A 56,662-nucleotide genomic window follows, 5' to 3' on the forward strand; every position below is an offset into this window, starting at 1 on the left:
CGCTCAGAGCCGGGACGAGCAGGGCGATGAAGGCGGTTCCGAGGGCGGCGACCCTCAGGCCGCCCACCCGTCGGGCCGACCGGTCGTCCGGTCGGCGGCGGATCGTGAGTCGTGCGGACATCTCGTTCTCTCTGATGTGTCCCGACCCGGAGCGGGGCGGGAGGACGGGGGAGCCGGAAGGGCGGCGCGCGGCACTCGCACGGAAGCCGTCACTCACGCATGCGGACGTACGCCGCCGAGGTGTCGGCGCACGGCAGGGCAGGAGCGGTCCGTCCGGGACGTCGAGGAGTCCGAGGTCCGGCACGGGGGTACGACGACAGGGCGCGAAGGAAGGCGGGAAGCCGACGCGGCGGGCAGGCGGGAGGCCGGTGCCGCCGACGGAGGTCAGGCCGCGCCCGCGGAGCGGGAGTGGTGGGCGGTCAGCGACAGAGTGCGCTGGAGGTGCGCCGCAGGTCCACGTAGCGGCACACCACACCGGGGTGCGTCGTAAGCATGGCCACATCCTGGCGGCAGCCGTCCGCGCATGTCAATGGACACCCATTGGTGTCTCATTCGGCGGGACGATGCTCAACCGCAGCTCAGGGAGTCGCGGGAGGAGGATCGGCCACCCCGGGGTGGACTGACGCTTCGTCAGGATGCAGCCAGACAGGGCCGTTCGCACCGTCGACCGGTACGGCTCCGGGAGGTGGCCAGGCACCCTCCGCCCACAGCCGGCGCTCCGGCCCGGTCAGGCTCCGGTGGTGCTCCAGCGCCGCGCCGGGAGAGAGCCGGGCCGTCGGATCCAGGAGCCCGGGGGACAGCGCGTCGACGGCTGCCGCGTACGCCTCGTACGGCCGCCAGCCGGGAACCGCGCGATACGCGGACGGGGAGCGCACCAGGAGGGTCGGCAGCGCGTAGCGGTACTCGCCACCGGAGGTCTCCTTGGCCGAGCCGGGGTGCGGCGACCCACTGTCCACGGACCGGACCTCGGGGACCGGGCGCCGTGCCTCCGCCCGGTCGGCGCGCACCCGTTGCAGGACGCCGGGAGAGGCCGCGTCCGAGCTGAGCCGGTCCGCGTCGAGCCCTGGGACACCTCGCGCGACCGCGACGGCGCGGGTGGGCGTGTCGGCGGGGTCGCCGAGCACGAAGACGCTTTCCCGGAGCCGGCGCAGCACTCGGCGGGCCACGTCCTCCCCCTGGAGTTCGGCCGCCGCGGCGACCAGCGAGGAGGGCCAGGAGCTCGCCGCGACACGGCTCAGCGCCGCCGCCCGGGGTGCGTGGGTGTGGGTGCTGATCTCCTCCACGTACCGCGCGTACCAGGCGGTTTCGGCCGCCTGGTCGGGAGCCGGGTCGTCCTCGTCGTCGAAGAGGACCGCGTACGCCCGCCGCCACCTGACCCGGCCCGCCAGCTCGGTGCGCAGCCTGCGGAACGTCGGCTCCGAACCCCAGGCCCAGGGGCACATGGGGTCGGTGTACTCCACCACCTCCAGCGGGGAGCCGCCCGGCGCGGCGGTCACGCGGCACCGATCGGGAACCGCCGTGAACGCTCCGCGGGCAGCAGTGAGGCCACCGTCAGCCCGCCGAGGATCGCGGCCGCGTCCGACTCGACCTGGCGCCACACCCCGGGCAGACCGGCGGCGGGACCCGGGTAGTCGAGCCCTGCCAGCGACTCGCCCCGCAGGGTGATCAGTTCGCCGTCCACTGCGCGCACCACGTCCAGCAGGGCGATCTCCTCGGCGGGTCTGCCCAGCCAGTAGCCGCCTTCGCAGCCGCGTTGGCTGCGCACCAGACCGGCTCTGCGCAGCTCGCCCACTACGGACTTGAGGAACCTGAACGGAATCTCCTGCGAGGAGGCGATGGCTTCGCAGGAGAGCGGACGGCCGGGATCACTCGCGAGCTCCATGAGGGCGCGCGTGGCGTAGTCCGCCTTCGCGGAGATATGCATGCTCACATCATGCCCCGGCGCGGGTTCGCAGGCGAGGATCCCCTTCGGTCCGCACTGTTCATTGCGGGAGCATTGCCGCAGGTGAAGCGGAAAGGACACCTCTTGACATCCTTTTCGTCGCCGATCTAGCGTCCCTGCCATGAGCGAGCCGTCGACGACCCCCGGTGAAGGTTTCCACCCTCATCTCCACGACGCCCCGGGCAGCCCCGCGGCGACACCCCTGCGCAGCCGTCTGCACCACGTCCGGGCGGACGCGCTCGACGGCGACACGGCGCAGACCGGCGGCATGCGCAGATTCGGTGCCATCAGCGGCAGGACGGTCGGCTCCGAGAAGCTGTGGATGGGGCAGACCCACGTGGCGCCCTCGACCGCGTCCTCCGACCACCACCACGGCGAGTCCGAGACCGCCATCCATGTGGTCAGCGGACACCCGGAGTTCGTCTTCCTGGACGACTCCGGCGAGGAGCCGGAGGAGATCAGGCTCCGCACCTCGCCCGGCGACTACGTCTTCGTCCCGCCCTTCGTGCCGCACCGTGAGGAGAACCCGGATCCCGCGGAGGAGGCCGTGGTCGTCATCGCCCGCAGCACCCAGGAGGCGATCGTCGTCAACCTGCCCGGCCTCCACGTGTTCCGGCCGGACCTGGCGGACTGAACGAGCCTGGCGGACTGAACCGGGCCGGTCCGGCGAGCGGCGGGACGCACCGCCGACCTGCCGTGGCCGCTCACACGATGGCAACGCCTCAGCGCTCAGAGGGCGTCGGGGCCACGCTCGCCCGTGCGGACCCGTACGGCGGTCTCCACGGGCAGCGCCCACACCTTGCCGTCGCCTATCTTTCCCGTCCGCGCCGCCCGGACCACCGCGTCCATGACCGGTTCGGCGTCGGCGTCCTCGACGAGCACCTCCAGGCGGACCTTGGGCCGCAGGTCCACGCGGTACTCGGCGCCCCGGTACACCTCGGTGTGGCCGTGCTGGCGCCCGTAACCGCTCGCCTCCGTGACCGTCATCCCGTGCACACCGAGGTCCTGCAGGGCGGTCTTCGCCTCGTCCAGGCGGTGCGGCTTCACGACTGCGGTGATGAGCTTCACGGTGCGGTGCTCCTGTCCTGGGAAAGGGGTGCGGGGTGGGCCGAGGCGAGCGACGCGGAATGCCCTGGGCCGCCGTGATCGTAGGCGCTCTCGGCGTGCACCGTCTGGTCCAGGCCCGTCAGTTCGTCGTCCTCGGAGGCCCGCACCCCCATGAGCCTGTCGATCGCCTTGCCGATCCCGTACGTCACCAGGAAGGTGTACGCCGCCACCGCGACGACGGCGACGGCCTGCCGGGCGAGCTGCCCCGCCCCGCCGCCGTAGAGGAGGCCCTCCGCGCCGCCGGTCATCGAGGCCGTCGCGAACAGGCCCACGAGGAGGGTGCCTATGACGCCGCCGACGAAGTGCACGCCGACCACGTCCAGCGAGTCGTCGTAGTCGTAACGGAACTTCCACGCGACCGCGTACGAGCAGACGACGCCGGCCGCGAGACCCACGGCGGCCGCGCCGAGGACGCCGACTGTTCCGCACGCGGGCGTGATGGCCACCAGACCGGCGACCACACCGGAGGCCGCGCCGAAGGTGGTCGGGTGGCCGTCGCGCCTCTGCTCCACGAAGAGCCAGCCGAGCAGGCCGGTGCACCCGGCGACCAGGGTGTTGAGGACGGAGGCCGCCGCCAGGCCGTTGGCGCCGAGCGCCGAGCCGCCGTTGAAGCCGAGCCAGCCGAACCAGAGCAGGCCGGCGCCCAGCATCACCATCGGCAGGTTGTGCGGCCGCATCGCTTCCTTCCGGAAACCGATGCGCGGTCCGATCACCAGGGCCAGGGCGAGCCCCGACGCCCCGCACGCGATCTCGACGACGAGGCCGCCGGCGAAGTCGAGCGCACCGAGCGAGTCCTTGATCCATCCGCCCGGCCCCCACACCCAGTGGGCGACGGGAACGTATACGAGCAGGGTCCACACCGGCACGAACACCAGCCAGGCCGCGAACTTCATGCGGTCCGCGACCGCGCCGCTGATCAGCGCGGCGGTGAGGATCGCGAAGGTGAGCTGGAAGGTGGTGAAGAGCAGGGTGGGGACGCTGCCGGTGAGGTCGTCGGGCCCGGTACCGACCATGCCGACGTATCCGAGGCCGCCGACCAGCCCGGCGAACACGTCGTCGCCGAAGGCCAGTGAGTAGCCCGCCACCAGCCACACGACGGTGACCAGCGCGATCGACACGAAGCTCATCATCAGCATGTTGAGCACGCTCTTCGTGCGGACCATGCCGCCGTAGAACAGGGCCAGGCCCGGTGTCATCAGCAGCACGAGGGCGGTGGCGGCGAGCAGCCAGGCGGTGTCGCCTGTGTCGAGGCCCGCCGAGGCCAGGGGCACGGGGTTCAAGAGGGGGTCCCTCCTCGGGGCGGCGTGGGGTCCGGCCCTGAGAGGGTTGCGGGCGCGCGTTTCGCGGAGGACGCCGTCACGTTTCCGGCATGTTTCATTGCGCCAAGGTGACCGAAACCTCACCGTGGGGCGGCCCGGCGGGGTCCGGGAGTGGCCCGATGCCGGCTGCCGGCATGCCGGGCCCTGCCTCCGGATCACGCTCAGCCCCCGGACCTCGCACGTCCGCGGGCCGCCCCCGTCGTGTGCCGTCCCCTCCGCGGGCCCGTCGGTGCGATCGGACGGACCAGCGGAGGGGCGAAGGCGGATACGGGTGCCGCTACGGCGTGACCACGTTGCCGCCGAAGGTCACCACCAGGCGGCCGTCCGAGGCGAAGGACCAGTCCATCGCACCCGCGTAGGCGGAGCACGCCGATCCGTTCGATCCGGTCCAGAACTGGTTGGAACTGTCCGCGTCACCCACGGTCTTGTCGTTGGAACCGTCGTCGGCGCGGCAGGAGACGTTGTTTCGGAACACCGAAGTGCCCTTGTCGAAGGAGTAGTTGCGCTCCGCGTTGTCGATGCCGACGTTGTCCGACACCGTCATCGAGCCAGGGTTGCTGTTGTAGGTGAATCCGTGGTGGCCGTTGTTGTAGGCGATGTTGCGCCGGACCACGTGGTCGACCTCGATGCCGTCCCCGCCGAGTTTGAAGCCGTTGCGGTCACCGTCGGAGTTCACTGTTCCGTCGGACAGGGTGCCGTTGTCGTAGGAGAGGGAGTCCTCGATGGTCACCGGTCCGATGGGGCCGGTCTCCGACTTGGTGTAGAGGTCCCAGCCGTCGTCGATGTTGTTGTGCGACACGGTGTAGCGGAAGACGTTGCCGGGGCCCGAGGTGAGCTTCGACGCGAAGCCGTCGGCGTCCTCGCCGTCCGAGTCGGCGTTGTCGTGGGACTCCGAGCTCAGGACGAGGTTGTCGGCGGGCCACTGGTCGTCGGGGGTGTCGGACGCGATGCGCGAGATCTGCAGGCCCGAGTCGTGGTTGAAGCGCGTGACGACGTGTTCGATGACGTTGTGGCTGCCGCCGACGAAGATCCCGTTGTCACCCGCGTGCTCGACGACGATGCCGTTGATGTGCCAGTAGGCGCCGTTCACCGCGAGCCCGCGGTTCGCCGGGTCCTCGGCCATGCCGGCGAAGTCGAGAACCGGGGTCTCGCCCGGCAGGGCGGCCAGCGTCGTGCGGGCGCTCGACGTGCCGTCGTTGCCCGGAGGGATGGTGACGGTCCCGGAGTACCGGTACGTCCCGCCACTCAGGTGGATCGTCCCGCCGGGGGTGATCCGGCTGATGGCCGAAGGCAGTGTCGTCGGGTCCGACTCCGTGCCGGCGGCTGTGTCACTGCCGTCCGGTGACACGTACAGCGCGCCCGCCGCCGCGGGTGCCGAATTGATCCCCGTGTCTGTCCCGGCTCCGTGGGGGGAGGCGTGGGCGATGGTGCCGGACAGGGTGATGAGCGAGCCGGCCAGCAGGCCGGCGCACGCGATGACGGGCTTTGTCTTCTGCATCGTTCGTCTCCAGGTCGGTGTGGTCCGTCCGGCCGGTGAGGTGGCGGGAGCGATGACGGTCACGGGAACCGCTCCGGGGCCGGCCCGGCCGCACGGGTGGATCCGCGTGCGGCCGCGTCGGCGTACCGGGAAGGCCGTCACGGTCATTGCTTCGAGTGGCTCCGTGCGGGTGCGTACACCGTCTGTTCCGATCCCTGAACAGGTGGTGCTTCCGAACATCTCACCGGGTGGGGGGCAAGCGCTTACTAGGTGGTTTCCAGGACGGTAGGCTTGTGTCGTGATCGCGTCAATAGCTACGTACGTGTTTCGTATTCATGAACATGAACGCGGCTGAATCCGGATCCCGGTCCGCGGCCCTGCCCCGACGGCCCGGCGGTCCGACCCCCTGTCGGATTCCCGCGCGAGGCTGATGTCGGATTTCCGCCAGCCCCGCCGGCCCCGGTGCCTGATCCTTGAACCATGCACACCGACACCGAGCGATGCGTGCGGGCCGTACGGTCCAAGGACCCCCGGTTCGACGGCTGGTTCTTCACCGCCGTCCTGACCACCGGTATCTACTGCCGGCCCAGCTGCCCGGTCGTGCCCCCCAAGGTCCGGAACATGACCTTCTACCCGAGCGCCGCCGCCTGCCAGCAGGCCGGATTCCGAGCCTGCAAGCGCTGCCGCCCCGACACGAGCCCCGGCTCCCCCGAGTGGAACGCCCGCGCCGACACCGTCGCCCGGGCGATGCGCCTCATCCAGGACGGGGTCGTCGACCGGGAGGGGGTCACCGGGCTCGCCGCGCGGCTCGGCTACTCCTCCCGGCAGGTCGAGCGCCAGCTCCTCGCCGAACTCGGCGCGGGTCCCCTCGCGCTGGCCAGGTCGCAGCGGGCCCGGACCGCCCGGGTGCTCATCGAGACGACCGGGCTCCCGATGGCCGAAGTCGCGTTCGCGGCCGGGTTCTCGTCCATCCGTACGTTCAACGACACCGTGCGGGAGGTCTTCGCGCTCGCCCCGGGCGAACTGCGCACACGGTCGGAGCGCGGGGCCAGGAAGCCGGCGACCCCCGGTGTCATAGCCCTTCGGCTGCCGTACCGTGCCCCGCTCAACCCGGGCAACCTCTTCGGGCACCTCGCCGCGACGGCCGTCCCCGGAGTCGAGGAGTGGCGCGACGGCGCCTACCGCCGCACGCTCACCCTCCCGCACGGACACGGCATCGTGGCCCTGGCCCCGCGGTCCGGTCACATCGACTGCAGGCTCTCCCTCACCGACCCCCGCGACCTCACCCAGGCCATCAGCCGCTGCCGCCGGCTCCTCGACCTGGACGCCGACCCCGTCGCCGTGGACGACCAGCTGCGGTCCGACCCGCTGCTCGCCCCGCTGGTGGACGCGGCGCCGGGGCGCCGGGTGCCCCGCACGGTCGACGCGGCGGAGTTCGCCGTACGCGCGGTGCTCGGCCAGCAGGTCTCCACGGCCGCCGCCCGCACCCACGCGGCCCGGCTGGTCCGCGCCCACGGGGTGCCCGTCGAGGACCCCGAGGGCGGTCTGACCCATCTCTTCCCGACTCCCGAGGCGCTGGCCGGACTCGATCCCGAGGCCCTCGCCCTGCCGCGCAGCCGCCGCGCCACGCTCACCACACTGGTGGGAGCACTCGCCGACGGGTCGCTGCACCTGGGGGAGGGCACCGACTGGGACTCGGCGCGGGCCGAGCTCACCGCCCTGCCGGGCTTCGGCCCGTGGACGGTCGAGGTGATCGCCATGCGAGCCCTCGGGGACCCGGACGCCTTCCTCCCCACCGACCTCGGAATCCGCAGGTCGGCCGGGCTGCTCGGCCTCCCCGCGACCCCGGCGGCCCTCACCGCACGCGCCGCCGGGTGGCGCCCCTGGCGCGCGTACGCCGTGCAGTACCTGTGGACCGTCGACGACCACCCGATCAACCATCTGCCCGTCTGAGGGCGTGAGGACGAACCCATGACCACCGCACCCACGACGACCAGACGGCACACGGTCGTCGACAGCCCCTACGGCGCCCTCACCCTGGTCGCCACCGACGGGACGCTGTCCGGTCTCTACATGACCGGGCAGCGGCACCGTCCGCCCGAGGAGACCTTCGGCGACCCGGACACGCGGCCGTTCGGGGAGGCCGTCCGCCAGCTCGACGCCTACTTCGCGGGCGAGCTGACCGAGTTCGACCTGCCGCTGCGGCTGGAGGGCACCCCGTTCCAGCGCGGCGTGTGGGCCGAGCTCGTACGGATTCCGTACGGCGAGACCCGCTCCTACGGCGAGCTGGCCGAGTACCTCGGCAAGCCCGGCGCCTCGCGAGCCGTCGGGCTGGCCAACGGCAGGAACCCGGTCGGGATCATCGTCCCCTGCCACCGGGTCGTGGGGGCCTCGGGGGGCCTGACCGGATACGGCGGCGGGCTGGATCGCAAGCAGCGGCTGCTCGCCTTCGAGCGGGGTGCGGAGGGGGAGGCACCGGTGCTGTTCTGAGGGGCCCTGGCCGGTCCGGCGCCCGAACCGCGCCGTACAGACGCGCTGCGGACGCCGGCCGGCCCCGGGAGACGCGCCCGGCGGATCGGCCCCTCGGCCGGCTCGATCGGATCGGCCCCCTCAGCCGACGAAGACCTCGACGAGCGACCAGATCGCCAGGCCGAGCATGCACACACCGCCGATGCGCTGCACCGTCTTCAACGGGACCCGCTTGGCGATGAACCGCCCGGCCAGCAGCGCCAGCGCGGACACCGACATCAGCGCGGCGGCCGCGCCGATGGCCGTGGACCAGGCGCCGTTGCTCGCGGCGAGGTTCGCCGTGGTGATCTGGGTCAGGTCGCCCCACTCGCTGATGAACACCGCCATGAAGGCGGTCGAGTAGACGGGCCAGAAGCCGGTGACCGTCTTGACCTCCTCGTCCTCGTCCTCGTCGCCCCCGCCGCTGCGCAGCAGCATGAACGCGCCGAAGGCGAAGAGGGCGGCCGAGACCAGCCTGACGATCCAGTCGGGCAGCAGGCCGATCAGCCCGCCCGCCCCGACGGCGATGGCGACGTGCACGACGAACGCGGACGAGGTGCCGAACCAGACGTAGAGCGGGCGCATACGCGTGCCCATGGCCAACGAGGCGAACATCGTCTTGTCGGGGAGCTCCGCGAGGAAGATCAGCCCGAAGGCGGTGAGGATCGCCAGTGGGTCGAGATGCATTCCGGGTGGCTTTCTGTGAGAGCCGGGCCCCGGGCCTTCCGCGAAGCGCCACTCGGGCTTTTTCGGAGGACCACTCGGCCCGGCATGACGGTGGCGCCCGCAGGGCGCGGGCGTGTCATACCTGACCGAAGGTCTCGCCCACCCGTAAGGATCTACGAGCCCGGCCACCGGGAACCCGAAGGCTCCAGTGTGTCGACGACCGGTTTGCAGGGCTACTCCCCTTCGCAGCCGTCAACACTACCCCACGGGAGCCGCGGGGGAGCAGCTCGGTAGAGTCCTGCGGTGATCATCCCCGCCACCAGCCGGAGCGCCCCCGAATGAGCCGCCGTCCCCGCAGGACCACTGGTACGGGGCCCTCCCGGCCCACGGTGAGCGTCTGCCGCGGCTGCTGCTGCGGTACCCCGAAGATCCCCGGTGTGGACCACGCCGGGCAGCTCGCACGACTGCGCCGGTCCCTCGACGGCGACGCGACCGTGCGCGCGGTGGAGTGCCTCGACGCCTGCGAGCACGGCAACGTCTTCGTCGTACAGCCCTCGGCCGAGGGCCGCCGCGCGGGCGGGCGTCCGGTCTGGCTCGGGCTGGTCAACGATCCGGACGCCGTCGACGACATCGCCGCCTGGGCGGCGCGCGGCGGGCCCGGCCTCGCGGAGGTGCCGGACGTCCTGGACCTGTACGCCTTCAGCCCGTCCCGCCGGATCCGGGCGGGCCTGGACGACTGACGACCGGCTACAGCTCTACGCCCTCCGCGGACAGGCGCTCCAGCAGCGCCGGCAGGGCCGTCCCGATGGGTTCGCGGACGACCTGCTCGGCCAGTTCGTCGTACGGGGTCGGCTCGGCGTTCACCACGACGAGGCGGGCCCCGTGCTCCACCGCGATCCCCGCCAGCGAGGCCGCCGGCCGCACCTGGAGCGTCGTACCCACCGCGATGAACACCTGGCTCGCCTTCGTGACGGCAATCGCCTCCGCGAGCACCCGGGGATCGAGCCGCTCGCCGAACATCACCGTCGCCGACTTCAGGATCCCGCCGCAGGCCAGGCACGGCGGGTCCGTCTCGCCCGCCTCGACACGGGCCAGCGCGTCCGCCATGGCCGACCTGGCACGGCAGCCGGTGCAGACCACCTCGCGCGCGGTGCCGTGGAGTTCGACGACCTTGCGGGCGGGCAGGCCGGCCGCCTGGTGCAGCCCGTCGACGTTCTGCGTGATCACCCGGACCGGGGTACCGGACCGCTCCAGCGAGACCACCGCGTGGTGGGCGGCGTTCGGCCGGGCGCCCCAGGTGGTGCTGGTGCGGCGCATCTGCCAGGAGCGGCGGCGGATCTCCGGGTCGGACATGTAGTAGTCGTAGGTGACGAGCTTCTCCGCGTCCGGGTCCTTCCGCCAGAGCCCCTGCGGACCGCGGTAGTCGGGGATGCCGGAGTCCGTGGAGATCCCGGCGCCGCTGAGGATCGCGACGAGAGTCATGGCCCGAGCCTACGGACGCGACCGTCCCGCCGCGACGGCTTTCCCGCGGCCACCCCGTGCGGCCCGGGCCACGACCGGGGTGCCCGTCACTCCGGGACCCGTACCCCGTCCTCCAGCTCGGCCGCGCCCGATCCCGCGTCCAGCACCTCCAGTGCCGCGCGGACCCGCCGCAGGAGCCGGTCGGGCAGGTGGCCGTGGAGGTCGGCGCGGTCCACGAGCCGCCAGGACAGGAGCTCGTCCTCCTGGATCTCGATCGCCTCGAACCGCTCCCGGGCCAGCACACCGCCGTCGTACAGGTAGGCGACGATCGGAGGACGGGCCACGCCCCGTGCCCAGTCGACCGCGAGCAGCCGTCCCGGCGCGATGTCCAGGCCGATCTCCTCCGCCGTCTCGCGCCTGGCGGCCTGCCGGGGAGTCTCGCCCCCGTCCGACTCGATGGTGCCGCCCGGCAGCGCCCAGCCCTCCCGGTAGTTCGGCTCGACGAGCAGGACGCGCCCCTCCTGGTCCCTGAAGAGGGTGGCGGCCGCGGCGAGCACGCGGGGCAGACCGGCGATGTACGTGGCGTAGTCAGAGGTGGTCACAGGGGCAGCGTAGGGGCCCGGCCCCTGGTTTCGGACAGCCATGGGCAGATCAGGGGTGCTGCGGATATGGTCGGGGCGGCGCGACTGCCTGTTCGAAAGCAAGGGATAAAAGGTGACGGACGGAGCAGCGATGAAGACCGCCCACGTGCTCGTGGCGGCGGACAAGTTCAAGGGCTCGCTGACGGCCGTACAGGTCGCGGAGCGGGTGACGGCCGGGCTGCGGCGCGTCGTACCCGGCGTGCGGGTCGAGACCCTGCCCGTCGCGGACGGCGGCGACGGCACGGTCGCCGCGGCGGTGGCCGCCGGATTCGAGCGACGCGAGGCGCGGGTCACCGGGCCGCTGGGCACCCCGGTCACCGCGGCGTACGCGGTGCGCCACACCACAGCCGTGGTGGAGATGGCCGAGGCCTCCGGCCTCCAGCACCTCCCCGAGGGGGAGTTCGCCCCGCTGACGGCGACGACGTACGGCTCCGGCGAACTGCTGGCGGCGGCCCTCGACGCGGGGGCCCGGACGATCGTGTTCGGCGTCGGCGGCAGCGCCACCACCGACGGCGGCGCGGGCATGCTGGCCGCGCTCGGAGCCCGCTTCCTGGACGGGGACGGCAAGCCCGTCGGCCCCGGAGGCGGCGGACTCGCGGAGCTGGTCCGGGCCGACCTGTCGGGGCTCGACCCACGCCTCGCGGACATCGACCTGGTCCTGGCCAGCGACGTGGACAACCCGCTGACCGGCCCGAAGGGCGCCCCCGAGGTGTACGGGCGGCAGAAGGGCGCCACCGAGGAGGACATCGCGGTCCTCGACGCGGCGCTCGCCCACTACGCGTCGGTCCTGGGCCCCGAGCACGCCGGACTGCCCGGTGCGGGTGCCGCCGGCGGCATCGGATACGGGGCGCTCGTCGCGCTGGGCGCCCGCTTCCGGCCCGGCATCGAGGTGATGCTCGACGTCCTCGGCTTCGCCCCGGCGCTGGCGAAGGCCACGCTCGTCGTCACCGGGGAGGGATCCCTCGACGAGCAGACGCTGCACGGCAAGGCCCCGGCGGGCGTCGCGTCGGCGGCCCGCGAGGCAGGCGTCGAAGTCGTCGCCGTGTGCGGGCGCCTTGCCCTGCCGCGCGAAGCACTGGGCAGGGCCGGTATCCGCCGCGCCTACGCCCTGACGGACCTGGAGCCCGACCCGGCCGTCTGCATGGCGCAGGCCGGACCCCTGCTGGAACGCGCGGCCGAGGCGATCGCCCGCGACTTCCTGTCCTGACGCCCCGCCGTGAGGGGGCCGGGGCCTGCTCCCGGTCCCCTCACGGCTGCGGCACCGTCAGCCTGAACGCGTCCAGCGCGAGCGTCATCTCGATCAGCTCGCGCGGACGTGACAACGACCGCGAGGTCAGCCGCTCCAGCCTCCGCAGACGGTTGAGCACGGTGTTGCGGTGGCAGTACAGCCGCCCCGCCGCCCGCCCCGCCGAGCCCCCGCACTCCAGCCACGCCTCCATGGTCCGCACCAGCAGCGCACGGTCGGCCGGATCCAGTGCCAGCAGCGGGCCGAGGACATCCGCGACCAGCCGGGCCGACAGCTCCGGCTGGCTCACCAGAAGCGCCGCGGGCAGCCGCTCCTCCAGACGTACGATCCCCGTCGTACCCGGCGGGCACGTCAGCAGGGCCACCTCCGCCAGGCGGCGCGCCGCCCCCAGTCCGGCGAGCCCCTCCGCGACCGGCCCGATCCCGCCGGGCCCCGGCCACCACCGCACCAGCAGCGTGGCGAGGCCCGCCGCATCCCGGTCGCCCAAGGCTGCGACCACGACCTCCCTGTCCCCCCGCCTCCGCCGCAGGACCCGCAGGCCGTCCGTGTCCGTCGCCGCGCCCGGCGGTACGCCACCGGCCGCCCGCAGCACGGCCACCGCGTAGCGGCCCCGCTCCGGCAGGCCCAGGGCGGTCGCCGCGCGTGCCGCGAGGCCCGGCTCGGGCCGGTCGTCCAGCAGGGCGTCGAGCAGCGCCCGGCCCCGCTCGTCACCTCGCCGCCGCATGTTCCCGCTCCGTCCCGCAGCCGAGCCGCTCATGGCTGGTGAGGATGCCACCGGCGGCGCCGACGGCGACAGGCCCTCACCCCCCTCTGTGCACGCGCACAACGGGGCCGTTCGAACACTGGTCAGCCGCAGCGAGTGGGCCGCGGACCGTGGACGCGCGGCGCGCCCGCTGCTGGTCTGTGGCACCACGACGACCAGTCGGAAGGAGGAGGACGCATGGCAACGCTCGAGATCCGCGAACTGTCCGTGGGCTACGGCCCGGTACGGGCACTGCGCGACGTCTCCGTCGACGTGCCGGCCGGCGCGATCACCGCGGTACTCGGTGGCAACGGCGCCGGCAAGACCACGCTGCTGCGGGCCGTGTCGCGGACCCTCGGCTTCCACCGCGGGACGGGCACAGGCACCATCCGCTTCGACGGCCGCCCCCTGGACGCACTCCGCCCCGCCCAGGTGGTGGCGGCGGGAGTGATCCAGGTACCGGAGGGCCGGCAGGTGTTCGCCCGGATGACGGTGGCCGACAACCTGCGGGCCGGCGCACTCGGGGCGAGCGGCGGGCGCAGGACGGCCGCCGCCGCCCTGAAGCGCGTACACGAACTGTTCCCCGTGCTCGCCGAACGCCCGCACCAGCGGGCCGGTCTGCTCTCCGGCGGCGAGCAGCAGATGCTGGCGATGGGCCGGGCCCTGATGGCCGGGCCCCGCCTGCTGCTCCTCGACGAGCCGTCCCTCGGACTCGCCCCGCTGATGGCGGCGAGGATCGCCGAGACGGTCCAGGAGATCAACGCGGGAGGCACCTCCGTCATGCTCGTCGAGCAGAACGCGGCCATCGCGCTGCGGCTCGCCTCCACCGCGTACGTCCTGGACGTCGGCGAGGTCGCCCTCAGCGGTCCGGCCGACGAGCTCGTCGCCTCCGACGAGGTCCGCCGGCGCTACCTCGGCGTCGTCGACGAGACCGCGGCCGAGGACGCCGCCCGTGCCGAAGGCGCCACCCGCACCCTGAGCAGGTGGTCCGCGTGACGACCGCTCCGGCCCAGCTCTCCGTGCGCGACGTGACCGTGCGCTTCGCCGGGCTCACCGCCCTCGACGCGGTCTCCTTCACCGTCGAACCGGGCAGCGTGCACGCCGTCATCGGACCCAACGGCGCGGGCAAGTCCACCACCTTCAACGTGCTCTCCGGGGTCTACCGGGCCACCTCCGGCAGTGTGCGCCTGGGCGACACCGAACTCACCGGCCTCGCCCCGCACCGGATCGCCGGACTCGGAGTGGCCCGGACCTTCCAGAACATCGCCCTGCCCCCGCACGCCACCGTCGCCGACAGCCTCATGCTCGGAAGGCACCGGCTCACCCGCGCCGGGTTCCTGGCCACCGGGCTGCGGCTGCCCTCCGCCACCCGCGAGGCGCACCGGCACCTCGAACGGGTCCGGGAGATCGCCGGGTTCATCGGACTGGACGAGGAACTCGACCGCCCCGCCGGAGCCCTGCCGTACGGCAAGCAGAAGCTCGTCGAGCTCGGGCGCGCCCTGTGCATGGAGCCCGAGGTCCTGCTGCTGGACGAGCCCATCGCGGGCATGACGGCCGACGAACGGCGCCGTACCGCGGCCGTCGTCGCCGGCGTACGCGACAGCCTCGGCATCTCGATCGTCATGGTCGAACACGACATGGGGGTGGTGATGCGGCTCGCGGACGCGGTGACCGTACTCGACTTCGGACGCAGGATCGCGGGTGGCACGCCCGCCGAGGTGCAGAACGACCCGGCCGTCGTGCAGGCCTACCTGGGGGCGCAGGAATGACCACCTTCATCGAACTCCTCCTCGGCGGCCTCTCCATCGGCTCGGTCTACGCGCTGATCGCCCTGGGCTTCGTCGTCATCTTCAAGGCGACCGAGGTCGTCAACTTCGCGCACGCCTCCCTGCTGCTGGCCGGGGGTTACGTCACCGCCGTGCTCCACGACGACATCGGCTTCTGGCCCGCGCTCGGCGTCGGCATCGCGGGAGCCGCGGTCGTCGGATCGGCGGTCGAGTTCCTCGTGATGCGCCGCTACCGGGGCAGCGACCAGAGTGTCCTGGCGATCGTCACGATCGGCGTCGACATCCTCCTCACCACCGAACTCACCCGCCGGATGGGGACGGACGTCCTCTCGCTGGGCGACCCCTGGGGGGACGACGTCGTCACCGTCGGCGGCGTCACCCTGGCCGAGACCCGCATCGCGGCCTTCCTCGTCGCCGGGCTGCTCATCACGGTGTTCCTGCTCGCCTTCCGCTTCACCTCGTGGGGCGTCTCCATGCGGGCCGCCGCCGAGAACCCGCAGACCGCCGCGCTGATGGGCATCCGGCTCGGCCGGGTCTCCCTGTCCGCCTGGGCGGTGGCGGGGGCGCTCGCCGCCGTCGCCGCGCTCTTCCTCACGGTGTTCCCGACCCCCGGCCTCGAACGGGCCACCTCACTCGCCGCACTCAAGGCGTTCCCCGCCGCGATCCTCGGGGGCCTCGACTCGACGACCGGGGCGCTCGTCGGCGGACTCGTCGTCGGGGTCACCGAGTCACTCGCCACCGGCTACCAGAGCGACCTCTCCTTCCTCGGCCGCGGCATCGGTGATCTCGCGCCGTACCTGGTGATGGTGGTCGTCCTGCTCGTCCGGCCGGCGGGACTCTTCGGTACGAAGGAGCTGTCCCGTGTCTGAAGCCACCAAGGACACCACCGTCGCCCCGGCACCAGTCGCGGCCGCCCCCGGCACCGGGACGCTGCTCGCCGGACGACTGCGCCGGCCCGCCCCCTACCTCTGGCTCGTCGGCTCGGTCGTACTCCTCCTGGTCCCGTTCTACCTGGACCGCTTCTGGCTCCAGGCCGGACTGTTCGCCATGGCCGCCGCGATCGGGGCGATCGGCCTCAACCTGCTCACCGGCTCCACCGGCCAGCTCTCCATGGGACACGCCTTCTTCCTCGCGGTGGGCGCCTACAGCTACTGCGTCCTCGCGGGGGAGAGCAGCACGGAGAACGGGCACTCGCTCACCGGGCTCGGCCTGCCCACCTGGCTCGCCGCGATCCTCGCCGTGCTCCTGGCGGGCGCCGCGGGCGGACTCTTCAGCCCCATCGCGGGGCGGCTGAGCGGTGCGTACCTCGGAATCGCCACGCTCGCGCTGATCTTCATCGGCCAGCACGTGCTGTTCAACGCCGACTCGCTCACCGGCGGCTTCAACGGCCGCCCCGTGCCGCCGCTGTCCCTCTTCGGGTTCACCTTCGACGACGCCGAAGTGGTCGTCGCGGCAGTGCCCTTCCAGTCCTCGGAGAAGCTCTGGTACCTCGGCCTGGCCGCGCTCCTGGCCGGCGGGCTCTTCGCTCGCGGAGTGCTCCGCGGCCGACCCGGCCGGGCCCTCAACGCCATCAGGGACCACCGGATCGCCGCCGGTGTGATGGGTGTCCCGGTGGCGCGCTACCGGGCCGGTGTCTTCGTCCTGTCCTCCATGTACGCGGGCCTCGCGGGCGTCCTGCTCGCGCTGGTCTTCCAGCGGACCGTGCCGGAGTACTTCGGCATGATCCTGTCCCTCGAATACCTCGCCATGATCGTCATCGGCGGGCTGGGCAGCGTCGCGGGAGCCGTCATCGGCGCCGCGTTCGTGTCGCTGCTCCCTCAGGTGCTCACCCACTACAGCGACTCCCTGCCCCTGGTATCCGCCCCTGGTACGGGCGGTATCGCACCGGGCGAGGCGTCCCGCTACCTCTACGGCGCCGCGGTCGTCGCGGTCGTCCTGTTCCTGCCCGGCGGCATTGCGCGTCTGAAGAATCCAGGGGAGAAGAAGAAATGAAGCCACGTGTTGTCGGAGCCGTCGTCGCGGCTCTCACCCTCACCCTCACCCTCGCGGGATGCAGCGGGAAGGCGAAGTCGTCGGACGACGGCGCCGCGGACAAGAGCGGTGTGAAGACCGGGGAGGGGGTCACCGACTCGAAGATCACCCTCGGTGCCCTCACCGACATGACCGGTGTGTACGCCTCGCTGGGCAAGAGCGTCACCCAGGCCCAGCAGCTCTGGGTGAAGGAGACGAACAAGGCGGGCGGCATCTGCGACCGGCAGATCGAACTCACCGTCCGCGACCACGGATACGACCCGCAGAAGGCGATCGGCGCCTACACCGAGCTGGAGCCGGACGTGCTGGGCTTCACCCAGTTCATCGGCTCCCCGTTCGTCGCCGCCGTCGAGTCGCGCGTCGACGGTCAGGACAAGGGCATCGTCCTGCCGCAGGCCTGGTCGGCGAACCTGCTCGGGTCCGAGTACGTCCGCGTCATCGGAGCCACGTACGACGTCGAGACGATCAACCTGATCGACTTCCTGCTCTCCGAGAAGCGCATAGCCAAGGGCGACAAGATCGGCCACGTGTACTTCGAGGGCGACTACGGCGAGAACGCCCTGGCCGGCTCCAAGCACGCGGCGAAGGAGGCGGGCCTCACGGTGGTCGAGCAGAAGATCAAGCCGACCGACAACGACATGACCGCCCAGGTCTCCGCGCTCAAGCAGGCCGGCGTGAAGGCCGTCGTCATCAGCGCCGGGCCGCGCCAGGCCGCGTCGCTGGTCGGTGTCGCCGCGGCCACCGGCTTCGACGTCCCGGTCGTCGGCAACAACTCGGCCTACGCCCCGCAGCTCCTGGCGACCCAGGCGGGCGCGGCCCTCCAGAAGGACTACTACATCGGGGCCTCCACCCTGCCGATCGGCGACGCGGCGGCCGGTCCCGCGAAGCTGGCCGAGGCGTACGCGGCCTCGTACCCGAAGGACGGCCTCGACAACGGCGTCATCGCCGGGTACAACGCGGCCTCCGTCTTCGGCGAGGCGCTGAAGAAGGCCTGCGAGTCGAAGGACCTGACCCGTGAGGGGGTCGACAAGGCGCTGCTCACCATCAAGGGCTTCGGCGCCGACTTCGGCATCTCGCACGACTTCACCGACCCGTCGGCGCCCTCCACCCGGGAGACCGTCGTCATGAAGCCCGACGCCAAGACGCCCGGTGGCCTCAAGGTGGTCCGCACGGCCGAAGTGGCCCCGGCCGCCGAGTCCTTCGCGCTCAAGCCCTGATCTTCCCGAACGGCGACGGGCCCGGCCGATGAGGCCGGGCCCGTCCGTGTGCGGTCAGTGGGTGTAGGCCTCCACTTCGGACAGCTGACCGGCCGGCCAGCCGGTGTTTGCGGTGAACGTCAGCCGCAGGTACCTGACCGGTGTCCCGGTGAGGGCCACCGTCGCGGTGTTGCCGCTCGACGGGTTGAAGGTGTAGCCCGCCGGGGCCTTCAGCGAGCCGTACGTGGAGTTGTCGGTGCTGCCGGTGACCGCCACCGTCTGCGTGCGCGTCGCCCAGGCCGCGGCCGGAGGCAGCTTCAGCACCAGCCGCTTGACCGCCTTCGCGGCGCCGAGGTCCACGGTGACGGACTGCGGGAAGGCGTTGTTCCGGCTCTCCCAGTAGCTGTTGGCGTTGCCGTCGACCGCGTTGGCGGCGCCGTAGACGTCGGCGTGGCCGGTCTCGGTGACGGGCCGCCCCTGAGCGAGGTTGCCCGTCTCCTCGGGCGGGTCCGTCGGGTCCGGCGGGTCGGTGGGGTCGGTCGGGTCGGTGGGGCCGCCGCCCCCGGGGACTCCGCCGTTGGTCCACACCGGGGCCGGCCAGACGCCGGTGCAGGCGGGCGGGTTCGCGTACCAGCCCGAGTTGCCGGTGCCCTGGGTGATCTGGAAGCCGCTCCCGACGCAGTTGTGGATCGGGTTGGACTGGGCGATGTGCGTGGCGACGACCTTGTTGAACGAGGCCGTGCCCGGGGCCTGGATCTGGAGCGCGTACGTACCGGCTCCGTCGATCTTGATGTTGTCGAAGTGCAGCCCGTTGCTCGCACCCTCGATCAGGTGGATCGCGGCGTAGGAGCTGTCCAGGATCTCGCTGTCGGTGATGTTGACGGTGGCGTTGGCGATCGGTTCGTTGAGCCCGCTGAACCAGATGGCGCCGACCCCGAAGCGCCAGTTGAAGTCGTTGTTCCCGGTGCGGATGAGGGTGTTGCGAGCCGCGGTGTGGGTGCCCGAGACGGCTGTCCCCTGGCCGGAGTTGACGCCGGGGTACCGGTTGGCGATGTGCAGTCCGCCGCCGTTGGTGATGGTGTCCGACATGACGTTGTCGGAGATCGTGATGTCCTTGCCGCCGTAGGTGACGATGTTGTTGGCGAGGATCGGCAGGATCACCGTGTTGAACGTGAACTTGTTCTTCACGTTCGGGACGTTCTCCGCCCACATGGCCAGACCGTCGTCCCCGGTGTTGCGGACGAAGGTGTTGGTCACCGTGGAGTTGGTGACGCCGTAGTGGAAGTTCACGCCGTCGGCGGTCTGGTCCAGGATCCGGCTGTTCCTGATGGTGAAGTTGTCCATCGGACCGTCCATCCAGGCACCGCACTTGGTGTGCTGCATCCAGACGTTGTCGACGACCGAGTTGGACATGGCCCCGCCGATGGCATTGACCTGGTCGTTGTCCTCGCGCTCACGGATGTCGCCCATGACGGCGAAGTCCTTCAGGGTGACGTTGCTGCTGCCCCCCTGCGCCGAGTACTTCCCGTAGACCCCCACCCCCTTGCTCCGGTCCGTGGGGTGACGCCCGGTCAGCACGCTGTACCAGGGACCCGCGCCACGCAGCGTCACCTTGTCGACGACGATGTGGTCCTGGACCTTGAAGGTGCCCTGCGGGATGTACACCTCCTTGCCCTGGGTGCGGCCCGCGTCGACCGCGGCCTGGATCTTCGCGGTGGAGTCGGCCGCCCCCGTCGGGTCGGCGCCGAAGTCGCCCACCACGTCCAGCGCGCCGGACGGCTTGCCCACGGGCGCCCCGACCTGCTCGAAGTCCGCGAGGTCGATGGTGAAGGACGGTGACGCGGCGGTGGAGGTGACCTGGAGCCGGACCTTCGTACCGGCGGCCAGGGTGGACCCGAACATGGTCCGGGTCTCGTCGTAGAAGTGGTGCGGGTCGGTGTCGCCGGGGTTGTTGTTGAAGGGGTAACCCCCGTAGTACCAGCCGTACTTCGACGTCACCGGCAAGCTCTTGAGCGAGGAGCCGTTGACTCGCAGGTCGAGGGAGGCGTCCCGGCCCGTCCCGGCCGCGTTGTCCGGCAGTGAGTAGCGGAACGTCATCGCGTTGGCCGGGGCGGTGAGTGTGAACTCGACGTACTCACCGGTGGCGTCGAGTGTGACGGCCTGCCGGCCCGAGGCCTCGGACGGCAGGGAGCCGTAGAGGCGGTCGGGGCCGATCAGGGAGCCGTTGGTCGCGGCGTACTCCGCCTCCTGTTCCTTGAACGGGACGGTGGCGCCCCGGCCGGATATCCCGACGGGTGACGGAGCGGGGACCGCGGCGGCCTGGGCGGGGGGAGCGCCGGCCAGCACGACCGCCGCGGCGGTGCCGGCAGCGGCGAGTGCGAGGGAGAGGGAGGCGGACAGGGAGCGTCTGAGTAGACGGGGGCCAGGGAGTGGTGGGGTCACGTGTGGGTCGTCCTTGCGGCTCGACGGGCTCTTCGGACGCCCCACAGGCTAGGAGCACCGCAGTAAAGAAGTCCACGGTGCTGCGCAAGATTTTGTCTTCATCGCTCAAATTAGTGACTCCAGTACGGGAATATCGAGCGGGAGCGCTGGGCATGTGTCTTCAGGAAGTGAAGGTTGTCATGTCCATTGACAGCTGTTCTGTCGCCCTGGCTTCATGTGGGCAGGGAAGTGGGAGCGCTCCCATCCTTGCTGCCCGCCTCAACCCCACGAAAGGCGACAACGGATGAAGCCACGGACGAGAAATCGGCTCGGTACGGCGCTCGCCGCCGCCGTCACCGCGACCGCCCTGCTGATGACGCTCTCCGGCCCGGTCGCCGCGCTACCGGCCCCCGCGGCCGGGACCGCCGCGACCCTGCCCGCACCTCCGCCGGCCGCCGGTACCGGCGAGGACTGGCTGCACACCGAGGGCAACCGGATCGTCGACGAGCAGGGCCACCGGGTCTGGCTCACGGGGGCGAACTGGTTCGGTTTCAACACCACCGAGCGCGTGTTCCACGGGCTCTGGTCCGTCAATCTCGACACGATCACCCGGCAGATGGCGGAGCGTGGCATCAACATCCTCCGCGTCCCGATCTCCACCCAGCTCCTGCTGGAGTGGAAGAACGGCCAGGCCGCGACGTCCAGCGCGGTCAACACGTGGGCCAATCCCGAACTCAAGGACAGGACGACCCTCCAGGTGTTCGACGCCTTCCTCGGTGTCGCGGAGAAGTACGGCATCAAGGTGATGCTGGACGTCCACAGCGCGGAGGCCGACAACTCCGGCCACGTGTACCCCGTGTGGTGGAAGGGAGCCGTCACCACCGAGCAGTTCTACGCCGCCTGGGAGTGGGTCACAGCCCGCTACAAGGACAACGACACCCTCGTCGCGATGGACGTGAAGAACGAGCCGCACGGCAAGCAGTCCGACAGCCCCCGGGCCAAGTGGGACGGCTCCACCGACCAGGACAACTTCAAGTACGCCTGCGAGACGGCCGGCAGGCGCATCCTCGCGGTCAACCCCCACGTCCTCGTCATGTGCGAAGGCATCGAGATCTACCCCAAGGACGGCACGAACTGGACCTCCACCTCGGCGACCGACTACCACGGCATGTGGTGGGGCGGAAACTTGCGAGGTGCGAAGGACCACCCGGTCGACCTCGGCTCCCAACAGGACCAGTTGGTCTACTCGCCGCACGACTACGGACCCCTGGTGTACCAGCAGCCCTGGTTCCAGGGCGAGTGGAACCGCACCACCCTGGAACGCGACGTCTGGGACCCCAACTGGCTCTACCTGCACAAGAACGGCACGGCACCGCTGTTCATCGGTGAGTGGGGCGGGCATCTGGACAACGGCCCGAACCAGAAGTGGATGACGGCCCTGCGCGATCTGATCGTGGAGAACGGCATCCACCAGACCTTCTGGTGCGTCAACCCCAACTCCGGGGACACCGGCGGCCTCCTCGGCTACGACTGGGCGACCTGGGACGAGGCCAAGTACGCGCTGCTCAAGCCCGCCCTGTGGCAGTCGGGCGGGAAGTTCGTCGGCCTCGACCACCAGGTCAGGCTCGGCGGCGCGGCCTCCACCACGGGTATCAGCCTCGGCGACCTCTACGGAGGCTGAGCCGGGGCCCCTGAACGTCCTGGGGTGCCGATCAAGCCCCGCCGCCACGGCACCCCAGGACTCCACCAGCCACCCCCGAACACGGCCGGTGCGCGGTTCCCCGGCGCACCCCTGCGCGGCGGACCCCGTCAGCCCTCCGTACCCAGGGCGTTGATGAGGAGCAGGGCGATGTCGTCGGAGCCGGACGTCGCCCCTTTCGCATACCGCACGAGGGTCTCGGCAACGGAGTCCATGTCCTGTTCCAGGGCCAGGGCGAAGTGCTCGGCCAGATCGGCCACGGCCTCGTCGATGTCCACGCCCGGGGCCTCCACGAGTCCGTCGGTGAACAGGGCGAGCGCCGCTCCCAGTGGCAGCGGGACCTCCGCCGTGGGGTAACGGGCCGCCGGGTCGATGCCGAGCAGCAGGCCGGGCGGCAGGTCGAGGACGTCGGTCTGCCCGTCCGGCTGCCGCAGCAGCGGTGCGGGGTGGCCTGCGGTGGCCAGCACCGCGCGCTGCCCGGCCAGGTCGAGATGGACGTACAGGCAGCTGGTGAACAGGCCGGGGTCGAGGTCGGTGAGCAGCCGGTTGGTACGCGCCAGCACCTCGTCGGGCGGCGCGCCCGCGGAGGCGTGCACGGCGGTGCGGACCTGGCCCATGAGCGCGGCGGCGTTCTCGTTGTGCCCCTGTACGTCGCCGATGGCCGCGGCGGCGGTGGTCCCGTCCAGCCGGATCAGGTCGTAGAAGTCCCCGCCTATGCCCATCCCGCGGGTCGACGGGAGATAGCGGGCGGCCACGTCGAGCCCCGCGATGTCGGGGAGGGTCTGGGGCAGGAGGTGGGCCTGGAGGCTGTGCGCTAGCCGGTCCTTGGCGTCGTACAGGCCGGCGCGGTCCAGGGCCTGGGCGAGAAGCCCGGCGATCGAGGTCAGCAGAGCCCGTTCCTCGGTCCCGAAGGGATGGGGCCTGTCGTAGGCGAGGACCAGCGAGCCGATGGGCCGCCCGGAGACGATCAGCGGGAGGAACACACAGGCGGCGACAGCGTTGCGGAGGCCCGCGGAAGGGTAGGCGCGCTCCAGTTCCTCGAAGCTCGCGTAGAAGTCGGGGCTGCCCGTCGTCAGCACGTGTGCCGCCGGTGTCCCCGAGGTCAGCGGTGCGCCGTCGAAACGGTCCATGAGGCCGGGGTGCGTGCCACGGCCGCCCTCCACCCGGAGACGCCCCTCCACCGACGTCATCACGACGAGGGTCTGGATCCGGAACGCGGGCATCAGCTGGTCGCCTGCCAGCTCGATCACGTCCCGGGTCGCGACGGCTTCGGTGAGCGACGCCGCCAGGTGCATCAGGTGGTACAGCGGCGTGGCCCGGCTCGGCACGGCGGAGGTCATGGGCGGAGCGGGCGCCGGGTCGTCGGGGGTGCCGGGTTCCGAGGTGGGGACGATCCGGACGCTGATGCCCGTGTCGTCAGGGAACAGGTGGAAGGTCAGCCAGTGGTCCGGCGGCCTGAGCACCGCGAAGGACGTCTGCCGGCGGCCGATGACGGCGGCACGGTAGTGGTCCTCGACGGCGGGATTGTCCAGCCAGGGCAGTGACTCCCAGGGCAGTGTGCCCAGTACGTCCTCCGCCCGGACCCCCAGCAGGGCGGCCGCGGCGCCGTTGAGGAAGGTGACCGACCCGTCGATGGCCAGCGCGCAGCTCCCGCCGGGCAGCCGCTGGACGAACTCCGCGACGGCGAGGGCCTCGGCCGGACCCGGGGCCGTCTGCTCCGGGGTGGGCAGCACCCTGGGCTGGGGACCCGGCAGGATCGGGGTGCCGGCGCTCTCGGCCTGCTGCAGGAGCATGCCGATGCCGTGGCACCCGGCGATGACCGCTCCGCGCTCCTCGGGCGACAGCTGCGGTGCGTGCGACCCGGGCCACAGCAGCACCAGCCCGCCCCGGTCGGTGGCGCCGGTGCGTATGGGGGCGGCACCCAGTGTGAACCGGTACGGCAGGACGAGGGCGGTGCGCGGATAGCGCCGGGCCAGCTCCTCCTGGCCGCCGAGCCAGATCAGACAACGCAGGCGCACGGCGTCGGCGACCGGTACGGGGGAGAAGCGTGGAACCTTCGTCCACGGGCCGGCCAGCTGGCCGGGCACCCCGGACAGGACGGTCAGGTGCAGTGTGGTGTCGTTCCTCGGCAGCAGGTAGAGCATGGCCACGGAGGCGCCCGTCTCGCGCACGACATGGGCCACGGCGCTGTCCAGCAGCTCCGTGCCCGAACCGGTGGCGGCGACAGGAGCCGCGTGGTCCCGCACACCTTCCAGCGTCCCCTGTGACCGACCGCCGCGCACCCCGTGACGCACACGCGGCACGTGCGTGCCGTGCGTGCCGTGCGTGCCCAGGACATCCCCTTGCCCGGACATCCCCGCGCCCAGGACACTTCGGGGCCCGGGCACGCGAAAGGGCCCGGATGCCGGTGGGCATCCGGGCCCTGCGCAGGATCGTCGCGTACTACGGCTGGGTCGCCCGAGCCTCGCGCCTGTTGTCACGGAAGGTGTTCACCCGCCGCGCGGTGGCGAACAGCGGGATCACCGCCCCCAGGACCACCTGGAGCGCGCAACCGGTCTGCAGGAGCAGCTGGCCACCGGGGGCCTCGAACGCCCAGGCGGCGAGGAGCCCCATCGCGGCCACGATCCAGCCGAGCATGGCCACCGCGAGGACACCCCGCGGCTTCGGGTACTCGACCCGGCTGACCATCAGCCACGCGACTCCGATGATCGCGAGCAGCGTCGGCACGAAGGGCAGCTCCAGGAGCACGATCGAGACGACCGTCAGCGCTCCGAAGGGGCTCGGCATGCCCTGGAACATGCCGTCCTTCAACGTCACACAGGAGAATCTGGCAAGCCTGAGGACCACCGCCAGCAGCACCACGATCGCCGCGAGCGCCGACACCCGCTGGTGTGCGTCGTCCGCGACCATGCCGTACACCAGGACGAAGTACGCCGGTGCGAGGCCGAAGCTGATCAGGTCGGAGAGGTTGTCGAGCTCCGCACCCATCGGCGAGGACCGCAGCTTGCGTGCCACGAGCCCGTCGAAGAGGTCGAACACCGCCGCCATGAGCATGAGGATCACCGCGGTGGCGGCGGAGTGCCGGGCCATGCCCGACTCGTCGCTGCCGGTGAGGTGCGGGATGAGGATCCCCGTCGTGGTGAAGTACACCGCCATGAATCCGCACGTGGCGTTACCGAGGGTGAGGGTGTCCGCTATCGACAGCCGCATGGAGAGCGGCATGTCCTCGGAGTCGTCCTCCTCGTCGGCTTCCGGCACCCAGCCGGCCTGCGTCTCAGGATCAACTACGGTCAATTCGAGTCACCCCCGCGGTCGTGGCCTGGCCGACCTCGACCGCGACATCGACACCTTCGGGAAGGTAGATGTCGACGCGCGAGCCGAATCGGATCAGACCGATGCGTTCGCCCTGCTCCACCTTCGTACCCTGCGGGATGTAGGGGACGATACGACGGGCGACCGCTCCCGCGATCTGCACCATCTCGATGTCGCCGAGCTCGGTGTCGAAGTGCCAGACAACGCGTTCGTTGTTCTCGCTCTCCTTGTTGAACGCCGGAACGAACCCGCCCGGGATGTGCTCCACGGAGGTCACGGTGCCGGACAGTGGCGCCCGGTTGACGTGAACATTCAGCGGGCTCATGAAGATCGCGACGCGGGTGCGCCCGTCCTTCCACGGCATGATGCTCTGCACCACGCCGTCGGCCGGCGAGATGACGCGGCCCTGGGTGATCTCGCGCTCGGGGTCGCGGAAGAACCACAGCATGCCCGCCGCGAGCGCGGTGGTGGGCACGGCCACGGCGGCCCAGCGTCCGGACCTGCGGGCCCGGGCGAGGCTGAGTGCCGCGGTGGCGACGGTCGGGAGGAGCCACGGCGAAGCTCCGCGCGCGAGGCGGACTCCGCCGCGTGATGCAGAGTTCTGGGTGTCGGGCATGGATGACCTTCGTAGCGGATGATGCCGCGCTGGCAACGGGGGGACGGCGGCTTTCCGGCGATGCTATCGGGTGCGAGCGGCAACTGGGCAAGCCAGCAGCCGAGTCGGACAGCTGAAAGGCTCCGGACGAGGGTGACCGGGTGTGATGTTCTTCGCCACCAAATCACCTCGAAACAGACAATCAGCCCTGGAGCCGGTACTCCTCGAGCAGCCGGCGACCGATGATCATTTTCTGGATCTCGGCGGTACCTTCACCGATCAGCAGCATCGGGGCCTCACGGTAGAGGCGCTCGATCTCGTACTCCTTGGAGAAGCCGTAGCCGCCATGGATGCGGAAGGCGTCCTCGACGACTTCCTTGCAGTACTCGGAGGCGAGGTACTTCGCCATCCCTGCCTCCAGGTCGTTCCGCTCCCCGGAGTCCTTTTTGCGTGCCGCGTTCACCATCATCGCATGGGCCGCTTCGACCTTGGTGGCCATTTCGGCCAGTTTGAACTGGATCGCCTGGTGCTGGGCGATCGGCTTTCCGAAGGTCTGACGCTGCTGGGCGTACGAAACGCCCAGTTCGAACGCACGCTGCGCGACACCGCAGCCACGCGCGGCGACATTCACCCGTCCTACCTCGACACCGTCCATCATTTGGTAAAAACCCCGGCCGGTGGCGCCGCCCAGCACGCGATTGGCCGGAATGCGCAGTCCGTCCATGATGAGCTCGGTCGTGTCGACGCCCTTGTAGCCCATCTTGTCGATCTTCCCCGGGATCGTCAGACCGGGCCGGACCTCGCCGAAGCCCGCCTCCTTCTCGACCAGGAAAGTCGTCATCGACCTGTGCGGAGCCGTGGCGACCTCCGAAGGGGAGTGTCCTTCGTCACTCCGGCACAGGACGGCGACCAGAGTGGACGTGCCACCGTTCGTCAGCCACATCTTCTGGCCGTTGAGGACGTACTCGTCTCCCTCCCTGACGCCCTTGGAGGTGATCGCCGAGACATCGGAGCCGAGCGCCGGCTCGGACATCGAGAAGGCGCCCCGCACCTCGCCGAGCGCCATGCGCGGCAGGAACGTGTCCTTCTGCTCCTGGGTTCCGTGCTGCTTCAGCATGTACGCCACGATGAAGTGCGTGTTGATGATGCCCGACACGCTCATCCAGCCCCGGGCGATCTCCTCGACGCACAGCGCGTACGTGAGGAGCGACTCACCCAGACCGCCGTACTCCTCGGGAATCATCAAGCCGAACAGGCCGAGTTCCTTGAGCCCCTCGACGATGTCCGCCGGGTACTCGTCGCGGTGCTCCAACTGGGTCGCGACAGGGATGATCTCCTTGTCGACGAAGTTCCGGACCGTGGACAGGATCTCCTGCTGGACATCCGTCAGTCCCGCGGTCTGCGCGAGTCGGCTCATGGCTACTTGTCCCCGTTCTTGCTCGGCGGCTGGATCGGCTCCGGGCGGCCGGGCTGCTCTCCGCCGCGCTCCTTGATGTACGTCTCGGTGGGGACCATCACCTTGCGGCGGAACACGCAGACCAGCGTGCCGTCCTGCTTGTAGCCCTTCGTCTCGACGTGGACGATGCCGCGGTCGCTCTTCGACCTCGACGGCGTCTTGTCGAGCACGGTCGTCTCGCCGTAGATCGTGTCGCCGTGGAAGGTCGGCGCGACGTGCTTCAGCGACTCCACCTCCAGATTGGCGATCGCCTTTCCGGAGACGTCCGGCACCGACATGCCGAGCAGCAGCGAGTAGACGTAGTTGCCCACGACGACGTTCCTGCCGAAATCGGTCGTCTTCTCCGCGTAGTTGCTGTCCATGTGCAGCGGGTGGTGATTCATGGTGAGCAGGCAGAAGAGGTGGTCGTCGTACTCCGTGACCGTCTTTCCGGGCCAGTGCTTGTAGACAGCGCCGACCTCGAACTCCTCGTAGGTCCGTCCGAACTGCATGATTCAGGCCTCCGGGGCTTCGAACTTGGAGGTGCGCGGCATACCGGCCGCGCGGCCCTTGCCCGCGATCACCAGCGCCATCTTCCGGCTGGCCTCGTCGATCATCTCGTCCCCGAGCATCGCCGAGCCCTTCCTGCCGCCCTCCTCGGAGGTGCACCAGTCGTAGGCGTCGAGGATGAGCTCGGCGTGGTCGTAGTCCTCCTGCGAGGGCGAGAACACCTCGTTGGCGGCGTCGACCTGGCCGGGGTGGAGGACCCACTTGCCGTCGAAGCCCAGCGCCGCGGCGCGGCCGGCCACCTCGCGGTAGGCGTCCACGTCGCGGATCTGGAGGAACGGGCCGTCGATCGCCTGGAGGTCGTGCGTGCGGGCCGCCATCAGGATGCGCATCAGGATGTAGTGGTAGGCGTCCGCCGGATAGCCGGGCGGCTGCTGACCGACGACCAGGGTCTTCATGTTGATCGAGGCCATGAAGTCGGCGGGGCCGAAGATCAGGGTCTCCAGCCGGGGCGAGGCGGCTGCGATGTCGTCGATGTTCACCAGGCCCTTGGCGTTCTCGATCTGCGCCTCGATGCCGATCCTCCCGATCTCGAAGCCCATCGTCTTCTCGATCTGGGTGAGCAGCAGGTCCAGTGCGACGACCTGCTGGGCGTCCTGGACCTTCGGCAGCATGATGCAGTCGAGGTTCGGGCCCGCGCCCTCGACGACCGTGATGACGTCGCGGTACGTCCAGTGCGTCGTCCAGTCGTTCACCCGGACGACCCGGGTCTTGCCGGTCCAGTCACCGTTGTTGAGCGCGTCGACGATGTGGTGCCGGGCGCCCTCCTTGGCGAGCGGGGCGCAGGCGTCCTCCAGGTCCAGGAACACCTGGTCCGCGGGGAGGCCCTGGGCCTTCTCCAGGAAGCGCGGGTTGGAGCCGGGCACGGCCAGACACGAGCGCCGGGGGCGCAGGCGGTTCACGGAGTGCGCGGCGGAGCCGCCCGAAACCGGGGTGGCGGCGGGCGACGGGCTGGGCGTGGTCATGCGGGGACCTCCAGAGGGTCGAGCTTGTTCGCTTTCCGGATCTCGTCGACGATACGGCCGATGATCTCCGTGATACCGAAGTCCTTCGGGGTGAAGACGGCGGCGACGCCGGCCTCGATGAGCGCGTGTGCGTCGGCCTGCGGGATGATGCCGCCCGCGATCACCGGGATGTCCGCGGCACCCGCCTCACGCAGCCGGTTCAGCACGTCGGGTACGAGTTCGGCGTGCGAGCCGGACAGGATGGACAGCCCCACGCAGTGCACGTCCTCGGCCAGCGCGGCGTCGGTGATCTGCTCGGGCGTCAGCCTGATGCCCTGGTAGACGACCTCGAAGCCGCTGTCCCTGGCGCGCACGGCGATCTGCTCGGCGCCGTTGGAGTGCCCGTCGAGGCCCGGCTTGCCGACCAGCAGGCGCAGCCGGCCCACACCGAGGTCGTCGGCGGTGCGGGACACCTTCGCGCGGACCAGGGCGAGTGGTGTGCCGGGCTCCGCGGTGACCGCCACCGGCGCGGACGAGACGCCCGTGGGCGCACGGAACTCGCCGAACACGTCGCGCAGGGCCCAGGACCACTCGCCCGTGGTGACGCCCGCCCTGGCGCACTCGACGGTCGCCTCCATCATGTTCTCGGTGCCCGCCGCGGCCTTCTTGAGTGCGGCGAGTGCCTCGGTCGCCCGTGCCTCGTCGCGGTTGTCGCGCCACTCGTGCAGCGCGGCCACCACCCGTGCCTCGTTCGCCGGGTCCACCGTCATGATCGCCGCGTCCAGGTCGGCGGTCAGCGGGTTGGGTTCGGTCGTCTCGTAGACGTTGACGCCGACGATCTTCTCGTCGCCGGCCTCGATCCGGGCCCGTCGCGTCGCGTGCGAGGAGACGAGCTCCGACTTGAGGTAGCCGGACTCGACGGCGGCCATCGCGCCGCCCATCTGCTGGATCCGGTCGATCTCGGCCAGCGACTCGGTGACCAGCTCCTCGACCTTCGCCTCGATGACGTGCGAACCGGCGAAGATGTCCTCGTACTCCAGCAGGTCGCTCTCGTGCGCGAGTACCTGCTGGATGCGGAGCGACCACTGCTGGTCCCACGGGCGCGGCAGCCCGAGCGCCTCGTTCCAGGCGGGCAGCTGGACGGCGCGGGCGCGGGCGTCCTTGGAGAGCGTGACGGCCAGCATCTCCAGCACGATGCGCTGGACGTTGTTCTCCGGCTGGGCCTCGGTGAGCCCCAGTGAGTTGACCTGCACGCCGTACCGGAAGCGGCGCTGCTTGGGGTTCTCGATGCCGTAGCGCTCGCGCGTGATCCGGTCCCAGATGCGGCCGAAGGCGCGCATCTTGCACATCTCCTCGATGAAGCGGACGCCCGCGTTCACGAAGAAGGAGATGCGGGCGACGACGTCACCGAACCTCTCCTCGGGCACCTGCCCCGAGTCGCGTACCGCGTCGAGGACCGCGACGGCCGTCGACATGGCGTACGCGATCTCCTGGACCGGGGTGGCTCCCGCCTCCTGCAGGTGGTAGCTGCAGATGTTGATCGGGTTCCACTTCGGGATGCGGTTGACCGTGTACGTGATCATGTCGGTCGTCAGCCGCAGCGAGGGCCCGGGCGGGAAGACGTGCGTCCCCCGCGACAGGTACTCCTTGACGATGTCGTTCTGGGTCGTGCCCTGGAGCCTGTCCGGGTCGGCCCCCTGCTCCTCCGCGACCACCTGGTAGAGGGCCAGCAGCCACATCGCGGTGGCGTTGATCGTCATCGAGGTGTTCATCTGCTCCAGGGGGATGTCCTGGAACAGCCGCCTCATGTCACCGAGGTGCGAGACGGGCACGCCGACCCGGCCCACCTCGCCCCGGGCGAGCACGTGGTCGGGGTCGTAGCCGGTCTGCGTGGGCAGGTCGAATGCGACCGACAGGCCCGTCTGGCCCTTGGCGAGGTTGCGCCGGTACAGCTCGTTGGACGCCTCGGCGGTCGAGTGGCCGGCGTACGTCCGCATGAGCCACGGACGGTCCTTCTGACGTTCGGTCATGGTGGACCTCAGACGTTGCGGCTGGATGGAATGGCCCGCTCCGCCGGTGCGTCACGGAACAGGTTGATGGCGTCGACGTGCTGCTCACGGAGCTCCGTGTCGCGCACACCCAGGCCCTCGCGGGGGGACAGCGCGAGGACGCCGACCTTGCCCTGGTGCAGGTTGCGGTGCACGTCGTACGCGGCCTGGCCGGTGTCCTCCAGGGAGTAGACCTTGGAGAGCGTCGGGTGGATCTTGCCCTTGGCGATCAGGCGGTTCGCCTCCCAGGCCTCGCGGTAGTTGGCGAAGTGGGAGCCTACGATGCGCTTGAGGGACATCCACAGGTAGCGGTTGTCGTACTCGTGGTTGTAGCCGGAGGTGGAGGCGCAGGTGACGATCGTGCCGCCCTTGCGGGTGACGTAGACGCTCGCGCCGAAGGTCTCGCGGCCCGGGTGCTCGAAGACGATGTCCACGTCCTCGCCACCGGTCAGCTCACGGATGCGCTTGCCGAACCGCTTCCACTCGCGCGGGTCCTGGTTGTGCTCGTCCTTCCAGAACTTGTAGTCCTCGGCGTTGCGGTCGATGATCGCGGTCGCGCCCATCTTCCGGCAGATCTCGGCCTTCTGGTCGCTGGAGACGACACAGATCGGGTTGGCGCCGCCGGCCAGCGCGAACTGGGTGGCGTACGAACCGAGTCCGCCGCTCGCGCCCCAGATCAGCACGTTGTCGCCCTGCTTCATGCCCGCGCCGTTGCGCGAGACGAGCTGGCGGTACGCGGTGGAGTTGACCAGGCCGGGGGCCGCGGCCTCCTCCCAGCTGAGGTGGCCGGGCTTCGGCATCAGCTGGTTCGACTTGACGAGCGCGATCTCCGCCAGGCCGCCGAAGTTGGTCTCGAAGCCCCAGATGCGCTGCTCGGGGTCGAGCATCGTGTCGTTGTGGCCGTCGGAGGACTCCAGCTCGACCGAGAGGCAGTGTGCGACGACCTCGTCGCCCGGGTTCCAGGCGTTGACGCCGGGTCCGGTGCGCAGCACGACGCCTGCGAGGTCGGAGCCGATGACGTGGTACGGGAGGTCGTGGCGCTTGCTGAGGTCGCTGAGCTTGCCGTACCGCTCCAGGAAGCCGAAGGTCGAGACGGGCTCGAAGATCGACGTCCACACGGAGTTGTAGTTGACCGAGCTGGCCATGACCGCCACCAGGGCCTCGCCCGGCCCGAGCTCGGGCACCGGCACGTCCTCGACGTGGAGGGACTTGCGGGGGTCCTTGTCGCGGCTGGCGACGCCGGCGAACATCTCGGCCTCGTCCTTGTGCACGGTCACCGCGCGGTACGACTCGGGGAGGGACAGGGCGGCGAAGTCGGCCGCCGTGCTGTCCTGCGACTGGATCGCGTCCAGGATTTCCTTCACGGTGTTGCCTCCGGCAGGTCGGGTCTCCAGCGTCGAGGGAACGCTCGAGGGACCCCTATGGACAGGGGAGCGGTGCGGTGTGGAGGTGTGCCGTCGGTTCGGCGGGTGGTGCGTGGCCTGCTCTGTGGAGCAGAAGGGTTTGCCTGTGACGCAGGCGCCCGGGCGCGCGGACACGTGGTCCGCGGGGACAGCCGGCGTAGATGAGATCTCCGTACGCCGGCCGCCCGGACGCCTTCAACGTATGGCACTGCGTGACAGGTGGCAAGGCACCCAGTGCCAACAATTTCTCTCACTTGTCATCTCGCGGGCACGCATGAGCAACATCATGGCCGGTATGCCGGATTGATCCCGTGGGCGACGACTCTACGGCGTGGTGCGGTACACGTACGGCGTCGTCGTGCCCAGGGCGGTGAAGCCCAGTCCGCGCAGGATCGGCGCGGACCGGTCCGTCGCGTCGACCCGCAGATGGCGGTAGCCGCGCTCGGCGGCGATACGGGCCCTGTGGGTGATCAGCGCCCGGTAGATGCCCCTGCCCCGCCAGGGGGCCGCCGTACCGCCGCCCCAGAGGCCGGCGAAGCCGGTGCCGGGGTGGAGCTCCATGCGGGCGGCGCTCACCGGCTCGCCGTCCGCGAGGGCCACCACCGCGACGAGCGTGTCGGGGGCCTCGACGAGCCGGGTCAGCGTCCGCCGGCGCAGCCAGGAGCTGTCGGTACCGAACGCCCGCTCGTGCGCACGGACCATCAGCTCCACCCCCGCCGCGTCGGACACCGTGTGCAGATCGACTCCGGGTGGGAGCTCCGCGGCGGGCGGACCGGCGACCGGAGTGACGAACAGGGTCTCCGGCGGCTCCGCCTCGAAACCCGCCCCGCGCAGCCGCTGCCCCAGATCGGCGGGCCGGTCGTGGGAGTACAGCTTCCACTCGAACTCGTCGTGCCCGAGGGAGGTGTAGTACTCCACCTGCGCCGCGATCGCCGCGTCCGCGCGTACGGGATCGAGGTCCGGGGCCGTCCAGACGACACCGTTCCACTCGTCCGGTGTGCCGACCTGGCGGACCAGGTCAGGGGTGCGCTCGACGCGTGCGCCGGGGGCGTCGGGGCGGGCGTTCCTGCGCATCTCGCTGTCGAAGAGGGCCAGCAGTGCTTCTGTTCGGTCCTGTGCCATCGGCACACCCGAGCACGGGGGCGAGGCCCCGGCAACCGGGTTTCGGCCGCCGCGGCGGCCGCTCAGTGCTGCTTGAGGGCCTGCTGGATCGTACGCATGACCTCGTCCAGGGGCGCGTCGGTACGGGCCACGGCGACCAGCACCTCGCCCTCCCTGGACACCGAGGCCGCCGGGGTCCTGTCCGGCTCGCTCCCCACGGTCCGCCCCGCCCCGATCCCGGTGCCGAAGGTGTCGCGCACGATCGCGAACGCGTGGTCGAGCTGCGCCTCCACGTCACCCTGGCCGCCCGCCCGCAGCCAGCGCCGCAGCACATGGTTGTGCGCGGTCACCACGGCAGACGCGGCCACCTCGGCCAGCAGGGGGTCGTCGTTGCCCACATGGTGGTCGCGCTCGTCGAAATGGCCCAGTAGGTAGCGCGTGAAGAGCCGCTCGTAGCGGGCCACCGAGGCGATCTCCGCCTCCCTGAGCGTGGGCACCTCGCGGGTCAGCTTGTAGCGGGCCACGGAGACCGCCGGCTTCGCCGCGTACATCCTCATGACCTCCTTGATGCCGCGGCACACGGTGTCGAGCGGGTGCTCGTGCGCGGGGGCGGCGTTGAGGACGGCCTCGGCCCTGACGAGGGTGTCGTCGTGGTCCGGGAAGATGGCCTCTTCCTTGGAACGGAAGTGGCGGAAGAACGTGCGCCGCGCCACCCCGGCGGCCCCCGCGATCTCGTCCACCGTCGTCGCCTCGTACCCCTTGGCGGAGAAGAGCTCCATGGCCGCGGCGGCCAACTCGCGGCGCATCTTCAGTCGTTGAGCGGCGGCCCGGGTGCCTGCGGCGCTCTCCGGGGCATCCGTCGCGGCGGAGGAACGGGGGGACTTGGCAGGTCGGGACATGGTGTGAACGTAACCCATCAGCGCGCGGGAGTGCGCCTGTGGGGGCGGGTCGCCCGAGGGCCCCAGCAACCCGCCCCACCCGGCCCCCGGCTCAGCGCCGGGCATATTCGCGGAAGCCGCGCCCCGTCTTACGGCCGAGGCAGCCCGCGGCCACCAGGTGCTCCAGCAGCGGCGCCGGGGCGAGACCCGGGTCGCGGAACTCGCTGTGCAGGACCTTCTCGATGGCGAGCGAGACGTCCAGGCCGACGACGTCCAGGAGCTCGAACGGCCCCATCGGGTACCCGCCGCCCAGCTTCATCGCCGCGTCGATGTCGTCGAGCGTCGCGTAGTGCTCCTCGACCATCTTGATCGCGTTGTTGAGGTAGGGGAACAGCAGCGCGTTCACGATGAAGCCCGCGCGGTCGCCGCAGTCCACCGGGTGCTTGCGCACCTTCACGCAGACCTCGCGGACCGTGGCGTGCACGTCGTCCGCGGTCAGCACCGTGCGGACGACCTCGACCAGCTTCATCGCGGGCGCCGGGTTGAAGAAGTGCATCCCGACGACGTCCTCGGGACGCGAGGTCACCCGGGCGATCGCCACGACCGGCAGCGACGAGGTGGTCGTCGCCAGCACCGCACCCGGCTTGCAGACCTTGTCCAGGGTCTGGAAGAGCTGTCGCTTGACCTCCAGGTCCTCGGCCACCGCCTCGACCGCGAGGTCGACGTCGGCGAAGGAGTCCAGCGAGCCCGACGCGGTGACCAGTGCGAGGGCCGCGTCGCGGGCCTCCTCCGTCAGCCGCCCCTTGGCCACCGAACGCGCCAGGGACTTGCCGATCCGTGCCTTGGCGGTGTCCGCCTTCTCCTGGCTCCGCGCGGCGAGCACCACGGGGTACCCGGCCTTCGCGAAGACCTCCGCGATGCCCGACGCCATCGTGCCCGAGCCGGCCACTCCCACCGAGGCGACCTCGCGCCCGGCCGCCGCGCCCGCGCCGGCCGCCGGTGTCAGGGCGTCCGGCACCACGGTCTGGCCGCCGGGGGCGTCGTACGTGTAGAAGCCGCGGCCCGTCTTCCGTCCGGTCAGCCCCGCCTCGCTCAGCTGGCCCAGCACCGGCGCCGGGGCGTGCAGCCGGTCGCGGGACGCCGTGTACATGGCCTCCAGGACCGTGCGGGCGGTGTCGATGCCGATCAGGTCGAGCAGCGCCAGCGGGCCCATGGGCAGACCGCAGCCCAGCTTCATGGCCGCGTCGATGTCCTCACGGGAGGCGTAGTTCGCCTCGTACATCGCGGCTGCCTGGTTCAGGTAGCCGAAGAGCAGGCCGTCCGCGACGAATCCCGGCCGGTCGCCGACCGCGACCGGTTCCTTGCCCAGCTCACGGGCGAGCCGGGTGACCCGCTCCACGGCGGGCGGGGCGGTCAGCACAGAGGAGACCACCTCGACGAGCTTCATCGCGGGCGCCGGGTTGAAGAAGTGCAGGCCCAGGACGCGCTCGGGGTGCTGCGACTCGGCGGCCAGCCGGGTCACGGACAGGGCGTTGGTGCCCGTCGCCAGGATCGCGGTGGGGGAGACCACCGCGTCGAGCTCCCGGAAGACCTGCTGCTTGATCTCGTACGTCTCCGGCACGACCTCGATGACCAGCTCCGCGTCCGCGGCGGCCTGCAGGTCGGAGAACGTGCGGAAGCGGGTGAGGATGTCGCGCCGCTCCTGCTCCGTGATCCGCTCACGGCTCACGGAGCGTGCGGTGGAGGCCTCCAGGGAGGCGACGGCCTGCCGGGCCGCGGCTTCGCTGACGTCGATACCGACGACTTCGCGGCCCGCACGGGCCAGGACCTCGGCGATGCCGGTTCCCATGGTGCCGAGGCCGACGACGGCAATGGTGCTGAGCGGGGTGTCCATCACGGGACTCCAGGGTGAGTGACGACTGAGAGGAGCACGGCGGCGCGCGTGGTCGGCGTCGACCGGCGCTCGGGGTGCGAGGAGGGCGTGTCGTGGTGCACGGTCCCGGGCGCTCACGGGCGCACCGGGGTGAAGGGTGACGGGCTCTGTCCCGGAGCCACGTCTCACAAAATGCCGAACCGACAAGCAACTCCGGGTGGCTGCGTCACCAGGCCACCGGAGCCGACGGGTGTGTGTCCCGCTCACCTGAGCTTAACCGGCGAGTAACGAGCGCGCCAGCCCTGGCCGCTTGTGCGTCGGCACACACTTGCGCGAGCCCTCCACCGCCCCCGGGAAGGAGGAGACCCCGCCCGGACACAGTGCGTGCGCATCGATAAACTCACCGTCATGGATGAGGAGTTCCGCTCGCTGACGGACCGGCTCGGCGACGAGTCCGGTGGCCCGGTGGCCTTCCACCGGCTGCTCGCCACCGACGACGACGAGGAGCTGGCCAGAGTCCTGATCGAACGCGAACGGCCGCTGTGGGCACGTGAGATGGCCGCGTTCCGGCTCGGCTGCCGGGGCGACAGCCGGGCCTTCGAGGCGCTGGTCCTCCTCCTCAACCACCGTGACCCCGAGCGCTGCGTCTCCGCCGCCCACGCCCTGCGGCTCCTCGGCGATCCCCGGACACCCCGCGCGGCGGCGGCACTTGCCACGAACGGCCTGCGGACGGCCTACGCGCTGCACCCGGTCCGGCTGCTGGCCGACCTGCGGGCCCCCGAGTCCGTGCCCACCCTGGTCAGCACCCTGCACAGGCTGCTGACCCCCGACGAGCCCCACTGGCGCGTCGCCCTGGCCTGCGTCGAAGGGCTCGGCAACCTGGGCGACGGCAGGGCCCGCCCGGTCCTGGAGGCGGCACTGCCGCACCCGCGCCTCGGCACCGCTGCTGCGTCGGCCCTCAGCCGACTGCCCGCCCGCTGAGCGCGCGTCCGTAACGGACCTCGGGCACCAGGGCCCCGCCCGCCTCGAAGGTCTCCTCCGCGCCGTCCGGGCCGAAGCCCGCGCGCTCGTAGAAGCGCCGGGCACGCGCGTTCTCCTTCAGCACCCACAGGGTCATCCGGCCGAATCCGTCCGCCGCGGCCCGCCCGGTCGCCTCCGCCAGAAGGGCGCGCCCGGCGCCCGTACCGATGCGGTCCGGGTGCACGTAGATCGCGAACAGCTCGGCGCTCCCGTCGGGCGCCGCGTCGTCGCGGCAGGGGCCGTAGCAGGCCCAGCCGGTCACCGCGGCGTCCGGAGTTCCGGCCACCAGGTTCACCGGCCCGCCTTCCGTGGTGAGGTGCGCGCGGCGCCGCTCGGCGTCCCCGGCCACGTCCATCGCGTCCAGGTACGCCCGTGGGATCAGGCCCGCGTACGCGTGCTGCCAGCCGCGCACCCGGATCTCCGCCACGGCGGCGCAGTCGTCGAGTGCCATGTCCCGGACGAACACGCCGGGGACGTACGCGGGAGTGGGCCGTGTGGTCATGCGGGCCATCCTGGCGTACGCCCCCGGCGCGGGGCATGGTGATCTATCGGCCGCGGAAGCCGAGCAGGCCGTGCAGGGCCGCGCCCCTCGTGCCGGAAGCGGCCTTCACGGCGGGTGCCGCCTTCGGCTCCGGCTGCGCGTCGCAGACCGCGTCGGCGCCGCTGCCGCCGCCGCTGCTCGGGAGGGTGCCGTCGGTGAGGTAGGCCACCAGGTGCGCGTCCAGGCAGTCGTTGCCGCTGAGGGTGATGCCGTGGTTGCCGCCGCCCTGTTCGACGACCAGGCGGGAGCCCTTGAGCCTGCGGCTCATCGTGACACCCCCCTCGTAGGGCGTGGCCGCGTCGTCGGTGGCCTGGAAGAGCAGCGCCGGCGGGATCCTGTCGTTGGCGACCCGCACCGGCTCCAGCGGTTCGACCGGCCAGGTGGCGCACGGGGCGTTGTACCAGGTGTTGTTCCACGACATGAAGGGCGACTTGCGATGCGCCCGCCAGGTGTCGTCGCGCCAGGTGCTCCAGGTCCGGGGCCACCCGGCGTCGCGGCACTGCACGGCCGCGTAGACGGAGTACCCGTTGTCGCCGCTGCCGTCCACGGCGGCGAAGTCCTGGTAGGCGGTGGCCAGCGCGTCCTGGTCGTGGTCGTTCACGTACGCCGCGAACGCCTCGGCCAGGCGCGGCCAGTAGCCGTTGTAGTAACCGCCGGGCATGAAGGTGTCCTCGAGCTCGCTCGGGCCGACCTTGCCCCCCGCGGGACGCTTCTTGACCGCGTCGCGCATCCGGTACCAGGCGGCTTCGACCTCGGCGGGGTCGCCGCCGAGTCCGTAGACGGCGTCGTTCTTCGCCACCCACGCGGCGAAGGCCTTGTGGCGGGCGTCGAACGCGTGGTCCTGGCCGAGGTTGTCCTCGTACCAGACGCCGTCGGGGTCGACGACCGAGTCGAGTACCAGGCGGCGTACGCGCTCGGGGAACAGCTTGGCGTAGACCGCGCCGAGGTAGGTGCCGTAGGAATAGCCGAAGTAGTTGATCCGCTGCGCGCCGAGGGCCTCGCGGATGACGTCCAGGTCCTTCGCGGCGCTGGCGGTGTCCATGTACGGCAGCAGGTCGCCGTACTTCTCGCCGCACGCGGCGGCGAACGAGGCGGCCCTGTTCCGCGCGGTCTTCTCCGCGTCGTAGGAGTCCGGCACGCTGTCGGGGCGCACCGGCGCGAAGTACTCGGGTACGCAGTCCAGGGCCGGGGTGCTCCTGCCGACCCCGCGCGGGTCGAACCCGATCACGTCGTACTGCGCGGCGAGCTTCGCGGGCAGCGAGGACGCCACGAAGCCGGCCATCGAGAGCCCGCTGCCGCCGGGTCCGCCGGGGTTGACCAGGAGCGGGCCCTGGGAGGTCTTCGCCGTGTGCGGGACACGGGAGAGGGCGAGGGTCACCGGCCGGCCCGACGGGTTGTCATGGTCCAGCGGTGCGCGCACCTTCGCGCACTGGAGCGTCGGGTACGACTTCGTCGCACAGGCGGTCCACTTGAGTGGTGCGGCGGCACCCGGGGTGACCGGGCCCGTCCCTGGCGGTGCCGAGGCGGTGGACGGCGCGGCGGTCACCAGGCCCGCGACCGTGGCGCCGACGGCGACCAGAATTCCTGCACGTTTCGTCATACGGCCTCCCGTGGTCGGGCGATGCGGCTGTGGTGGCACAGCCCCCGCCGGATGCTTCCCGGATCGGGGTGCGGCAGGACACCTGTCGCCCAGAGTTGACCCGTTCGGGAAGGAAGGCCGTTGCGGTCAGAGCAGACTCAGCTGGGTGGGGCCGGGGGCGTTGCCGTCCGCGGGGGCCGCCGGGGTCCCGCGGACGTCGCGGCGGGCGCTTCCCCGGTCGGCGGGCCCGATGCCGTACTCGGCCGCCAGCTCGTGCACCCGGCGGGTGATGTCGCGCTGGTACCAGGTGGGCGCGTAGGCCCCGTCCGCGTACATCCGCTCGTACCGGTGGACCAGGTGCGGATGGTGGTGTGCGAGCCACTGCATGAACCACTCACGGGCTCCGGGCCGGAGGTGCAGTACGAGCGGGGTCACCGAGGTCGCGCCGGCGTCGGCGACCGCGCGGACCGTGGCGCGGAGTTGGTCGGGGTGGTCGCCGAGGAAGGGGATGACCGGGGCCATCAGCACCCCGCAGCCGATCCCGTTGTCCGCCAGGGCGCGGACGACGTCCAGGCGGCGTTCGGGGGAGGGGGTACCCGGCTCGACCGTGCGCCACAGCTCGCGGTCGGTGAAGCCGACGGATACGGAGACGCCGACCTCCGTGACCTGGGCGGCCTGCCGCAGCAGGTCGAGGTCGCGCAGGATCAGCGTGCCCTTGGTGAGGATCGAGAACGGGTTCGCGCGATCGCGCAGCGCGGCGATGATGCCGGGCATCAACCGGTAGCGGCCTTCTGCCCGCTGGTAGCAGTCGACGTTCGTGCCCATGGCGATGTGCTGGCCGAGCCACCGGCGCGAGGCGAGGTGACGGTTCAGCAGTTCCACGGCGTTGACCTTGACCACGATCTGTGAGTCGAAGCCGATTCCGGTGTCCAGGTCGAGGTAGCCGTGGGTCTTGCGGGCGAAGCAGTACACGCACGCGTGGGAGCAGCCGCGGTACGGGTTCACGGTCCATTCGAACGGCATGCGGGAGGCGCCGGGCACCCGGTTCACGATCGTGCGGGCCCGGATCTCGTGGAAGGTGATCCCCCTGAACTCGGGGGTGTCGAAGGTGCGCGTCGTCACCGCGTCGGCGGCGAAGAGGGCACCGGTCTCGCCTTTCGCGCCCTGTGCGGTTCTATCGGCCAGATTGTCCCAGCGCATGAAGGCCTCCTCGGTAGTACTGGACCGAGAATAGAACATATGTTCCCTTGATCGTGCGTGGCGCGAGGCGGGGCCCGATTTTGAGGGGCCGTACCCGAGGTGGTTGGCTCATCAGCACCCCGAACACACGAATGCTGGAGGAGTAGGCATGGCGCAGGTCGAGGCCACGACAGAGCGGATCATCGCGGCGGATGCGGAGACGGTGTTCGACGCGCTGGCCGACTACAAGGAGGTCCGGGGCAAGGTGCTGACCGGACACTTCAGCGAGTACGAGGTGCGCGAGGGCGGAGACGGCGAAGGCACCCTCGTCCACTGGAAGCTCCAGGCCACGAGCAAGCGGGTCCGCGACTGCCTGCTCGAGGTCACCGAGCCGGGCGGCGCCTCCCAGGCCGGCGGGTACGCGGGCGGGCAACTGGTCGAGAAGGACCGCAACTCCTCGATGGTTACCACCTGGACCGTGACCCCGGCCGGTGAGGGCAGGTCCAAGGCCGTCGTCTCGACCGTCTGGGACGGTGCCGGAGGCATCGGCGGATTCTTCGAGAGGACCTTCGCGCCCAAGGGGCTCGGCCGGATCTACGACGAGCTGCTGACGAACCTCGCCGCCGAGGTCGAGAAGTAGGCCTGCTCCGACTGCTGTTGGCGCCGCGCCGGCCTCACCGGAACGAGTGGTTTTCCGGAGGGGCCGGTTGTGCGCCGTAGTGCCTCCCACCGGCGCATAAGCCCTCGCTGTGCGCCGTGAGTGCGCCCGGTCGCGTTTGCCCCGCCTTGCCGCCTGATGCGACAAATGGGCGGCGCAGCTGCGACGAGGGGAGCGTCACGTGGTGGGTGGGATCACTCTGGTGAAGGACGAGCCGGGGGGCGTCGGGTGCGAACCGCCCGGCACCGGGCCGGAGTCCGTACCGCACGGCAGCGGGACGGGACCGGTTCCGCGGGCCACCGGGCCGGAGTCCGGGCCGCCCCGCCGGACGTCCGGCACCGGTTCCCCGCTGCCGGCCCCCGAGGTCAGCCCCCGCCGGATCCGGCTCGTCTTCCTCGGGCTGATGCTGACCCTGCTGCTCGCGGCGCTCGACCAGATGATCGTCGCCACCGCCCTGCCGAAGATCGTCGGTGAGTTGCACGGTCTGGACAAGATGTCCTGGGCCGTCACCGCCTATCTGCTGGCCTCCACGATCGGCCTGCCGATCTACGGGAAGCTGGGCGACCTCTTCGGCCGCAAGGGCGTCTTCCAGTTCGCGATCGTCGTCTTCGTCATCGGCTCCGCGCTCGCCGGGTGGTCGCGCACCATGGACGAACTCATCGCCTTCCGGGCGGTCCAGGGCATCGGCGGCGGCGGCCTCATGATCGGTGTCCAGGCGATCATCGCCGACATCGTGCCGCCCAGGGAACGAGGCCGCTACATGGGTCTCATCGGGGCGGTGTTCGGCCTCGCCTCCGTCGCGGGACCGCTCCTCGGCGGCTTCTTCACCGACCACGCCTCCTGGCGCTGGTGCTTCTACATCAACGTGCCGTTCGGCCTCGTCACCCTCGCCGTCATCGCGCTCGTACTGAAACTGCCCAAGCCCGCGGTCCGCCCCCGTCTCGACGTCCTCGGCGCGCTGCTGATCGCCGCCGCCTCGACCTGCCTGGTACTGCTCACCAGCTGGGGCGGCACGGAGTACGCCTGGGGCTCGCGGACCATCCTGGGACTCGCCGCCGGGGCCGCCGGAACGACCCTGCTCTTCCTCGTCGTCGAACACCGGGCGGCCGAACCCGTCATCCCGCTGCGGCTGTTCCGCGACTCGGTCTTCAACGTCACCTCACTGGTGGGCGCGGTCGTCGGGGTCGCGCTCTTCGGCGCCGCCAGCTATCTGCCGACCTACCTCCAGATGGTCGAGGGGGTGTCCGCCACCGAGTCGGGGCTGCTGATGCTGCCCATGATGGGCGGCATCGTCATCGCCTCCGTGGTCTCCGGACAGCTGGTCTCGCGCACCGGCCGCTACCGCGTCTACCCGCTGGTGGGCGGGGCCGTCTCGGCGGTCGGCATGTGGCTGCTCTCCCGCCTGGACACCGACACCTCGCCGCTGGAGTACGGCCTCTGGCAGGCCGTGCTGGGCATCGGGATCGGCCTCGTCATGTCCGTGCTGGTGCTGGCCGTGCAGAACTCCGTACGCCCCTCCGACCTGGGCACCGCCACCAGCGCCCACAACTACTTCCGGCAGATCGGCGGCAGTGTCGGCGCGGCGATCTTCGGCACCCTGTTCGCCGGGCGGCTGGCGGACGCGCTCGGGGTGCGGCTCCCCGCCGGTGCCGACCTGCCCGATCCGGAGTCGATCACCCCGCAGCTGATCCACGCCATGGAACCCGCGCTGCGTGACGCGTACATCCAGGCCTACGCGGACGCGATGCCGCGGATCTTCCTCTACCTCGTGCCGGTGCTCCTGCTCGGCCTGTTCCTCGCCTTCTTCCTCAAGGAGAAACCCCTGGTGTCCCACCACACCCCCCAAGCCGCGGACCCCTCCACGACGCATTCCGCGATCCCCGCGGCGCGCACCGACCCCGGCCCGCCGCCCCCCGGCGCCGCCGCCGGTGTCCCGGTCCGCGGCAGCGTCCACCACTCCGACGGCACGAAGGTGGGGCGCGCCGCGCTCACCCTCATCGACGTACAGGGGCAACAGGTCGGCCGGGGTGCGAGCGGCGACGACGGGCGGTACGCGCTGGGTGCGCCCGGAGCCGGTTCGTACGTGCTCATCGCCGCGGCCGGCGGACACCAGCCGCAGGCCGTCAGTGTCACGGTCGGCGAGCGGCCTGTGGACCTGGACGTGCTGCTCGGCGGGGCCGGACGGCTGGCGGGAGCCGTCGTCACCCCCGACGGCGCCCCGGTCCTCGACGCGGCGGTCACGCTCACCGACGTGCGGGGAGAGGTCGTCGCGACCACCCGCACGGGGCGTGAGGGCGCCTACGTCATCAGCGAGCTGGTGGCCGGCGAGTACACCCTGGCCGCCAGCGCCCCGGCCTTCCGCCCCGCCGCCCTCCCGGTGAGTGTCCAGGCCGCGAGGGAGACCCGCCAGGACATCGAACTGGCGGGTGGCGCCGTGCTCCGCGGGGTCGTACGCGCCCCCGGCGGCCGGGCCGTCGAGGACGCCAGGGTCACGCTGTTGGACGCGGCGGGCAACGTGGTCGACACGCTCACCACCGGCCCGGACGGTGCGTTCCGGTTCGTGGACCTGTCGACCGGTGAGTACACGGTGATCGCCGCCGGGTACCCGCCGGTCGCCACCGTCCTCCAACTGCCCGGCGGAGGACGGACCGAACGCGATCTGCAGCTGGGGCACGAGGACTGAACGGGCTCCTCCGGCCGGATCCCGCGAGCCGGGCTGTCGTGCGGCAGGGACGGCAGGGTACCCGCCCCATGCGTCGTCCGGGGCGCATGGGGTACGCGAGGTGCGACACCGGCCCGCCCTCGAACCGGACCGGGCGCACCGACGGGAGCAGTGACATGACCGACCGCAGGCCTGCGGGAACCGCCTACACCGGGGCGACGGGCAGCCCGCCGCCGATACCCGCCGACATGCCGGACCAGCAGGCGCAGGAAGGCGAGGACGCGCTCGACGTGATCCTCCCGCCGGGCACCGGGAGTCCCGACGCGGGGCCGGACAGCGGCAAGCCCGATCCGGACGAGGCCGGCGCGGGCCGCGACACCGCCCGGAGCGCCGCCATCCACTCGGAACACCCCGCCCCGGACGAGTCGACGGGGTGACCCGTGTGCCGTGCCTGACGATGCACGGCGCGACGGGCGGGCGGGCGGGCCGGGCCGCGGACCCCCAGGGTCCGGCCCGGCCGCCGCTGATGCTCTGTCAGCGCACCGGCAGCCCACGGACCAGCGCCATCAGCGCCCGTGCTCCCGGACTCATGCTCCTGGCCGGCGGGAGCACCACCACGCTCTCGTAGACCGGCCGGTGCGGACCGTCGACCTCGACGGTCACCAGCCCCCGGGCCTCCTGCTTGCGGGAGAAGTGGTGCGGCACCACTGCGATGCCGAGGCCCTCGTGCACCAGCTCCAGCAGGCTGTGCACGTCGCTGACCTCCAGCGCCACCGTGCGGCGCACTCCCGCGGCGGCGAACGCCTCGTCCGCCGCGCGGCGCGGCCCCCAGTCCGGGTGGAAGTCGATGAACGACTCTCCGTCCAGGGCGTCCCACGCCACCCGGGTCCCCTCCGCGGAGAGCCGGTGGCCCGGGGCGCACAGGACGACCATCGCCTCCCTCGCCAGCGGGACGAGGTCACCACGCCACTCCGGCGGGGAGACGGTGGCGGCGAACGCCAGGTCCAGCCGGCCGCCGGCCACCCCCTCCAGCAGGCTGGACGTGCCCTCCTGCCGGAGCCGGATCTCCATGTGCGGGTGTTCCCGGTGGAAGGCCGCGAGCAGCCGAGCCGGGCTGACCCCCGCCACGCACTGCTCCACCCCGAGTGTCAGTGTGCCGCGCAGCAGCCCCCGTACGGCGTCGACGGCGTCCCGCGCGGCCCGGGCGCCCGCCAGCGTGCGCTCCGCCTCGACGAGCAGCGCCTGCCCCGCCTCGGTGAGCCGGACCGAGCGCGTCGTGCGGCTGAAGAGCGGTGCCCTCAGCTCCTGCTCCAGCGCCCGGACGGACGCGGACAGTCCGGACTGGGAGACGGCCAGCCGCTCCGCGGCGCGGGTGAAGTGCTGTTCCTCGGCCACGGCGACGAAGTGCTCCAGCTGACGCAGTTCCATGATTAAGCAATGTAATCGATGAATCCCAGCGGAATCTTCTGTTGGACCGCTGGATCTTTCTGCGCGAGGCTGGACGGCGCGCACCAGACCTGGCGCGCCGAGTCCGTGTCCCGTGGAGTGCTCGTATGTACGTTCCGTCCGCCGACCGCTATTCCTCCATGCCCTACCGGCGCACCGGACGCAGCGGTCTGCTGCTTCCCGCGCTCTCGCTCGGGCTCTGGCACAACTTCGGAGGCGACCGGACGCCCGAGACCCAGGGCGCGATCCTTCGCAGGGCCTTCGACCTCGGCATCACCCACTTCGACCTCGCGAACAACTACGGCCCGCCGCCCGGCTCCGCCGAGACCGCCATGGGCCGCGCCCTCAAGGCGGACTTCGCGGGTCTGCGGGACGAGATCGTCGTCTCGACCAAGGCGGGCTACCACATGTGGGAGGGCCCGTACGGGGAGTGGGGCTCCCGCAAGAACCTGCGCGCCTCGCTCGACCAGAGCCTGACCCGGCTCGGGCTCGACTACGTCGACATCTACTACTCGCACCGCTTCGACCCCGACACGCCGCTGGAGGAGACGATGGGCGCCCTCGACACCGCGGTGCGCCAGGGCAAGGCGCTCTACGCCGGGGTCTCCAACTACTCCGCCGAGCAGACCCGCGAGGCCGCCCGCATCCTCGGTGAGCTCGGCACTCCGCTGCTCATCCACCAGCCCCGCTACTCCATGCTGGACCGCTGGGCCGAGGACGGGCTGCTGGACGCCCTGGACGAGCTCGGAGCCGGTTCCATCGCCTACTCGCCGCTGGAGCAGGGCATCCTCTCCGACCGCTATCTGCGCGGCATCCCGGAGGGGTCGCGTGCGGCGGGCGCCAGCCCGTTCCTGTCGGCCGACGCCGTCACCCCCGAGCTGGTCGGCAGGCTCGGCGCGCTGAACGAGGTGGCGCGCGAGCGCGGACAGTCCCTGGCCCAGACGGCACTGGCCTGGGTGCTGCGCGGCGGCCGTGTCACCTCCGCCGTCGTCGGCGCCAGCAGCGTCGCCCAGCTGGAGAACAGTGTCGAGGCCGTCCGGAACCTGGAGTTCGGCGAGGACGAGCTCGCCCGGATCGAGGAGCTGCTGAACGGCACCGCACGGCCCTGATCCGCCGGCCGTCCGCCGCCGGCCCTCCCGTACGGCGGACGGCTGTCACCGGACTGGACCAGTGACAGATCACGGTGGCCCTGGCCCGGCGCTGTCCCGGCGCGTACCGTGATGCGGCACGAAGATCCTCTTCCCGGTGACGGGCGGGGGAGCGGCCGACGAGCGACAGGACCGAGCACGTGAAGATCGTCGTCAGCGCCGACATGGAGGGCGCCACCGGGGTGACCTGGCCGGCCGACGTGCTGCCCGGCACGCCGCAGTGGGAGCGGTGCAGGTCGATGTTCACCTCCGACGTGAACGCGGCGGCCCTCGGCTTCTACGACGGCGGCGCCGACGAGGTGCTCGTCAACGAGGCCCACTGGACCATGCGCAACCTGCTCCTGGAACGCCTCGACGACCGCGTCCAGATGATCACCGGCAGGCACAAGTCCCTCTCCATGGTCGAGGGCATCCAGCACGGGGACGTCGACGCGATCGCGTTCGTCGGATACCACACGGGCGCCGGCACCGAGGGCGTGCTCGCCCACACCTACCTGGCCAACTCCATCACCGGGGTCTGGCTGAACGGCGTCCGCGCGAGCGAGGGCCTGCTCAACGCCCATGTCGCCGCGGAGTACGGTGTCCCGGTGATCCTGGTGACCGGCGACGATCTGACCTGCGAGGACGCCGACAGCTACGCCCCGGCCGCCCGCAAGGTCGCAGTGAAGGACCACGTCTCGCGGTACGCGGCCGTGTGCCGGACCCCGGCCCGTACGGCGGCCGACATCCGGGCGGCCGCGGCCGAGGCGACCTCCCTCGCCGTACGCCACGCACCCGTGACGAGTGGCTCCTACACGGTTGAGCTGGAGTTCGACGCCGAGCATCTGGCGGGGGCCGCGACCGTGGTTCCCGGCGTGGCGCCGAGCGGGGAGCGGCGCGTGGCCTATACCAGCGGGACGATGTACGAAGGAATTCGCACGTTCAAGGCGGTGACGACGATCGTGTCGGCCGCCGTGGAGGAACAGTATGGCTGAGGCGGGCAACAACGGGCCGGTCGACGAGGCGGCACTCGACGAATCGGTGACTTTCACCTCCGAGTTGATCCGGATCGACACCACCAACCGCGGGGACGGCAGCTGCCGGGAGCGCCCCGCCGCCGAGTACGTCGCCGAGCGGCTGGCCGACGCCGGGCTGGAGCCCGCACTCCTGGAGCGCACACCGGGCCGCACGAACGTCGTCGCCCGGATCGAGGGCACCGACCCGTCCGCCGACGCCCTGCTCGTGCACGGACACCTCGACGTGGTGCCGGCCGAGGCCGCCGACTGGAGCGTGCACCCCTTCTCCGGCGAGGTGCGCGACGGCGTCGTGTGGGGGCGCGGGGCCATCGACATGAAGAACATGGACGCGATGGTCCTCTCCGTCGTCCGGGCCTGGGCCCGCGCCGGCGTGCGCCCGCGGCGCGACATCGTCATCGCCTACACGGCGGACGAGGAGGCCAGCGCCGACGACGGGGCCGGGTTCCTCGCCGACCGGCATCCCGAGCTCTTCGAGGGCTGTACGGAGGGCATCAGCGAGTCCGGCGCCTTCACCTTCCACGCCGGTCCCGGCCTGGCGCTCTACCCGATCGCGGCGGGCGAGCGCGGGACGGGCTGGCTGAAACTGACCGCCGAGGGCAAGGCAGGCCACGGCTCCAAGGTCAACCGGGCCAACGCCGTCAGCGCCCTCGCAGCGGCCGTCGCCCGTATCGGCGCCCACGAGTGGCCGGTGCGGCTGACGCCGACCGTGCGCGCCGCCCTCACCGAGATCGCCGCGCTGCACCACATCCGCGTCGACCTCGACGCACCCGGTTTCGACGTGGACGAACTCCTGGGCAAGCTCGGCCCGGCCGCCGCGCTGATCGAGCCGACCATACGCAACAGCACCAACCCGACGATGCTGGACGCCGGTTACAAGGTCAACGTCATCCCCGGCCACGCCACCGCCCACATCGACGGGCGCATGGTGCCCGGCGGCGAGGACGAGTTCCGCGAGACCCTCGACCGGCTGACCGGCCCCGGTGTCGAGTGGGAGTTCGAGCACCAGGAGATCGCCCTCGAAGCACCGGTCGGCTCGCCGACGTACGCCAGGATGCGCGCCGCGATCGAGCGGTTCGATCCGGGGGCCCACGTCGTCCCGTACAGCATGTCCGGCGGCACGGACGCCAAGCAGTTCTCCCGGCTGGGCATCACCGGCTACGGGTACTCGCCGCTGAAGCTGCCCGCCGGCTTCGACTACCAGGCGCTGTTCCACGGCGTCGACGAACGGGTTCCCGTGGACGCCCTGCACTTCGGCGTCCGGGTCCTGGACCACTTCCTGCGCAACGCCTGACCGACTACGGGGGAATCGACCATGGTGTCCACAGCTGCGTACGGCACGTGGCCGTCACCGATCGACGCGGCTCTCGCCGCCTCGAACGACGGCAAGCCCGAGTTCGCGGGAACGGTCGGGGACGAGGTGTGGTGGACGGAACCGCGCCCGGCCGAGGGCGGTCGCCGCGCCCTGGTACGCCGCCGGGCCGACGGGGCCACCGAGTCCGTGCTCCCGGCGCCGTGGAACCCCCGCAGCCGCGTCATCGAGTACGGGGGGACCCCGTGGGCCGGTGCCGCGCGCGAGGAGGGCGGACCTCTGGTCGTCTTCGTCCACCACCCCGACCAGCGGCTGTACGCCTACGCGCCGGACGGCCCCGACGAGCCGTGGCCGCTCACCCCGGTGTCGGACACCGGCGAGGGGCTGCGCTGGGTGGACCCCGAGGTGCACCTCGACCGCGGCGAGGTGTGGTGCGTGCTGGAGGAGTTCACCGGGGACGCGCCCACCGACGTACGCCGGGTGGCGGCCGCCGTGCCGCTGGACGGATCGGCCGCCGGTGACCGGGCCGCCGTACGCGAACTCACCGACGACCAAAACCGGTTCGTCACCGGGCCCAGGCTGTCGCACGACGGCGGACGGGCCGCCTGGATCGCGTGGGACCACCCGAGGATGCCGTGGGACGGCACCGTCGTGATGATCGCCGAGGTGACCCCGGAAGGCGCCTTCACCGGCGCGCGCCCCCTCGTCGGTGACGTCGAGGAGTCGGTCGTCCAGGTGGAGTGGGACCGGGACGGCTCCCTGGTCTTCGTGTCCGACCTCGGAGGCTGGTGGGAGCTCCAGCGGATCCGGCCCGACGCCGTCGCCGGCGCGGTGGTGCCCAGCAGCCGGCTCTGCACCGGCCGCGCCGAGGAGTTCGGCGGGCCGCTGTGGCGGATCGGGCTGCGCTGGTTCCGGCTGCTGGACAACGGGCTGATCGCAGTCATCCACGGCCGGGGCACCACCGCGCTCGGTGTGCTCGACCCGGAGACCGGCGAACTCGTCGACGCGGTCGGCCCCTGGACCGCCTGGTCCGAGACGCTGGCCGTCCAGGACACCAGGGTCATCGGGATCGCCGCGAGTCCCCACACCTCGTACGAAGTGGTCGAACTGGACACCGCCACCGGTCACACCCGGACCATCGGCGCCGCCCACCAGGACGCGGTCGACCCCGCCTACCACCCCGAGCCGGAGATCCGTACCTTCCCGGGACCCGCCGGCCGCGAGATCCACGCCCACGTGTTCCCGCCCCGTCACCCCGACCGCACCGGACCCGAGGGCGAGCTGCCGCCGTACGTGATCTGGGCGCACGGCGGCCCCACCGGCCGTTCCCCGCTCGTACTCGACCTGGAGATCGCCTACTTCACCTCCCGGGGCATCGGTGTGGTCGAGGTCGAGTACGGCGGCTCCACCGGATACGGCCGCGCCTACCGCGAGCGGCTCCGCGAACAGTGGGGTGTCGTGGACGTGGAGGACTGCGCCGCCGTTGCCCTGGGGCTGGCCGACGAGGGCTCGGCGGACCGCGACCGGCTCGCCATCCGGGGCGGCAGCGCGGGGGGCTGGACGGCCGCCGCTTCCCTCACCCAGACGGACGTGTACGCCTGTGGTGCGATCAGCTACCCGATCCTCGACCTGGCGGGCTGGGCGACCGGCGAGACGCACGACTTCGAGTCGCAGTACCTCGAATCGCTCGTGGGGCCGTACGCCGAGGTTCCCGAGCGCTACCGGGAGCGCTCGCCCGTCCATCGCGTCGACGGTCTCACCGCCCCCTTCGTGCTCCTCCAGGGACTCGACGACCCGATCTGCCCGCCCGCCCAGTGCGACCGCTTCCTCGCCGCGATCGAGGGCCGCGGGGTGCCCCACGCCTACCTCGCCTTCGAGGGGGAGAGCCACGGCTTCCGGCGTGCCGACACCGTCAGGCGCGCACTGGAGGCCGAACTGTCCCTCTACGGGCAGACGTTCGGTTTCGACCTCCCCGACGTGCCCCTGCTGGAGCTGAAGCCGTGACCCTGGAGCCCCTCGTCCGCCCCGCCCGTCTGAGGCCCGGCGCCAGGGTCGCCGTGGTCGCCCCCAGCGGACCCGTGCCGGCCGACCGGCTCGAGCGGGGCCTCGATCTGCTGCGCGGCTGGGACCTCGACCCGGTGGTCGCCCCGCACGTGCTCGACACCCACCCGGAGCTGCACCACCTCGCCGGTACGGACGAGGACCGTGCCCGGGACCTCCAGGAGGCGTGGTGCGACCCGTCCGTGGACGCCGTGCTGTGCGCCAGGGGAGGATACGGCGCCCACCGCATGGTCGACCTCCTCGACTGGCCGGCGATACGGGCCGCAGGACCCAAGGTCTTCGTCGGCTACAGCGACATCACCGTGCTGCACGAGGCGTTCGCCCTGCGGGCCGGGTTCTCGACCCTGCACGGCCCGATGGTCGCCACCGAGGTCTTCCTGAAGGACGAGGCCACCCGGCAGGGCCTGCGATCCACGCTGTTCGAACCCGAGTCGGTGTGCACCCTCGGACTGGCCGGGGCGGCGGCGCTGGTTCCCGGCAGTGCCCGGGGCGTCACCTACGGCGGTTGCGTCAGTCTGCTCGCCGCCGACGCGGGCACCCCGGGCGCCCGCACGTCGGCCCGCGGCGGCCTGCTGCTGATCGAGGACGTCACGGAGGACCCCTACCGTCTCGACGGCATCCTGACGCGGCTGCTGAGGATCGGGGCGCTCGACGGGATATCCGGTGTGGCCTGTGGTTCGTGGCAGGACTGCGGTCCGTACGAACGGGTGCGGGCGGTGCTCGCGGACCGGCTCGGCGGACTCGGGGTACCGGTGGTCGAGGAGCTCGGATTCGGCCACGGCCCGACCGCGCTGACCGTGCCGTTCGGCGTGCCCGCTCTGCTCGACGCGCCGGCGGACGGCGGCCCGTGCACGCTCACGACGCTGGTACCCGCACTGGTCTGATTGCGTGTCAGGGGCGCGGGGACCGATTCCTTCGTGAAAGCGTGAAACCCCGCTCCCGTGCGTTGACATCGGTATGAGGTGTGTCACAGCATGGGCCGGGTACGGTACTTACCGGTCGGTAAGGTGTCCTCGGCGTGGAGGTCCATGTGTCGCGTGCCGTGTCCAGATTCCGACGTCCACTCACCTTGCTCGCCGGGGCGGCGCTGCTCGCCCCGCTGGCTCTGACCGGTGCCCCCTCCGCGTCGGCCGAGGACCGGTACACGGTCACCCCGCTGGAGTTCACCGTGCGGGCCGGCGGGCGCTCCTGCACGGTCGACGCGGACCTCTACCGCCCCGCCGGTGTCGACGCGGAGCATCCGGCGCCTGCCGTCCTCGCCACCAACGGCTTCGGTGGCAGCAAGTCCGACGGTTCGACCGACGTCATCGGCAAGGCGTTCGCCGAACGCGGCTATGTCGGCCTCGTCTACTCGGGCCTGGGCTTCGGCAAGTCGGGCTGCCTCATCACACTGGACGCCCCCGCGATCGACGGCGTGGCGGCCTCCGGGCTCGTCGACTTCCTCGCCGGGACGCGTGCCGCCGACGACGGGACCAGAGCGGACTACGTCACCTCGGACGCGCCGGGCGACCCCGTGGTCGGCATGATCGGCGGCTCGTACGGCGGAGCCGTCCAGCTAGCCACCGCCTCCACCGACCACCGGGTCGACGCGCTCGTCCCGCTGATCACCTGGAACGACCTGGCGTACTCGCTCGCCCCCAACGCGGCCGACGCGGTCCGCGGCGTCTCCTCCGATACGCCCGGCGTGTTCAAGTGGCAGTGGACCAACGGTTTCTACCTGATCGGGGAGGGCCAGCCGCTGCTGGTCCCGAGCCTGGATCCGTCCCGATTCGGCAGCCTCACCTGCCTGCACTTCGCCGCGCAGGCCTGCGACACCATCCGGCTCCTGAACTCCGGCCGCTACCCGGCCGCGGCCACCCGGGACATGCTGACGTACGCGCGCGGCGTCTCTCCCGCCTCGTACCTGTCCGGGGTCAAGGCGCCCACACTCCTCGTCCAGGGCCAGGCCGACAGCCTGTTCAACCTCAACGAGGCCACCGCCACCTACCGGACCCTCGCGGCCCAGGGCACCACGACGAAGATGATCTGGCAGGCCTGGGGCCACAGCGGCGGATCGGTGCCCGGCGAACTCGACCTCGCCACCGGGAACCTGGAGACGAGCTACGTCGGACAGCGCATCCTCGCCTGGTTCGACCGCTATCTCCGGCACGACGAATCCAGCGACACCGGACCGGAGTTCGCCTACTACCGTGACTGGGTGAGCGGTTACGGCACCGCGGCAGCCGTGCCCGCGCGGTCCCGCACGATGTACCTCTCCGGCGACGGCGCCCTGGTGGACAGCCGGTCGGAGGTCGTGGCGGGCAGCCGCCGGTACACCAACTGGCTCCTGCCGAGCAGCCACTCCGAGAGTTCCCTGGCCGGACTCATCGGCCTGCCCGATCCGGCGCCGTACGACACCAGGGGCACCCACCTCGGCTGGACCAGTCCGCCGCTGACCGCCCCGATGGACGTGGTCGGCGCCCCGAAGGCCACGCTGAAGGTCGTCTCGCCCGCGGCCGAACGGGCCCAGAGCAGCGGTGACGCCGCGGACCGGCTGGTGCTGTTCACCAAGGTCTACGACGTGGCGCCGGACGGGACCCAGAAGCTGGTGAACCGCCTGGTCGCACCGGTGCGTGTGCCGGACGTCACCCGTCCCTTCACCGTGGAGCTGCCCGGGATCGTGCACCGGTACGAGGCCGGGCACCGGCTGCGGTTCGTGATCGCGGCGAGCGACACCGCCTACTTCGGCAACCGGGGCATCAAGCCCGTCACCGTGGTCAGCGCCCCCCAGGACACCGGAGTCCTGGAACTGCCCGTGGTCGGCTGACCGTCACCCGTACGGCCCTGTTCCACCACTCCCCGGGCCCGGGGCGGATGCATCCTGGGGTCCGGGGACCGTGGTTCCCGGACCCGGAACCCGGACCCAGTGAAAGGGCCGCCCATGAGTCCCAAGCACGTGTCCAGCGGCAGCGCCTTCACGCCCGCCCGGATCGCCGTGACCATCCTCGCGGTGCTGGCGCTCGTGTTCATCTGCGTGAACACCGCTGAGGTCACCATCCGCGTGATCATCCCCAAGGTCACCATGCCGCTCTGGGCGGCGCTGCTCGGGGTCTTCGTCGCCGGGCTGCTCTGCGGGGGCTACTTCTTCCGCAGGAAGGCCCCCCGCTAGACGGCGCCTCCACGCCTCGCCGGCAGCGCGCACACGCAGCACGGCGACGCCCCCCCTTGAAAGATGTCTGCCGGGGTACCCGCCGGTGTGAACGGGGACCAGGCGGTGAAGGGTGCGGAAGTGCGGACAGTCGGTGTCGAGGAAGAGCTCCTTCTCGTGGACGCGGAGAGCGGTGAGCCGCAGGCGTTGGCGACGGCCGTGCTGGCCCTCGCGGAGCGCCGGGCCGGGGGCGAGTCGGCCTTCGAAGCCGAACTCCACCATCAGCAGCTGGAGTTCGGCACCGAGCCGTGCGACACGATGGCGGGTCTCGCGGACGGAATTCTTCGTTCGCGGGACGAGGCGGCGCGCATCGCGGCGGATGCCGGAGCCGCCGTGGCAGCCCTCGCGACCTCTCCCCTCCCGGTCAGCCCCTCCATCGGCGAGGGTGAACGCCACCGGTGGCTCGCGGAGCGGTTCGGCCTGACCGCGCAGGAGCAGCTCACGTGCGGCTGCCATGTGCACGTGTCGGTGGACTCGGACGAGGAGGGCGTCGCCGTGCTGGACCGGATGCGGCCCTGGCTCCCGGTGCTGCTGGCCCTGAGCGGGAACTCCCCCTTCTGGCAGGGGGTCGACAGCTCCTACAGCAGCTATCGGAGCAGGGTGTGGGGCCGCTGGCCCTCTGCCGGGCCCACCGAGGTGTTCGGCTCCGCGGACGGCTACCACGAGCGGATCCGGGCGCTGGTCGGCACCGGGGTGCTGCGCGACGAGGGAATGATCTACTTCGACGCCCGGCTCTCCTACCGCTACCCCACGGTCGAGATCCGGGTCGCGGACGTGTGCCTCGACCCGGCCGACACGGTGCTGCTGGCCACGCTCGCGCGCGGCCTCGTCGAGACGGCCGCCCGCGAATGGCGGTCCGGGAAGGCGGCTGACCCGGTCGCGGCCAGTGTGCTGCGGATGGCCGCCTGGCAGGCGGGCCGGTCGGGCATGGACGGGCAGTTGCTCCACCCCCTCACCATGCGTCCCGAGCCCGCCGAGGACGTCGCACGTGCCCTGCTCGCACATGTGAGTGACGCGCTGGAGGACAGCGGCGACCTCGGAGCGGCCGAGAAGGCGCTGTGGGCGGTCGGGAACCGGGGGACCGGCGCGCGGATCCAGCGCGACCTCCTCGCGGGCTCGGGCAGCCTGCGCACCGCTGTGGCCGAGTGCGTGGCCAGGACCCGCGGCTGATCCGGTCGCCCTGGAGCCCTGGAGCCCTGGAGCCCTGGAGCCCTGGAGTCCTGCGCCGGCGCCCGGTCCTGGACTCCCGGGGCCTTGGCGACCGGGCCCCGTACTCCGGCGGTGCACCGGCACCCGCCGTCACCCGGACTCCGTCCAGGACGGGCCGGACATGCCGGGCAAGCCGACCACCGTCCGGGGCCCGTCCGGCGGGGCGGGCCCCGGGTTCCGGCTCCCGTCAGGCCGGTGCGTTCCGGTCGACGTACTCGAAGACCGAGCCGTCCGGGTGGAGGGCGATCAGGTTGCGCCCGGCGGGGGTGGGCACGGGGCCCGCGACGACCTGCGCGCCCGCCCGGGTCAGTGCCGCGTGGGCCTCGTCGACGTCCTTGACCGCGATCGTCGCCGACACCTTGCGCAGCACCTCCAGTTCGGCCTCCGGACCGCTCATCAGCAGAAAGCAGCCGACTGCGGCCACCGAGACCCCGCCGCGTTCGAAGCGCATGGCCGAAGTGCTGGTCAGGCCCTCGTAGAAGGCCACCGAGGCCTCCAGGTCGTCGACGCAGATACGCAGCGTGGTTCCCAGGATCTCCATGCCCACGAGGGTAGTTGTTGACCCGGCCGGATGTGATCGTTTCCTCCCCGGGCGCCGGATCAAGCCCGGCAGAGCACCTCGCCGTGCGGCACCGTGAACCAACCGTCGGGCTCCTCGCCCCAGGTACGCCAGGCCCGTGCGACGTCCGAGAGCTGTTCCGCGCTCGCGTGCCCGCCGTCCACCGCCAGCTCCGCGTACCCCGACGCCGTCGTGCGGTCGGCCCACAGGCCGCTCCACCACGCCCGGCTCTCCGGGGTGGCGAAGCACCAGGCCGCGGCCGTCGGGGTGATGTCGGTGAAGCCGGCCTGCCGGGCCCAGGAGAGCAGCCGGCGACCCGCGTCGGGCTCACCGCCGTTCGCACGGGCCACCCGGCCGTACAACTCCTGCCACTCCCGCATCCCCGGCACCTCCGGATACCAGGCCATGGCGGCGTAGTCGCTGTCGCGGGCCGCCACGACGCCACCGGGACGGCAGACCCGCCGCATCTCCCGCAGCGCCTGCACCGGATCGCCCACGTGCTGAAGCACCTGGTGGGCGTGGACCACGTCGAAGGAGGCGTCCGGGAAGTCCAGGGCGTGGACGTCCGCGACGGCGAACTCCACGTTGTCCAGGCCTCGTTCGACGGTGACCCGCGCCGCACTCCGGAGCACTTCGCGGCTCGTGTCGACCGCGGTGACCCGGCCCGGCGCCACCAGCGCCGCGATGTC

General features: G+C 71.5%; 51 protein-coding genes (2 of these 51 cut by a window edge). 23 read left to right on the forward strand and 28 right to left on the reverse strand.

Annotation, left to right across the window (positions count from 1 at the left end; translation table 11 throughout):
* From AB0I83_RS01455 to AB0I83_RS01465, 3 genes are all read right to left on the reverse strand, one after another.
* On the reverse strand, positions 1-121 hold the beginning of the coding sequence (locus tag AB0I83_RS01455; protein WP_363303164.1) for an ABC transporter substrate-binding protein. The gene continues 1,451 nt to the left of window position 1, outside the view; 121 of the gene's 1,572 nt are visible here — the first part of the coding sequence; the start codon lies at positions 119-121; the stop codon falls past the left edge of the window.
* 457 nt (positions 122-578) lie between these two features.
* On the reverse strand, positions 579-1,442 hold the full coding sequence (locus AB0I83_RS01460; protein ID WP_363303435.1) for a DsbA family protein: 864 nt from the start codon (positions 1,440-1,442) through the stop codon (positions 579-581).
* Positions 1,443-1,492: 50 nt separating this feature from the next.
* Positions 1,493-1,924, reverse strand: a complete 432-nt coding sequence (locus AB0I83_RS01465) for an Rrf2 family transcriptional regulator (RefSeq protein WP_356531810.1) — start codon at positions 1,922-1,924, stop codon at positions 1,493-1,495.
* Between the two features lie 139 nt (positions 1,925-2,063).
* Here AB0I83_RS01465 and AB0I83_RS01470 point away from each other — a divergent pair, with 139 nt between their 5' ends.
* Positions 2,064-2,576: a cupin domain-containing protein gene (locus tag AB0I83_RS01470; protein WP_363303165.1), complete on the forward strand. Its 513-nt coding sequence runs from the start codon at positions 2,064-2,066 to the stop codon at positions 2,574-2,576.
* Positions 2,577-2,671: 95 nt separating this feature from the next.
* On the opposite strand, the gene AB0I83_RS01475 is transcribed toward AB0I83_RS01470, so the two are convergent.
* From AB0I83_RS01475 to AB0I83_RS01485, 3 genes are all read right to left on the reverse strand, one after another.
* Complete coding sequence (locus AB0I83_RS01475) at positions 2,672-3,010, reverse strand: P-II family nitrogen regulator (RefSeq protein WP_363303166.1); 339 nt, start codon at positions 3,008-3,010, stop codon at positions 2,672-2,674.
* Positions 3,007-4,329: an ammonium transporter gene (locus AB0I83_RS01480; protein WP_363303167.1), complete on the reverse strand. Its 1,323-nt coding sequence runs from the start codon at positions 4,327-4,329 to the stop codon at positions 3,007-3,009. Before AB0I83_RS01480 ends, AB0I83_RS01475 begins: the two co-directional genes overlap by 4 nt.
* 316 nt (positions 4,330-4,645) lie before the next feature.
* Positions 4,646-5,866: a right-handed parallel beta-helix repeat-containing protein gene (locus AB0I83_RS01485; RefSeq protein ID WP_363303168.1), complete on the reverse strand. Its 1,221-nt coding sequence runs from the start codon at positions 5,864-5,866 to the stop codon at positions 4,646-4,648.
* A 459-nt stretch (positions 5,867-6,325) separates the two neighbouring features.
* Here AB0I83_RS01485 and AB0I83_RS01490 point away from each other — a divergent pair, with 459 nt between their 5' ends.
* A complete protein-coding gene (locus AB0I83_RS01490; protein ID WP_363303169.1) occupies positions 6,326-7,798 on the forward strand; it encodes an AlkA N-terminal domain-containing protein in 1,473 nt (490 codons plus the stop codon).
* Positions 7,799-7,816: 18 nt separating this feature from the next.
* Positions 7,817-8,335, forward strand: coding sequence for a methylated-DNA--[protein]-cysteine S-methyltransferase (locus AB0I83_RS01495; RefSeq protein ID WP_363303170.1), 519 nt, complete (start codon positions 7,817-7,819; stop codon positions 8,333-8,335).
* 120 nt (positions 8,336-8,455) lie between these two features.
* Here AB0I83_RS01495 and AB0I83_RS01500 read toward each other — a convergent pair whose 3' ends face one another.
* Positions 8,456-9,040 carry a TMEM165/GDT1 family protein gene (locus AB0I83_RS01500; RefSeq protein ID WP_356531823.1) on the reverse strand — a complete coding sequence of 195 codons (585 nt, stop codon included), beginning with the start codon at positions 9,038-9,040 and terminating at the stop codon, positions 8,456-8,458.
* Between the two features lie 317 nt (positions 9,041-9,357).
* On the opposite strand from AB0I83_RS01500, the gene AB0I83_RS01505 reads away from it, so the two are divergent.
* Positions 9,358-9,759: a (2Fe-2S) ferredoxin domain-containing protein gene (locus AB0I83_RS01505; RefSeq protein WP_356531825.1), complete on the forward strand. Its 402-nt coding sequence runs from the start codon at positions 9,358-9,360 to the stop codon at positions 9,757-9,759.
* A gap of 7 nt (positions 9,760-9,766) precedes the next feature.
* Here the strand turns inward: AB0I83_RS01505 and AB0I83_RS01510 are convergent, their stop codons facing one another.
* Complete coding sequence (locus tag AB0I83_RS01510; RefSeq protein WP_363303171.1) at positions 9,767-10,501, reverse strand: Sir2 family NAD-dependent protein deacetylase; 735 nt, start codon at positions 10,499-10,501, stop codon at positions 9,767-9,769.
* Between the two features lie 86 nt (positions 10,502-10,587).
* Positions 10,588-11,082: an NUDIX hydrolase gene (locus AB0I83_RS01515; protein WP_363303172.1), complete on the reverse strand. Its 495-nt coding sequence runs from the start codon at positions 11,080-11,082 to the stop codon at positions 10,588-10,590.
* A 130-nt stretch (positions 11,083-11,212) separates the two neighbouring features.
* Here AB0I83_RS01515 and AB0I83_RS01520 point away from each other — a divergent pair, with 130 nt between their 5' ends.
* The gene (locus AB0I83_RS01520) at positions 11,213-12,328 is read left to right on the forward strand and encodes a glycerate kinase (protein WP_356531961.1); all 1,116 of its coding nucleotides are present in this window, start codon (positions 11,213-11,215) and stop codon (positions 12,326-12,328) included.
* Between the two features lie 40 nt (positions 12,329-12,368).
* Here the strand turns inward: AB0I83_RS01520 and AB0I83_RS01525 are convergent, their stop codons facing one another.
* Positions 12,369-13,124, reverse strand: a complete 756-nt coding sequence (locus AB0I83_RS01525; protein WP_363303173.1) for a helix-turn-helix domain-containing protein — start codon at positions 13,122-13,124, stop codon at positions 12,369-12,371.
* Positions 13,125-13,307: 183 nt separating this feature from the next.
* Here AB0I83_RS01525 and AB0I83_RS01530 point away from each other — a divergent pair, with 183 nt between their 5' ends.
* Genes AB0I83_RS01530 through AB0I83_RS01550 form a run of 5 tightly spaced genes read left to right on the forward strand, consistent with a single transcriptional unit; the run spans position 13,308 to position 18,144 of the window.
* On the forward strand, positions 13,308-14,105 hold the full coding sequence (locus tag AB0I83_RS01530; protein ID WP_363303174.1) for an ABC transporter ATP-binding protein: 798 nt from the start codon (positions 13,308-13,310) through the stop codon (positions 14,103-14,105).
* Positions 14,093-14,878: an ABC transporter ATP-binding protein gene (locus AB0I83_RS01535; RefSeq protein ID WP_356531834.1), complete on the forward strand. Its 786-nt coding sequence runs from the start codon at positions 14,093-14,095 to the stop codon at positions 14,876-14,878. The genes AB0I83_RS01530 and AB0I83_RS01535 overlap by 13 nt, the downstream gene beginning before the upstream one ends.
* Complete coding sequence (locus AB0I83_RS01540; protein WP_356531836.1) at positions 14,875-15,765, forward strand: branched-chain amino acid ABC transporter permease; 891 nt, start codon at positions 14,875-14,877, stop codon at positions 15,763-15,765. Before AB0I83_RS01535 ends, AB0I83_RS01540 begins: the two co-directional genes overlap by 4 nt.
* A complete protein-coding gene (locus AB0I83_RS01545) occupies positions 15,758-16,888 on the forward strand; it encodes a branched-chain amino acid ABC transporter permease (RefSeq protein ID WP_363303175.1) in 1,131 nt (376 codons plus the stop codon). The genes AB0I83_RS01540 and AB0I83_RS01545 overlap by 8 nt, the downstream gene beginning before the upstream one ends.
* Positions 16,885-18,144 carry an ABC transporter substrate-binding protein gene (locus AB0I83_RS01550; RefSeq protein ID WP_363303176.1) on the forward strand — a complete coding sequence of 420 codons (1,260 nt, stop codon included), beginning with the start codon at positions 16,885-16,887 and terminating at the stop codon, positions 18,142-18,144. The genes AB0I83_RS01545 and AB0I83_RS01550 overlap by 4 nt, the downstream gene beginning before the upstream one ends.
* Before the next feature lie 54 nt (positions 18,145-18,198).
* On the opposite strand, the gene AB0I83_RS01555 is transcribed toward AB0I83_RS01550, so the two are convergent.
* Positions 18,199-20,565 (reverse strand): discoidin domain-containing protein, encoded by a 2,367-nt coding sequence (locus AB0I83_RS01555; RefSeq protein WP_363303177.1) that lies wholly within the window; start codon positions 20,563-20,565, stop codon positions 18,199-18,201.
* Positions 20,566-20,848: 283 nt separating this feature from the next.
* Between AB0I83_RS01555 and AB0I83_RS01560 the strand changes: the two genes are divergently transcribed.
* Entirely contained in the window at positions 20,849-22,225 is a 1,377-nt protein-coding gene (locus tag AB0I83_RS01560; RefSeq protein ID WP_363303178.1) for a glycoside hydrolase family 5 protein, read from the forward strand.
* Positions 22,226-22,353: 128 nt separating this feature from the next.
* Here AB0I83_RS01560 and AB0I83_RS01565 read toward each other — a convergent pair whose 3' ends face one another.
* The 11 genes from AB0I83_RS01565 to AB0I83_RS01615 form a co-directional block, all read right to left on the reverse strand.
* Positions 22,354-24,489, reverse strand: coding sequence for a SpoIIE family protein phosphatase (locus AB0I83_RS01565; protein WP_363303179.1), 2,136 nt, complete (start codon positions 24,487-24,489; stop codon positions 22,354-22,356).
* Between the two features lie 196 nt (positions 24,490-24,685).
* Entirely contained in the window at positions 24,686-25,501 is an 816-nt protein-coding gene (gene pssA, locus AB0I83_RS01570) for a CDP-diacylglycerol--serine O-phosphatidyltransferase (protein WP_356531963.1), read from the reverse strand.
* A 22-nt stretch (positions 25,502-25,523) separates the two neighbouring features.
* Positions 25,524-26,171 carry a phosphatidylserine decarboxylase gene (locus AB0I83_RS01575; protein ID WP_356531844.1) on the reverse strand — a complete coding sequence of 216 codons (648 nt, stop codon included), beginning with the start codon at positions 26,169-26,171 and terminating at the stop codon, positions 25,524-25,526.
* A gap of 181 nt (positions 26,172-26,352) precedes the next feature.
* Positions 26,353-27,567: an acyl-CoA dehydrogenase family protein gene (locus AB0I83_RS01580; protein WP_356531846.1), complete on the reverse strand. Its 1,215-nt coding sequence runs from the start codon at positions 27,565-27,567 to the stop codon at positions 26,353-26,355.
* Positions 27,568-27,569: 2 nt separating this feature from the next.
* Positions 27,570-28,097 (reverse strand): MaoC family dehydratase, encoded by a 528-nt coding sequence (locus AB0I83_RS01585; RefSeq protein WP_356531848.1) that lies wholly within the window; start codon positions 28,095-28,097, stop codon positions 27,570-27,572.
* 3 nt (positions 28,098-28,100) lie between these two features.
* Positions 28,101-29,117, reverse strand: a complete 1,017-nt coding sequence (locus AB0I83_RS01590; protein ID WP_363303180.1) for a CoA ester lyase — start codon at positions 29,115-29,117, stop codon at positions 28,101-28,103.
* A complete protein-coding gene (locus AB0I83_RS01595; RefSeq protein WP_356531851.1) occupies positions 29,114-31,126 on the reverse strand; it encodes a protein meaA in 2,013 nt (670 codons plus the stop codon). Before AB0I83_RS01595 ends, AB0I83_RS01590 begins: the two co-directional genes overlap by 4 nt.
* 8 nt (positions 31,127-31,134) lie before the next feature.
* The gene (gene ccrA, locus AB0I83_RS01600; RefSeq protein ID WP_356531853.1) at positions 31,135-32,508 is read right to left on the reverse strand and encodes a crotonyl-CoA carboxylase/reductase; all 1,374 of its coding nucleotides are present in this window, start codon (positions 32,506-32,508) and stop codon (positions 31,135-31,137) included.
* 363 nt (positions 32,509-32,871) lie between these two features.
* Positions 32,872-33,669, reverse strand: coding sequence for a GNAT family N-acetyltransferase (locus AB0I83_RS01605; protein WP_363303181.1), 798 nt, complete (start codon positions 33,667-33,669; stop codon positions 32,872-32,874).
* 62 nt (positions 33,670-33,731) lie between these two features.
* Positions 33,732-34,547 (reverse strand): TetR family transcriptional regulator, encoded by an 816-nt coding sequence (locus tag AB0I83_RS01610; protein ID WP_356531856.1) that lies wholly within the window; start codon positions 34,545-34,547, stop codon positions 33,732-33,734.
* Positions 34,548-34,638: 91 nt separating this feature from the next.
* Positions 34,639-36,420, reverse strand: coding sequence for a 3-hydroxybutyryl-CoA dehydrogenase (locus tag AB0I83_RS01615; protein WP_363303182.1), 1,782 nt, complete (start codon positions 36,418-36,420; stop codon positions 34,639-34,641).
* 387 nt (positions 36,421-36,807) lie between these two features.
* On the opposite strand from AB0I83_RS01615, the gene AB0I83_RS01620 reads away from it, so the two are divergent.
* Entirely contained in the window at positions 36,808-37,380 is a 573-nt protein-coding gene (locus AB0I83_RS01620) for an adenylosuccinate lyase (protein WP_363303183.1), read from the forward strand.
* On the opposite strand, the gene AB0I83_RS01625 is transcribed toward AB0I83_RS01620, so the two are convergent.
* The 3 genes from AB0I83_RS01625 to AB0I83_RS01635 form a co-directional block, all read right to left on the reverse strand.
* Complete coding sequence (locus AB0I83_RS01625; protein WP_363303184.1) at positions 37,358-37,921, reverse strand: GNAT family N-acetyltransferase; 564 nt, start codon at positions 37,919-37,921, stop codon at positions 37,358-37,360. The genes AB0I83_RS01620 and AB0I83_RS01625 overlap by 23 nt on opposite strands.
* A gap of 43 nt (positions 37,922-37,964) precedes the next feature.
* Positions 37,965-39,560 (reverse strand): alpha/beta hydrolase, encoded by a 1,596-nt coding sequence (locus tag AB0I83_RS01630; RefSeq protein ID WP_363303185.1) that lies wholly within the window; start codon positions 39,558-39,560, stop codon positions 37,965-37,967.
* Positions 39,561-39,686: 126 nt separating this feature from the next.
* Positions 39,687-40,739: an Rv2578c family radical SAM protein gene (locus AB0I83_RS01635; RefSeq protein WP_356531865.1), complete on the reverse strand. Its 1,053-nt coding sequence runs from the start codon at positions 40,737-40,739 to the stop codon at positions 39,687-39,689.
* Positions 40,740-40,887: 148 nt separating this feature from the next.
* Between AB0I83_RS01635 and AB0I83_RS01640 the strand changes: the two genes are divergently transcribed.
* The 3 genes from AB0I83_RS01640 to AB0I83_RS01650 all read left to right on the forward strand — a co-directional run bounded on the left by AB0I83_RS01640 (position 40,888) and on the right by AB0I83_RS01650 (position 44,475).
* Entirely contained in the window at positions 40,888-41,358 is a 471-nt protein-coding gene (locus tag AB0I83_RS01640) for an SRPBCC family protein (protein ID WP_356844069.1), read from the forward strand.
* A gap of 199 nt (positions 41,359-41,557) precedes the next feature.
* Positions 41,558-44,059, forward strand: coding sequence for an MFS transporter (locus AB0I83_RS01645; RefSeq protein ID WP_363303186.1), 2,502 nt, complete (start codon positions 41,558-41,560; stop codon positions 44,057-44,059).
* 155 nt (positions 44,060-44,214) lie between these two features.
* Positions 44,215-44,475 carry a hypothetical protein gene (locus AB0I83_RS01650; RefSeq protein ID WP_363303187.1) on the forward strand — a complete coding sequence of 87 codons (261 nt, stop codon included), beginning with the start codon at positions 44,215-44,217 and terminating at the stop codon, positions 44,473-44,475.
* 97 nt (positions 44,476-44,572) lie between these two features.
* On the opposite strand, the gene AB0I83_RS01655 is transcribed toward AB0I83_RS01650, so the two are convergent.
* Complete coding sequence (locus tag AB0I83_RS01655) at positions 44,573-45,466, reverse strand: LysR substrate-binding domain-containing protein (RefSeq protein WP_356844072.1); 894 nt, start codon at positions 45,464-45,466, stop codon at positions 44,573-44,575.
* 125 nt (positions 45,467-45,591) lie between these two features.
* On the opposite strand from AB0I83_RS01655, the gene AB0I83_RS01660 reads away from it, so the two are divergent.
* The 8 genes from AB0I83_RS01660 (at position 45,592) to AB0I83_RS01695 (ending at position 55,375) form a co-directional block, all read left to right on the forward strand.
* Complete coding sequence (locus AB0I83_RS01660) at positions 45,592-46,593, forward strand: aldo/keto reductase (protein WP_356531872.1); 1,002 nt, start codon at positions 45,592-45,594, stop codon at positions 46,591-46,593.
* Between the two features lie 179 nt (positions 46,594-46,772).
* Positions 46,773-47,606 carry a M55 family metallopeptidase gene (locus tag AB0I83_RS01665; protein WP_356531873.1) on the forward strand — a complete coding sequence of 278 codons (834 nt, stop codon included), beginning with the start codon at positions 46,773-46,775 and terminating at the stop codon, positions 47,604-47,606.
* Positions 47,599-48,939: a M20/M25/M40 family metallo-hydrolase gene (locus tag AB0I83_RS01670; RefSeq protein ID WP_363303188.1), complete on the forward strand. Its 1,341-nt coding sequence runs from the start codon at positions 47,599-47,601 to the stop codon at positions 48,937-48,939. The genes AB0I83_RS01665 and AB0I83_RS01670 overlap by 8 nt, the downstream gene beginning before the upstream one ends.
* 21 nt (positions 48,940-48,960) lie before the next feature.
* Positions 48,961-50,961, forward strand: coding sequence for a prolyl oligopeptidase family serine peptidase (locus AB0I83_RS01675; protein ID WP_363303189.1), 2,001 nt, complete (start codon positions 48,961-48,963; stop codon positions 50,959-50,961).
* The gene (locus tag AB0I83_RS01680) at positions 50,958-51,902 is read left to right on the forward strand and encodes an LD-carboxypeptidase (protein ID WP_363303190.1); all 945 of its coding nucleotides are present in this window, start codon (positions 50,958-50,960) and stop codon (positions 51,900-51,902) included. The genes AB0I83_RS01675 and AB0I83_RS01680 overlap by 4 nt, the downstream gene beginning before the upstream one ends.
* Positions 51,903-52,036: 134 nt before the next feature.
* Positions 52,037-53,824 carry a CocE/NonD family hydrolase gene (locus AB0I83_RS01685; protein WP_363303191.1) on the forward strand — a complete coding sequence of 596 codons (1,788 nt, stop codon included), beginning with the start codon at positions 52,037-52,039 and terminating at the stop codon, positions 53,822-53,824.
* Between the two features lie 114 nt (positions 53,825-53,938).
* Complete coding sequence (locus AB0I83_RS01690; RefSeq protein WP_356531881.1) at positions 53,939-54,166, forward strand: LapA family protein; 228 nt, start codon at positions 53,939-53,941, stop codon at positions 54,164-54,166.
* Between the two features lie 63 nt (positions 54,167-54,229).
* On the forward strand, positions 54,230-55,375 hold the full coding sequence (locus AB0I83_RS01695; protein WP_363303192.1) for a glutamate--cysteine ligase: 1,146 nt from the start codon (positions 54,230-54,232) through the stop codon (positions 55,373-55,375).
* Between the two features lie 226 nt (positions 55,376-55,601).
* Here the strand turns inward: AB0I83_RS01695 and AB0I83_RS01700 are convergent, their stop codons facing one another.
* The gene (locus AB0I83_RS01700; protein ID WP_363303193.1) at positions 55,602-55,955 is read right to left on the reverse strand and encodes a VOC family protein; all 354 of its coding nucleotides are present in this window, start codon (positions 55,953-55,955) and stop codon (positions 55,602-55,604) included.
* A gap of 59 nt (positions 55,956-56,014) precedes the next feature.
* Positions 56,015-56,662: the 3' portion of a class I SAM-dependent methyltransferase gene (locus tag AB0I83_RS01705; RefSeq protein WP_363303194.1), read on the reverse strand. It continues 162 nt past the right edge of the window; 648 of the gene's 810 nt are visible here — the last part of the coding sequence; its start codon lies off the right edge, out of view; it ends in the stop codon at positions 56,015-56,017.

Source organism: Streptomyces sp. NPDC049970, from assembly GCF_040660235.1.
Taxonomy (GTDB): Bacteria; Actinomycetota; Actinomycetes; order Streptomycetales; family Streptomycetaceae; genus Streptomyces.

Excerpts from the sequence above, each read along its gene's own strand:
- AB0I83_RS01655 (WP_356844072.1), bottom strand. The coding sequence starts at position 45,466 with ATGGAACTGCGTCAGCTGGAGCACTTCGTCGCCGTGGCCGAGGAACAG.
- AB0I83_RS01670 (WP_363303188.1), top strand. The coding sequence starts at position 47,599 with ATGGCTGAGGCGGGCAACAACGGGCCGGTCGACGAGGCGGCACTCGAC.
- AB0I83_RS01485 (WP_363303168.1), bottom strand. The coding sequence starts at position 5,866 with ATGCAGAAGACAAAGCCCGTCATCGCGTGCGCCGGCCTGCTGGCCGGC.
- AB0I83_RS01675 (WP_363303189.1), top strand. The coding sequence starts at position 48,961 with ATGGTGTCCACAGCTGCGTACGGCACGTGGCCGTCACCGATCGACGCG.
- AB0I83_RS01540 (WP_356531836.1), top strand. The coding sequence starts at position 14,875 with ATGACCACCTTCATCGAACTCCTCCTCGGCGGCCTCTCCATCGGCTCG.
- AB0I83_RS01595 (WP_356531851.1), bottom strand. The coding sequence starts at position 31,126 with ATGACCGAACGTCAGAAGGACCGTCCGTGGCTCATGCGGACGTACGCC.
- AB0I83_RS01490 (WP_363303169.1), top strand. The coding sequence starts at position 6,326 with ATGCACACCGACACCGAGCGATGCGTGCGGGCCGTACGGTCCAAGGAC.
- AB0I83_RS01530 (WP_363303174.1), top strand. The coding sequence starts at position 13,308 with ATGGCAACGCTCGAGATCCGCGAACTGTCCGTGGGCTACGGCCCGGTA.
- AB0I83_RS01470 (WP_363303165.1), top strand. The coding sequence starts at position 2,064 with ATGAGCGAGCCGTCGACGACCCCCGGTGAAGGTTTCCACCCTCATCTC.
- AB0I83_RS01650 (WP_363303187.1), top strand. The coding sequence starts at position 44,215 with ATGACCGACCGCAGGCCTGCGGGAACCGCCTACACCGGGGCGACGGGC.
- AB0I83_RS01590 (WP_363303180.1), bottom strand. The coding sequence starts at position 29,117 with ATGACCACGCCCAGCCCGTCGCCCGCCGCCACCCCGGTTTCGGGCGGC.
- AB0I83_RS01525 (WP_363303173.1), bottom strand. The coding sequence starts at position 13,124 with ATGAGCGGCTCGGCTGCGGGACGGAGCGGGAACATGCGGCGGCGAGGT.
- AB0I83_RS01510 (WP_363303171.1), bottom strand. The coding sequence starts at position 10,501 with ATGACTCTCGTCGCGATCCTCAGCGGCGCCGGGATCTCCACGGACTCC.
- AB0I83_RS01605 (WP_363303181.1), bottom strand. The coding sequence starts at position 33,669 with ATGGCACAGGACCGAACAGAAGCACTGCTGGCCCTCTTCGACAGCGAG.
- AB0I83_RS01635 (WP_356531865.1), bottom strand. The coding sequence starts at position 40,739 with ATGCGCTGGGACAATCTGGCCGATAGAACCGCACAGGGCGCGAAAGGC.
- AB0I83_RS01465 (WP_356531810.1), bottom strand. The coding sequence starts at position 1,924 with ATGCATATCTCCGCGAAGGCGGACTACGCCACGCGCGCCCTCATGGAG.
- AB0I83_RS01630 (WP_363303185.1), bottom strand. The coding sequence starts at position 39,560 with ATGACGAAACGTGCAGGAATTCTGGTCGCCGTCGGCGCCACGGTCGCG.
- AB0I83_RS01690 (WP_356531881.1), top strand. The coding sequence starts at position 53,939 with ATGAGTCCCAAGCACGTGTCCAGCGGCAGCGCCTTCACGCCCGCCCGG.
- AB0I83_RS01495 (WP_363303170.1), top strand. The coding sequence starts at position 7,817 with ATGACCACCGCACCCACGACGACCAGACGGCACACGGTCGTCGACAGC.
- AB0I83_RS01505 (WP_356531825.1), top strand. The coding sequence starts at position 9,358 with ATGAGCCGCCGTCCCCGCAGGACCACTGGTACGGGGCCCTCCCGGCCC.
- AB0I83_RS01550 (WP_363303176.1), top strand. The coding sequence starts at position 16,885 with ATGAAGCCACGTGTTGTCGGAGCCGTCGTCGCGGCTCTCACCCTCACC.
- AB0I83_RS01500 (WP_356531823.1), bottom strand. The coding sequence starts at position 9,040 with ATGCATCTCGACCCACTGGCGATCCTCACCGCCTTCGGGCTGATCTTC.
- AB0I83_RS01640 (WP_356844069.1), top strand. The coding sequence starts at position 40,888 with ATGGCGCAGGTCGAGGCCACGACAGAGCGGATCATCGCGGCGGATGCG.
- AB0I83_RS01575 (WP_356531844.1), bottom strand. The coding sequence starts at position 26,171 with ATGCCCGACACCCAGAACTCTGCATCACGCGGCGGAGTCCGCCTCGCG.
- AB0I83_RS01660 (WP_356531872.1), top strand. The coding sequence starts at position 45,592 with ATGTACGTTCCGTCCGCCGACCGCTATTCCTCCATGCCCTACCGGCGC.
- AB0I83_RS01580 (WP_356531846.1), bottom strand. The coding sequence starts at position 27,567 with ATGAGCCGACTCGCGCAGACCGCGGGACTGACGGATGTCCAGCAGGAG.
- AB0I83_RS01625 (WP_363303184.1), bottom strand. The coding sequence starts at position 37,921 with ATGACCACACGGCCCACTCCCGCGTACGTCCCCGGCGTGTTCGTCCGG.
- AB0I83_RS01620 (WP_363303183.1), top strand. The coding sequence starts at position 36,808 with ATGGATGAGGAGTTCCGCTCGCTGACGGACCGGCTCGGCGACGAGTCC.
- AB0I83_RS01560 (WP_363303178.1), top strand. The coding sequence starts at position 20,849 with ATGAAGCCACGGACGAGAAATCGGCTCGGTACGGCGCTCGCCGCCGCC.
- AB0I83_RS01615 (WP_363303182.1), bottom strand. The coding sequence starts at position 36,420 with ATGGACACCCCGCTCAGCACCATTGCCGTCGTCGGCCTCGGCACCATG.
- AB0I83_RS01520 (WP_356531961.1), top strand. The coding sequence starts at position 11,213 with ATGAAGACCGCCCACGTGCTCGTGGCGGCGGACAAGTTCAAGGGCTCG.
- AB0I83_RS01695 (WP_363303192.1), top strand. The coding sequence starts at position 54,230 with ATGTCTGCCGGGGTACCCGCCGGTGTGAACGGGGACCAGGCGGTGAAG.
- AB0I83_RS01460 (WP_363303435.1), bottom strand. The coding sequence starts at position 1,442 with ATGTGCCCCTGGGCCTGGGGTTCGGAGCCGACGTTCCGCAGGCTGCGC.
- AB0I83_RS01585 (WP_356531848.1), bottom strand. The coding sequence starts at position 28,097 with ATGCAGTTCGGACGGACCTACGAGGAGTTCGAGGTCGGCGCTGTCTAC.
- AB0I83_RS01700 (WP_363303193.1), bottom strand. The coding sequence starts at position 55,955 with ATGGAGATCCTGGGAACCACGCTGCGTATCTGCGTCGACGACCTGGAG.
- AB0I83_RS01610 (WP_356531856.1), bottom strand. The coding sequence starts at position 34,547 with ATGTCCCGACCTGCCAAGTCCCCCCGTTCCTCCGCCGCGACGGATGCC.